This is a genomic window from Cylindrospermum sp. FACHB-282 (assembly GCF_014697195.1).
Classification (GTDB): domain Bacteria; phylum Cyanobacteriota; class Cyanobacteriia; order Cyanobacteriales; family Nostocaceae; genus Cylindrospermum.
Genome location: NZ_JACJRJ010000030.1, coordinates 1 through 57,671, shown reverse-complemented (window position 1 = coordinate 57,671; position 57,671 = coordinate 1). Strand labels below are relative to the sequence as shown.

The window sequence follows — 57,671 nt, the reverse complement described above, 5'->3', positions numbered from 1 at the left end:
AACTGACCTGGATTAGTGGTGTCATCCTCGCTGTGATCACCGTCTCCTTTGGCGTCACAGGCTATTCCCTACCTTGGGATCAAGTAGGCTACTGGGCTGTAAAAATCGTTAGCGGCGTTCCAGAAGCTATTCCTGTGGTCGGCGTTCTGATCTCAGACTTGCTACGGGGCGGTTCGAGTGTTGGTCAAGCAACCCTAACTCGCTACTATAGCGCTCACACCTTTGTCCTGCCTTGGTTGATTGCGGTCTTCATGCTGTTCCACTTCTTGATGATCCGCAAACAAGGCATTTCTGGTCCTTTGTAATCTAAAAGTTGTTAGCTTAAAGGCAACAGCATTCAGTTTCCAGATGGAGTTGTTTGTTTTAAACTTAGGAAACAGAAGAAATAATTAACACAATAAGTTGCAAACAAACACTCTTCTTCTGAAACTGTAAGCTGTAAAAGCCACGGATCAGTAGCTGCAACTCACGCTCATAGCGTAGCAGTGTTTCCCTCCAAGGGGCTTGCCTGACAGCTAATCGCTTTCACCAATGCTTTAACTCAACTTAAGCAGGAGAGCACATTTAAAAATGTCAACCCAGAAAAAACCCGATCTCAGTGATCCTAAGTTAAGAGCCAAACTCGCCCAAGGGATGGGTCACAACTACTATGGTGAACCCGCTTGGCCTAATGACTTGTTGTATGTATTTCCCATCGTGATTATGGGTTCCTTCGCCTGTATTGTGGCTCTAGCTGTGCTAGATCCGGCAATGACTGGTGAACCAGCAAATCCTTTTGCCACACCGTTGGAAATTCTGCCAGAGTGGTATTTGTATCCAGTCTTCCAGATTTTGCGATCGCTCCCCAACAAACTCTTAGGGGTGTTAGCAATGGCTTCCGTACCTCTGGGGCTGATCCTGATTCCCTTTATTGAGAACGTCAATAAGTTCCAAAACCCCTTCCGTCGTCCAGTGGCAACCACAGTGTTCCTTTTTGGCACTCTGGTTACTCTCTGGCTGGGTATTGGTGCTGCCATGCCATTGGATAAATCCTTGACTTTGGGACTGTTCTAAAATAGCTACCCAAAGCGCTTTGACGCCTGTGACTTTTCAGAGCAGATACCAAAGTGATCATGTCTGAGGATCAGCCGCCCTCCGGTCTGTCTATGTTGGCAGTTAACCCTCACTGATAGGAATGGCAAATCTGCTTTTGAGAAAACCAACAGGCGTCAATTTTAATTGTCTTGGTTGCATCTGGAATTTTAGGTTTCGTATGTCCAAACGATTCCAAACCACAAATACAAACATTTCTTAATTACTTTCACTTACATACATTCAAGTCAAGGTCAATGCTAAGCATAGTGCAGCAAGACCATCTGACGGTAAAGAGCGAACTTCAGCTCCTAAACCAGGTGCAACAATGGTTTGAGCAATTTGGTCTGCAACATTTAACTCAATTCGGCTGGTCAGAAAGCCAACTTTATCGCCTCAACTTAGCATTAGCAGAGGGCTTTACCAACGCAGTTCGTCACGCTCATCGTGCTTTACCACCGGAAACAACCATAGAGATTGGAGTTATTCTGTGGATTGATCGGCTGGAAATAAGAATTTGGGATCATGGAAAACCTTTTAATCCTGATGCGATCGCCGAGCCAGAACCAGGCACTCTGCAAGTAGGCGGCTATGGGTGGTTTCTACTGCGGCGCTTGGCTGACTATGTTGTCTATGAACGTAGTGCAGATAGCAGGAATTGTCTGCTAATTGTCAAATATTCTCTAGAAGCACAACATTAGTGCAATTCACCAGGAAGCAGGAGGGAGGAATGCAAGTTTTTATCAGATCCATCAATTTTTTTTAACTGGATAGTTATTTTCCTCATGGTGTCCTAGTACTGCCAAAGCAGAATTTTAAATATGCCTGCCCCACGCGCCGCTAAGAAAAAGCTAATCAAGTATGCTTGGCGTATATTTTGGATAAACTCTTGATGGACGTAAAACAATCTGTGGTGACAAGAACCCGTTGGAGGAATAATCTAGAAAAATAGAAAATCAAGATTTTTCTCCAAAAATTAGCACCCACGCAGTGAATGCCAACAAACCAAGATTTGAGTAAAGTGCCAGAAAACCTAAACTTAAGTCATGAATTGAACAAAAAAACCCACCATTTCTTCGTGTTTTTAGAAATATATGCACTTGAAGGTGGTATTCAATCCTATGTAAAAGACATTTTTCGCGGATATCAGGAATTTAAACACCGATTTAGGGCAGAAGTTCTATTGTTGCGAGATAGCCCCGATTGTTTAAATCCTTTTGAATCAGAAAATTTAAAATTTCACTACTTTAAAACCTTCTCGTCCCAGCTAGCAAGATTTAACTTGGCATTAGCTTTGCTCAAGTTGCTGTTGCAAAAACGCCCCCAACATGTTTTTTGTGGTCATATTAACCTGGCAGTAATGATTAAAACCTTCTGCCAGCCCTTGGGGATTCCCTACACTGTGCTGACTTATGGTAAGGAAGTCTGGAAACCGCTGACAATCAAAGAACGTCAGGCCCTAACATCAGCCGCCGAGATTTGGACAATTAGCCGCTACAGCCGCGATCGCCTTTGTGCTGCTAATAGTCTAGACCCAAACACCATCAAGATCCTTCCTTGTGCTATTGATGAGGATAAATTTACTCCTGGCCCCAAGCCGCCAGAATTAGTTGATAAGTACGGCTTAAATAATACTAAAGTCTTACTAACAGTGGCGCGGTTGTGGTCAGGAGATATTTACAAAGGTGTGGATGTCACAATTCGGGCGCTACCACAAATCACTCAGGTTTTCCCCGAAGTAAAATACTTGGTAATTGGTCGAGGCGATGACCAACCGCGATTAGCCCAGCTAGCCCAAGATTTAGGTGTGAGCGATCGCATAGTCTTTGCTGGATTTGTGCCCACAGAACAATTGATCGCCCACTACCGCCTGGCTGATGCCTACATTATGCCATCCCAAGAGGGCTTTGGCATAGTCTATCTAGAGGCAATGGCAAGTGGAGTACCAGTGTTATCTGGTGACGACGATGGCTCGGCTGACCCCTTGCTCGATGGTAAACTGGGATGGCGAGTACCACACCGAAATCCAGATGCTGTGGCAAAGGCTTGTATCGAAATTCTGCAAGGAAACGACCAGCGTTGTGATGGTGAATGGCTACGAAAACAGGCGATCGCTGTCTTCGGGATGAATGCCTTCCAAGAAAGGTTGCAGCAGTTGCTTCTTTCCTCTGACCAATGACTAAACTCGCTATCCTAGAGGAAGAACAGGACGACTTTTAAACAATGAGCCTTAAGAACTTTCCATTGAATCTTGATAATCTCCGCCCTTGGCTCACCCTGTTAGCAGTTTTTTGGTTGCTGGCATCATTGGGCTTAGGGTGGTTGGTGAATTCGTTGCTGATTATTGTGGGGTTGCTGTTTCTCGCACCAATTGTAGCTTTTTTCGGCTTTCGCTGGTGGCTACAACGCAATTTAGTTGTTGACAACTGTCCCGTTTGTGAATACGAATTTACAGGTTTAAATAACAGCAATTTGCAATGCCCCAACTGTGGGGAGCAATTGTCAGTCAAAAATAATCATTTTCAACGCTTCGCACCAGAAGGCACAATTGACGTTACAGCAATCGAAGTACCAGCCAAATCACTGGAAGATTAAACAGCTAGGATCATCTACTTTGAAATCATTCAAGTAGAATCAGCCGATTAGCCAGGAACAGGAATTTGGAACTTTAATTTATGCTTACCCAGTTACACGCCCAAAATTTCAAATCCTGGCAAGATACGGGAAATATGCGGATGGCATCATTAACAGGGTTGTTTGGTACTAACAGTTCTGGAAAAACAGCGATTATCCAGCTACTTTTGATGTTCAAACAGACTGTTGAATCTGCTGATCGCCAAAGAATCATACATACAGGCGATGAACTGACTTACATTGACCTTGGTACTCTTCATGATATTGTTCATCAACACAAATTGCCTAGCGAGATTGTATTTTCCTTAAATTGGAAGCTCTCTAAACCATTAAAGATTTCTGATCCTGAAGGCACACCAGATAAAATACTATTTTTGATTAATGCCCTATCGTTTAAAACAATAATTGAAGGGACAGCAGACAGTATTGCTGTGAAACAGTTCACCTATAGCTTCTCTGATGAAGACAAACAATACTTGTTTGGAATGCGACGTAAAGAAAAGAAATCTAATAAAGGCAAAGCTCAATATGAACTGATTGCAGAAGGTTACCATATAAAGCGTTCTCCTGGTCGTAAGTGGGATTTGCCACCTCCTGTAAAAACTTATGGCTTTCCAGATCAAGTCAACGCTTATTACCAAAATGCAGGTTTTTTATCCTTTTTTGTGTTGGCTTTTGAGGAACTATTTCAAAAAAATATTTATTACCTTGGCCCCTTGCGAGACTATCCACGTCGTAGCTATATATGGACTGGGGAAAAACCACAGGATGTCGGTAGAAGAGGAGAGTTAGCAATCCCCGCTTTGTTAGCATCACGTTCAGATAAAATCAGTAGAGGAAAAGGTCGCAAACGCATAACAATTGAAGAACGTGTGGCAGAATGGCTGCGTGAATTAGGACTAATTTATGATTTTCGGTTAACACCAATTGCTGAAAATCGTAAAGAATATGAAGTAAAAGTTCGTCGTTCTCCTAATGCTCCTGAAGTGCTGATTACTGATGTTGGTTTCGGTGTTTCCCAGATATTGCCAGTGCTAGTCCTTTGTTACTACGCTCCCCAAGGCTCAACAATTATTCTAGAACAGCCGGAAATTCATTTACATCCGTCAGTACAAGCTGGTTTGGCTGATGTCTTTATTGATGCTATTAAAACTCGAAATGTGCAGATAATTGTAGAAAGTCATAGTGAACATTTGCTTCGCAGGTTACAACGACGAATTGCTGAAGAAAAAGACGGTTTTTCTCATCAAGATGCTGCCCTTTACTTTTGTAATACTGATAATAGCGGAGCGTCTCATAAAACACCTCTTGAACTAGACACCTTTGGTAATATCAACAATTGGCCAGATGGATTTTTTGGAGATGAACTTGGGGAATTGGTAGCTATGACAGAAGCAGGAATAAAACGCCAACAAAATATTTAGAACTTGATGTACTTTATTGTAGATACCAATGTACCAATAGTTGCTAATAGAAAAACACCACAGGCATCACTTCAGTGTATTTTGGTATGTGTGAAAAAGCTACAAGAAATCATGACTCAACAGCAACACATCCTTGTGTTGGATAACAAGTGGCTTATAATTACAGAATATAAATATAAGTTGTCTCCTACAGGACAGCCTGGGGTAGGTGATGCTTTTTTAAAATGGGTGTTGACTAATCAAAATAACCTTAGTCGCTGTCAGTTAGTGGAAATTACGCCGACTGAGGAAAAAAACTTTAAAGAGTTTCCTGAAGATGAATCTTTATCAGGCTTTGATTTATCAGATCGCAAATTTGTGGCTGTTGCTTTAGTCCATCCTGAACACCCACCGATTTTAAATGCTTCAGATAGTGATTGGAGCCATTTTGAGGCAGCCTTAGCAGCTTATGGGGTTAGAGTAGAATTCATTTGTCCTGAGTTAATGCCTGCTAAAGTTGAACCGCCTAGGAACAAAAAGAATTAGTAGAAACTTCACTACTTTGTTGGCTGCTTTTGTTGTGAAATTGAGAGGGTATAGTTATACTGTCCCTTAGATGACTCGCCAATATACAGGGAGTATACCCCTGGTTGCCAATAACCAGAAAGTTCTGGCTTACCTCCAGAGTAACTATCTGCTAGTACACAGAAGCGCCCCCCAGGCCCATCAATCAACATGGTTGGCTTACCCTGGCTCTCAACTGTTAATCGCAAGTAAGGGAGTGACTCTGTAACCTGGATAACTTGACTGGGAGCAGCAGAAATATTGCCGCAGTTGCTGGGAACTGATCCACCAGACTTGCCATTTAAAATTAGTGGATCTGTCTGAGGATTACGATTAATTTGCATTACTTGTGTTTGGGCCCAATTCGCCTGGGTAATCAGCAAATTCATCGCCAAAGCTGCGGTAACAACTGTCAATAGCTTAAGCGTTTTCATAAGACATCGCGGTAAGTGGGAAACTCAGTGTCTTGAGACCTGAGAGGGAAACGACTCGTGCGGTTTTAACCGCCTTGAATATTTTTTCATTACCGCCTTGGAGTTGGGAAATTCGGGGTACTTTTGTGATGTACTTTCAACGGGACAATTACCGATTCAAATTTACCAACTCTGTACGCATAATGTTTTGCTCCAAAGAGCCTCCCATTTCTGGGGTAATGTTAGCTTTGACCAGTTATCAGAGCTTGTTAGGCTTGCAACACTGCCCCAGTGACCTTAGAACTGTTTAATTACAAGCGACAGAGCTCTTAACTAGCTACGCATTCCGGGGTGTCGTGACTCAAATAACGGCTACCCTTCTCTTCGAGACGCTGACGCGAACGACTACGCTCAGGGTGGTCTGGTCAATACGGCTTGCTTGATTACTCTTGCAAGCCCAGTCCCTTTAGGGCTGGGTTACTGACTTTATTTAATGCTCTGGGCTGTATTCTAGAGCAACATCGATATGTAGTCTGGATTTTAAGACGCAACCAACCCGTCTTTGTTCCAAATTTTACAATATAAATTTTTATTTCATAGTTAAATCGCTATATGGCTAAATATTAAAATATCCTGAGATAAATGGGGACTGGGTGAATAATCTTGGCAATGACCCAATTCTTAAACACCTTTAAGTTTAGGTGGAGAAGATGAGGCAGGCATAACTCCCCTATCTCCCACAAATTAGACTTGGTTGTTTTGTTGTTGAAGAAGTGTCTTAGCTGAGGTAGAAAAGATTGTTGACACTCTCCGACCGTCGAGGGCGTAAATTCTTAAAGAGTTGCAACTTTAAAGGCTAAGTAAAATTAGCCCTTAGACACTCAAACTAACTGCCTGATGACCCTGGAATAGTGGTTACTTTGGATTCTAGTTCTGACGCTTTCCGAGGCGATCAAAATTAGTGTTAAATTCTCCTTACCTTACCTTTGCTTGTTTATCAAGGCTGCGGTGATGGCGAGACGAGATAAATCAGGAGAAACTCCTGATTAAGATAGTTCTTCGCGAGGCGATGGTTATTTATACTCAGGTTTCCATATTATCAGAAAGAAACTTGTGAAAACAAGCCTTCGTTTTTCCTCCACTGTTAAGACAGCCAAGTAGTTTCTAACCGTTTCGGGTATTCCTAATGAATCCTCAAAGAGAAGAAGACTTGCAGCGTCGTCTCGAAAAACTAGAGGGCGAGATTAAGTCCTCATCCGTAAAGTTTACCGAACCAGAGGGGCAAACACAGACAACTCAGTCTGGTTTTGCCAAGTTGAACTGGCACCTAGAGCGATCGCGCCTCTGGTTCAATACTTTATCTGGGGTGAAAAAGCTAGCAGTTGGTGGTGTGGCGGTGCTATTGAGCATCGTGATGCTACAAACCGTATTCAAACTTGTTGCTTCGGTTATCAGTCTGGCACTATTGGCAGTGTTAGTGTATCTTGGATACAAATTTTTTGTGTCTAGTAGCTTTCAACGTAAGCAATAGTCTATTTTAACCACGCCTAAAAAAAAGTCAAAGGGAATTACGTAATGGCGACGCCAATTGTCAGGAGAAATACTAATCAATCTAACCGATCAAAAGAGCCGGAAACATCTAATTTACTGCCATTAGCAACTAGGCGGTTGGCTGCTTGGGCGGTGGAAATCACCCTAGTGGTTGCCAGTGGGTTGGTTCCCTTTGGCATGGGCGTGTATGCCAATTCCCGAAGTGATCTCAACCGCGTGCCACTTAACCCGGTGCTGGTAGTCACAGAAAGAGCGATCGCCCAACCTTTAGCTCTACCTGTAAGTTATGGCATCCGTAACGTGGCATCGCCGACTAATATTTTGTGGACAGTCGCCTTGTTAGCACCTCTGAGCCTCTCATGGTGGCAATTATATTTACTTGCTAAAACCGGTAGCACTGCTCCTAAGAGTTGGTTTGGCGTGCGGGTAGTTACGGAGGAAGGAAAAGCTCCTGGTTTAGGATCTGTTTTGGTGCGGGAAGGAATTGGTCGCGGGGCAATACCTCTTTCCGCTGCTTATTTGCTGTGGCGCTACAGCTTCGCTTTTCCTAATTTAGGTCTTTTCATATTTTTAACTGTTGTGATGGTGCTAGGAGAAGGGATGGGATGGCCCACCCAGCGGCGGCGTCGTGCCCTACACGACCTGTTGGCAGGAACTTACACCATAGATGCTACTCGCCCCTTTCCACCAACGCCCTCAGCTAATAATAAGCGCGGTAAGTCCACCCTGGGTAATGGAGACGATCAGTTACATGAGGGTAATGAGGAAGTGGGGCGGACTATGGGCACTCCAGCAGCAACCAAGACGCGGCCCAGTTTGACCTTAGTTGTGGTGGCGTTGGTGAGCATGACTGGGGTGTTATCAGCTTTAGTAGGCACTCAAATCTACATCCAAACCCAGGAACAAGCACGCAAATCCCAGGTAATCAACAGCCAGCAGTTTCTCACACTGATAAAATATTTTGCTCCCAACTCTGGTGCTACCAATGAGGAGCGCCAGAATGCAATTCTGGCTCTGGGTGGTCTTAATGACCCACAGGCAATCCAATTTCTGGTAGATTTACTGGGTAAGGAAACTGACCCGAACCTCCTGGTTAATATTCAACAAGCTTTGGCTAATGTCGGAACCAAAGCTATCCCGGTCTTAAAACGCCTGAATCAGTTTCTCGCTGGTGAACTGGTATCGGTAAGGGACGCCCAAGTACGGGAAATCCGCGAAAAGCGATTAAATATCAACCAACAGACAATCAATAAGATTCTCGCTGTCTACACGGGCAAAATCAAGGATGTTGATTTGGGCAATACCCAGCTTGGTAATAACGGTTCTGGGGAAACCACTTCCTTCAACTTGATATTAGACAAAGTTGATTTATCAGGAGTGGTGTTCAAGGGAGCAAATCTGAATCAAGCGAGTTTTCAGGGTAGTCGCTTCCGGGGAGTGGGTGAGGATGGACGCTGGGATACCTATGACGATGCGATCGCTAATTTGAGTCAAGCTCAGATGAGACAAGCTAATCTCACCGATGCCAACCTCAGTCGTGTTTTGATGACTGGTATCGATTTGAGCCGTGCCACTCTCAACAGAGCTAACTTATTTAATGCCCGTCTGTTTGACGCCAAACTCAACAGCACCCAGCTAGTAGGAACCGATTTGCGGGGTGCAGTCTTAGAAAACGCTAGTCTGACAGGGGCTGATATCAGTGATGCTAAATTAAATGAAGCTAATTTGTACGCCGCTCATCTAGGCCGCGTTACTGCCATAGCTACACATTTGTCAAATGCCAATTTAACTAAAACCGATTGGCAAGGGGCAGACTTATCTGAAGCATATTTAGATCATGCTAATCTCAGCGATGCTAATTTGAGTGCGGCTCGGCTCACTAGTGCCATTTTACGCTCTGCAAATCTGGAAAATGCCAATCTGCGAAATGCTGATTTGAGCCGCGCAGATTTACAGGGGGCTAATGTGGCAGGGGCAGATTTTCAAGGAACAATACTCTTCCCTCCCAAACAAGATCCAGCCGATCAATTTGTGCAAACGCCGGATCTCGGCTCGCAATCTGCTTTAATCCAAGGAGTTGATTTTTCTCAAGCCAAGCATTTAGATCCCAAGCAACTGGCTTTTATTTGTACTCAAGGCGGTATTCATCGCCGTTGTCCATAGTTTTAGATGGGGTGAGAGGCAGAAATTAATCAAACTTTATCTCTCCCCTACTATCAAATATAGACAGGACTTACGCAACTGGCACATTAGTAGGGTGCGTCAGATGTCAAAAATCTGTTTATTTGCCAGATATATCGAGTCTGACGCACCCTACAATAGATGTTTATTGTAATACGCAGCTTTAGTCCTAATAGAGACGTTATCTGCAATGTCTCTACATTCCGCCTTGATCTACATTAACGATGGAGTGCCCACGGGAGGCGATCGCCAATAGTGTATCTCAAGGAATCAGCGGCAAAAACTCTGGAATTGGGATAAAAAGGTGAAGATTTGGGCCTGCAACAGCGATAACATAAGTATTCAAACGCACCTTGAATATTTCAAAACAGAGATAAAATTTAGCCTTTGCAGGAATACCCCAAGCCATGCTGACTGAAATTCTGCCTTTCCGCTTTGAGTTAAACACAATCGCCATCGCTGGAGCAAGTTTGTGGTCTTTAGCGCTATATCTTGCTTTTGACTCAATTAGGGGATGGGTAATCGAGCAACTCAACCGCTGGTTTAACTTTGCCGAGCGATCGCTTTACACCAGCCAAACAGAATTTGAAAAGACACGCAAAGCCAGAGAATCCCAAAATGCTTTTTACGCTTCACTATTTAGCATTGTGCCGTTTTTGGTATTTGGTGCCTTATCTAACTGGGTTCTAGATATCAGTTTAGGTAATAGCTGGGGAATTAGCACCGGCATACTTGCCTGCATGGGTGCCGGCATTTATGAACTGGGTAGAAGAGACGGTGAATCTTCAGATTAAATTCATACACCTTCAACAATAGCTATTTCCTCATCAGTTAACTCATAGAGTTCATACACTAATTGATTAATTTGTCTATCCGTAGCTTTAATTTGTTGTTGAACTCTTTTTTTAGCTGGGGGTGTTTCTGCTTCATTTAGTTGCTGATGGAGGGAAAGCATTTGTTCAACAAGTTGAATCATTTGATTGTGAATCTTTTTTTCTTGAGGGTTAGAAAAATTAATCAATCGAATTGGTAATTGTTCAACAAACTGAGTAAAGTAACGAAAAAAACCTCCTCGCATTGTGGTGCTAATATTCTTGAGATAAAAATCTAAAATTTTACTGTTGAGTAATCCTAAAATGTATTTAATTGATTCTTGAACATTCTTCTTAAGGAGAATCGCATAACCACTAGTAAAAGCGTAATCTCCTTTTTCATCCCAAGCAAAAGAAGCTCGATTTGCAATATCAGGGACTAATATTTTTGATTTTCTCATCAATTCTATGTTTTTAGGATAAATATAAGCATACCAATCTGAACCAAGCATTTTTCCTTTTTCTCTATTTTCTAAAAATTGTTTATTTTGCATTAAATAATCAAAAGTTAGGGGATAGTTATTCTGCAATTTATCTTCGTTAATCAGACTAACATTTCCGTTCGTGAGTTCATAAGGAATAATTAATAACTTACTAGAATATAAAAGTTGATATGGCTTGATTTCTTTACCCTGTAAAAAGAGAGAAGTTAAATTAGATTCAATCGTAACTATTTTAGTTAAAGCTTTAGAATATACCTGTAGTAAATTATCTTCTTGAGAAATCCAATCTACAACATATATTTCATTAGCACTTGTTCTAATACCTTGAGAAATATTAGTTTTTAACTGACTTAAACCGATAAATTTATCGTTCTTGAATTTATCAAATAAAATAGAATTTTTACTTTTACCAAAATCCCAACTTTGACTTGTGATAGATTTATCAACTACCAGCGCTTCTTCTGCATTATCATCAATAGTCCATTCTGATAAATTCGTAACTTGAATAAAACTTACTTCTGATTTTTTTGTTTTAGATAAAAACAACAAACAGGTGTAAGTTGAAACCTTGGGAAAAACTTGTTGATCTCCAAAATGAACAATCTTTTCAAGATATTTACCTTCAGAAATTAACCTTCTTAAAGATTCTCCATATTGAGCATTAAAGAACTTATGGGGTAAGATAAAACCTAAACGACCATCTTTTTTTAATAAATTCAATCCCTTTTCCACAAAAACAACATAAATATCATAATTTCCCTTGCTAGCAGAAGCATATTGATTTTTATAAAATTCAACTTCCAGAGAAGCCCATTCTTTTAAAGCTTGAATTCTAATATAGGGAGGATTACCAATAACTACATCAAATCCCCCTCGTTTCATAATTGCAGAAAAAGCTGATTTCCAGTCAAATATATTAACTCGATAAGCTGTCTCCTCATCTAGCAAACTAAGCTGATTGTTTTGGTAAAATTCTCCATCTATCAAAGAATTACCACACTGAATATTATTATCTAAATCTGGTAAAGCCCTTTCCTTAAATAAGGTTAACTGTTTTGTGATTGTTTCCCCTGACTCACCCTCTAAAACCTTTAATAACAAAGATAACTTTGTTGTTTCTACGGCTTGCTGATCAATATCCACCCCATAGATATGAGTTAATAAAATGCGTTTTCTTTCAGTTGAAGTTAAAAGCCAATTACTACCTGTGATTTGATATATTTTACTTTTATATTTCTTGAAATTTTGAAGATACTGCTGTAAATACCAATCTAATAGAAATTGATAAGCTACAATTAAAAAAGAACCTGAACCACAAGCAGGATCAAGAATTGTGATTTCTTGGATATTTTCTGGTTTTTTACCCTCTAAAGCTTTACCAATAGTTTGTTTAATAATATAGTCAACTATATAACTAGGAGTGTAATAAACACCTCCTGCTTTTCTCACTTCTGGTTTATCTTCAACAACTGCTTGACGACTTGGTGATAAAGTAATTACCTTACCCAAAAACTGCTCATAAACCTGTCCCAAAATTTCCACAGGAATAACTGAAAACTCATAAGGACTTTCAGGAGGATAGAGTTTTCTGATAATTGGTTTTAAAGTGGTATCCTCAATTTTGAGGTTGAGACTAAAATCATCTGGATTATCCCGTCCTTGCTCATTTTTAAAATGAAATAATCCAGAGTTATAACGATAATCTGCATTAATAAATAAACGCCCTAATTCTTGATAAATATTTTCTAATCTTAATAAACTAAATAACTGTTCATAAATTTCAATTCCTCTATCTTCGCAAATGCGTAAAAAGACGATTCTGTTAATTGTCATTTGCACTGCAAAATTTAACTCCCGTTGTTGAATTTGCAGATTTCGCCAAGCAATATTAGCTGATAAATTTTCTCGCCAAATTTCAATTTCTTGTAAAAACGCTTTATCAACTGTAATACCTGCTTTAACTTTAGTCTCAGCAAATTTTTCTAAGGAACCATTTAATACTGCTTCTTTAGAAAAAAGATTATAAATTTCTTTCCAGTTTTCAACATATTCTGTGTATTTAAAATGTTTAATTCTAGCTGTAGATGCCGAATCATTTTTATTTGGCATGATTCGACAATCATAAACCGCAAATTCTTCAAAATCGGTTAAAATGCTCAGGGGTAATTTTGCTGACCATCCATAACGTCTGACTTGAAAAGCAGCGCTAATATTATTACCAACATTCACAGCAGGTTTTTTAGCTTCGACAAAAAATTTTCTAACTCCACCAACACGAAAACTATAATCAGGGGCTTTCGCTTTTTTAGAATCACTAATTTTTAAACTATCTTCGTGAACAACATCTTTATAAATATCAGAAGCTTGTTTTTCATTACTAATATCCCATCCTAAAGCTGCAAAAAAGGGGTCAATAAATTCAATTCTAGTTTGTGTTTCATTTAAGCTACCAGTACGATATAAATCTATTGAAGAGTGAAAATGATCAATGAGTTGGATAATGCTAGGTGGTGGGGTCATAATTAGTTTTTTAAATGGTTGAATTGAGCGATAAATTGCTCACTACGAACGTAATTTATCAATTTCTTCCCTTACCAAAGTTGCTAATTTTTGCGCTGCACCGCTTTCGCCGCGAATATTGCGAAGTTTGGCGCGGATATCAGCCAATTTTTCGGGATTTTCTAAAAAGTCTAAAACCATTTCCCCAACTGCTGAAGGTTCGAGTTTACCCATAATTTCTGGCACTATCTCTTCTTGTGCCCAAATATTTGGCCATGCTAATAAACCTTTGTTTGTTACCAGTGTTAGGAATATCCAATTAATCACTTTAGCAAAGCTAGTACCTACCCCCGGTAAATTTGCTAATAACCCCGGTAAACCATCCCAAGAACGCATAGAATCCATTTGCTGAGTTGGGAGTAAAACAATCATTGGCACGCCTAAAGCACCAAGTTCAGCGGTGTTTGCTCCTACGGTAGTTAGACAGATGCAGCACTGGGATAATAAGTGATATGCAGGGTTTTCTTGCCATAGTTCCACGGTTAAACCTGTTGCTGTTTTCAGCAATGCCTTACCTCCACTTTCTTCTGGGGTAATTAAAGCAGCACCTTTGAAGCTAAAAGTTTGCACAAAAGGGTTATTTTGGGAATCGGCAAAACTAACTAAAGTTTCTAAATTCAAAGTTGGGGCGACGGGAATTACAAACTTAGTTTCGGGTCTTTTGGCGTGGATATGTTCAGCGATCGCTAAAGTTAACGGTACTCCTTGGGTTAATTTTGCCGCTTTGGAACCGGGTAAAATACCAATCATCTCAATTTTGGGTTGGAGGTGATTGTTTGCTTCCCCTGCTGCTTCTAACATCAAATCGCCGACAACGGTAAATTTGTGGGCATATTTTGGGGAGACTTTTTTAGCAGCTTGGGGTTTCATGATGGCAAAGCGGTCTATTAAATTATGCCAGCGGGCATCCCATTCAGCGTAAACCACTGTGCGATAGCCGAGTTTTTTGCCGATGACTACGGGGAAAATTTGATCACCGCCTAAGAAAACTACAACGCCGCGATCGCACCAGTCCCAATTTTCAGCAGTTTTCCCCCAGAGTAAAAATTGCCAAAAATGCTCTGCACTCTGCACTCTATCAACTTCTGGATAAGAAAGTGCGATCGCCGCTTCTTGTCCACTGGCATTTGTACAAGGGGATAAAACTACAGAAATCCGGACTTCAGCACGGTTATCATCAAGTTGTTGCCGTAATGCTTTCACTACAGGGCGTACCCAAGTTGTGACTTCACCAGGGCCATTTGAGAGAATGAGAATATCTACTTGAGTCATTTCTTTAACTAAATATTACCTAATTTATAAGTTATAAAAATCCAATTATTATGATATAATACTAGGCTATGTTTGATAATGTATGTAAATTTCTGGCTGAATCATTTTCTAAGGAACTGATTAGACAATTATTGCGGAGAGACTTTATGCGCGAGTCAGTCATTTATCAGGATATTTTACAAGAAGAAGCTTTTTCTTTAATTATGCGGCTTCTGCGTCGTCGAGTTGGGACGGTTGCACCAGCATTGCAATTACAAATTCAGGCTTTATCTTTAACTAAGTTGGAAGATTTGGGAGAGGCTTTACTTGACTTTTCGAGTTTAGCGGATTTAGAAGCTTGGTTAGCACAAAATCGGGGTGAATAGGTAAGGCTTAATGTTCTTAGCAGGGTTATTTAATCTTGAATTTCGCCAGCATCCCTGCTAATTTAAACATTATTTAAAATTGGCTTAAGTTATCTCGTAAAACTTTGCCTATATATTTTTATATATATTCTCGATAAAAGTTATATCACCATTTATGTTGAAAATTTATTATCACCTTCTGCGGTTAGTTATTTTCCCAGACAGAAGAGCATTTAGCAATTTTTGGAAAACCTAATTATCGTCTTTTACATAATTAGCTACTGACCGTAATTTTCTGAAGTGACTACATAAGCAGGCATTGGCTATAAAATATACTAAGCAAGCTCTTTAAATACGGGGTGAGGTTCCGACTGTATGGCAATGAAGAGAGAACCGCCCGCCATAGCGCTGAACTTGATAGTAACAGTTTCTATTTCTTGGCGGCAGTCTGACTTGTATTAAGTTTTCTTTACATTAAATTTGTGCATACTGCTGAAATTATCAAGATTTTTTAAGAAATATTGCTTTTTTTATATCGATTTGTGTCAGATAAGTGGCAAAATGCTCATAGAGTAAGCGTTTTCTGATAAAAAAAGTTCATATTGACAAATAAAAACGAAGTTAGAAGCGGCAACATCAGCCGTGATCGACTTCAAGTCCAGTAGAGAACGCGCATCACATCAAAGGAGCCAAGGAAGCATGTTCACCCACGTCAAGTCCACCATTCGACATATTGCGCCTGATAACTTACGCGGACGTAATTTAATCAAGGTGGTCTATGTCGTGCTTGAGTCCCAGTACCAGAGTGCATTGTCGCAAGCGGTTCGGGCGATTAACTCTAACCATCCAAATCTGGCGATTGAAATCAGCGGCTATTTGATTGAAGAACTCCGTGACCCAGAGAACTACCAAGAGTTCAAACGGGAGATGGAGACGGCGAATATCTTCATCGCTTCCCTGATTTTTATCGAAGACTTAGCACAGAAAGTAGTTGCAGCAGTAGAACCCCACCGCGATCACCTGGACGTTTCCGTTGTCTTTCCGTCTATGCCGGAAGTAATGCGCCTGAATAAGATGGGCAGCTTTTCTCTGGCACAATTGGGTCAGTCGAAAAGTGCGATCGCTCAATTCATGCGGAAACGCAAGGAGAAATCCGGCGCAGGATTCCAAGATGGGATGCTCAAGCTGCTGCGAACACTGCCACAAGTATTAAAATTCCTGCCCATGGAAAAGGCGCAGGATGCCCGCAATTTCATGCTCAGTTTTCAGTATTGGCTGGGTGGTTCTCCAGAAAACTTGGAAAACTTCCTGCTGATGCTAGCTGATAAATATGTAATCAAAGATAATGTGGCATCTCCTGCATATCAAGGGCCAGTTGTCTATCCCGATTTAGGGATTTGGCATCCTTTGGCACCAAATATGTTTGAGGATGTACGAGAGTACCTCAACTGGTATACAGCCCGCAAGGACATTTCCAGAGATTTAAAAGATCCCTTGGCCCCCTGCGTTGGCTTGGTATTGCAACGTACTCACCTAGTTACAGGTGATGACGCTCATTATGTGGCGATTGTCCAGGAATTGGAATCACTAGGTGCCAAAGTGCTGCCGGTGTTTGCTGGTGGTTTAGATTTCTCTAAACCTGTAGAAGCCTATTTCTATGAACCAACTACCAATACACCCTTAGTAGATGCAGTCATCTCCCTGACTGGTTTTGCCCTAGTGGGTGGCCCAGCTAGACAAGACCATCCTAAAGCCATTGAGGCCCTGAAGCGCTTAAATCGTCCTTACATGGTAGCGTTGCCCTTAGTTTTCCAAACCACCCAAGAGTGGATGGATAGCGATTTAGGGTTACACCCGATTCAAGTAGCTTTACAAATTGCCATTCCTGAATTGGATGGAGCCATTGAGCCGATTATATTATCAGGTAGAGATGGTGCCACCGGAAAAGCGATCGCCCTCCAAGATAGAGTAGAAGTAGTGGCGCAACGGGCGTTAAAATGGGCTAACCTCCGCCGCAAGCCCAAACTTCACAAGAAAGTGGCGATCACCGTTTTCAGCTTTCCACCAGATAAAGGTAATGTGGGTACTGCTGCTTACCTAGATGTATTCGGTTCCATCTTTGAGGTGTTGCAAGGACTCAGAAACAACGGCTACGACGTGCAAGACATTCCCGAAAACGCCAAAGAGTTGATGGAACAAGTCATCCACGACGCACAAGCACAGTACAATAGCCCTGAACTCAACATTGCTTACAAAATGTCTGTGCCAGAATATGAAGCACTGACACCTTATTCCCAACGTTTAGAAGAAAACTGGGGGCCACCTCCGGGAAATCTCAACAGCGATGGACAAAACCTGTTAATTTATGGTAAGCAATTTGGTAACGTCTTCATTGGTGTACAACCAACATTTGGTTATGAAGGCGATCCCATGCGGTTACTGTTCTCCCGTTCCGCTAGTCCTCACCACGGTTTTGCAGCTTATTACACCTACCTAGAGCGAGTTTGGGGCGCTGATGCAGTACTTCACTTTGGTACTCACGGTTCCTTGGAATTCATGCCAGGTAAGCAAATGGGAATGTCTGGTGATTGTTACCCAGATCAACTAATTGGCACTATTCCTAATCTGTATTACTACGCAGCAAATAACCCCAGTGAGGCAACAATTGCCAAACGTCGCAGTTACGCAGAAACAATTTCTTACCTAACACCTCCGGCAGAAAACGCAGGCTTGTACAAAGGTTTGAAGGAACTCAGCGAGTTAATTGCTTCTTACCAAACTTTGAAAGACAGTGGACGCGGTGTTCCCATTGTTAACTCCATCATGGATAAATGCCGCATTGTGAATCTGGATAAGGATATTAACTTACCAGAAACCGATGCTAAGGAGATGACGGCCGAAGAGCGGGATAATATTGTTGGTAACGTCTACCGCAAGTTGATGGAGATTGAATCCCGGTTGTTGCCTTGTGGATTGCACGTTATAGGTAAACCACCAACGGCTGAGGAAGCGATCGCCACTTTAGTCAACATTGCTAGTTTAGATCGTCAAGAAGAACAAATTCAAGGCTTACCCGGAATTATCGCTAATAGTCTGGGACGAAGCATTGACGATATTTACAAAAATAGCGACTTAGGCATTTTAGAAGATGTCCAACTATTACAAGACATCACCCTCGCAACCCGTGCAGCCGTTACCGCATTAGTAAAAGAACAAATCGACGCTGAAGGCCGTGTTTCTCTGGTTTCTAAGTTGAATTTCTTCAACATGGGTAAAAAAGAACCTTGGGTAGAATCATTGCATCAATCAGGTTATCCCAAAGTAGACACCACAGCCTTAAAACCGCTGTTTGAATATTTGGAATTCTGCTTAAAGCAAGTTTGTGCAGATAACGAACTGGGTGGACTACTCCAAGGTTTAGCCGGTGAATACATTCTCCCTGGCCCCGGTGGTGACCCCATCCGCAACCCGGATGTTTTACCCACAGGTAAGAATATACACGCCCTTGACCCCCAATCTATCCCCACAAGCGCCGCGGTACAATCAGCCAAAATCGTTGTAGATAGGCTGTTGGCACGTAACAAAGCAGAAAATGAGGGTAAGTGGCCAGAAACCATCGCCTGCGTCCTCTGGGGTACAGATAACATCAAAACCTACGGTGAATCCCTAGCGCAAATTATGTGGATGGTGGGTGTGCGTCCGGTTCCCGATGCTTTGGGACGGGTGAACAAATTAGAATTGATATCCTTAGAAGAGTTGGGACGCCCCAGAATTGATGTCGTAATCAACTGTTCAGGCGTTTTCCGTGACTTGTTCATCAACCAAATGAACCTGCTAGACCAAGGGGTGAAAATGGCAGCTGAAGCCGATGAACCCTTAGAAATGAACTTTGTCCGCAAACACGCTTTGAAACAAGCTGAGGACATGGGGATTAATTTGCGTCAAGCAGCAACTCGCGTTTTCTCCAATGCTTCTGGTTCTTACTCCTCCAATATTAACTTGGCGGTGGAAAACAGCACTTGGGACAGCGAAGCCGAGTTACAGGAAATGTACCTCAACCGCAAATCCTTTTCTTTCAATTCCGATAACCCCGGTGTAATGGATGAGTCCCGGCAGATTTTTGAAACCACTTTGAAAACTGCTGATGCGACGTTCCAAAATCTGGATTCTTCGGAAATTAGTTTGACGGATGTTTCCCACTATTTTGACTCAGATCCTACCAAGTTGGTGGCAAGTCTGCGTGCAGATGGCAAAAAACCAGCATCCTATATTGCAGACACCACCACAGCTAACGCCCAGGTAAGAAGTTTATCAGAAACCGTGCGTTTAGATGCCCGTACTAAGTTGTTAAATCCCAAATGGTACGAGGGGATGTTGTCTCACGGTTACGAAGGTGTGCGCGAACTCTCTAAGCGGTTGGTAAATACCACTGGTTGGAGTGCGACAGCCGGCGCTGTAGATAACTGGATTTATGAGGATACCAATGAAACCTTCATCAAAGATGAAGAAATGCAAAAACGGTTGATGAACCTCAACCCCCATTCTTTCCGCAAGATTGTATCAACTTTATTGGAAGTGAATGGACGCGGTTATTGGGAAACTAGCGAAGAAAATTTAGATCGTCTACGCGAGTTGTACCAAGAAGTTGAAGACCGGATTGAAGGAGTAGAATAATCTGTAGGGCAGGCATCTTGCCTGCCTTATTTTTTCAATCTGGAATATCAACATGAATGCTTTAACCGTTAACCTGAAACCAGCACTGGAACTGACAGATGAGCAATTTTTTCAGATATGTCAAGCAAACCGCGACTTGAAATTTGAACGCACTGCAAGCGGAGAATTAATAATTATGCCACCTACGGGGGGAGAAACGGGAAATCGTAATGGTAGACTAAATCAACAATTATTTAATTGGACTGATGCTGATGGTACTGGCATCGCTTTTGATTCTTCTACTTGTTTTAAATTACCTAACGGTGCAGATCGTTCCCCTGATGCTTCTTGGATAAAATTAGAAAGATGGAATGCTTTAACTGAGGAACAGAAAGAGAAGTTTCCCCCCATTTGTCCTGATTTTGTGATTGAGTTACTTTCCCCAAGTGATAGTTTGAAGGTTGCACAAGAAAAGATGAGGGAATATCAGGATAATGGTGTGCGTTTAGGTTTGTTAATTAATCGCAAATCTCGACAAGTGGAGATTTATAGACAACGACAAGAGGTTGAGGTTTTAGAATCTCCTGCTACGGTATCAGGGGAAGATGTTTTAAATAGTTTTGTGCTAAATTTGGCAACGATTTGGTGATATTATCTAGATAGTAAACATATCTTACTTAGATTGTCAGTTTCTGATATTAAACATTGGATAACTGATTATTTGTTGGGTTTTACTCGGTTCAAAAAAACCTACAAATAGAAACATAGAAACACAAATTTGCCGCTTATGACTCGATTCAGTAATTTTAAACAGGAATTATGAATAACCAAAAAAAGCGCAATTATGTTGATGAAATCTTAGCGAAAAAAGGTCGTTTGCCACCTGAAAGCAGACGATGGGAATTAGTTTCAGGAAGACTAAACGAAATAAGATCGATTCGTTATGTAGTAGATTTTCTAGAAGATGTGGATCGTTGGTCTTTGTCAGGATTAGAAGAATGCGAAGGCTACGATGAGTGGATCAAACAATCTTATGAAAAACTACAAAACTCACGAGGACTTAGGGAGGAACTATTGCGATATATCCCTATAGGTTTTGTAGCTTGTATAGAGGGATACTTCCGGCATATATATGCTAATCTAATTGATTATGGTTCTCCCTATAAAGAAAATGCCATAAACTTAAAAGACATTCAAATAAGTATTAAAGACGCAATAAATCTTGACATTAAATCAGTGTCAATTGGAGAATTCATAGCACATCTTTTACCAACCAAAAATCTAGAAACAATTCATGGAAATATTGAAATTTTAACAAAGCGTGACTTTCTAAGGGAATTAAAGTCTACAAGACAAAATTTAAAATCAACAAATATTATTCAATATGATGAAGAAAATCAAGCAAGGTTAGTTAATCTAGATAGATGAGGAACTTCATGGTTCAATGCTTAATAGCGTCAAAAAAATATTTGAGCTAAGGCATAATTTTTGCCATGAAATTGACCCAATATTCTCAAAAGATGAAGATTATATAGTAGTGTATTCAGCGGGAATTATAGACTTTTTATGGCTTTCAGAGAAGTTTTTTGAGCAATTGCTATCTTAATACAGTTCATTACCGAAGTCTGTCCAGTCCGTTGTATCTGATTCTGCAACAAATTGATCTGCTGTATTTGAATCTGGTGACAAAAGTGCTTCTAAATTAGCCATTTCGATTAATCTATTTTGCCTCATTTTTAATCTTCTTCGATTTCCTAAATCAGATGAAGTTACATTCTGCTGCCGAAATTCATACTCTTCATAAATATCAATCCATTCTTGGGGAAAAAGTAAAGTACGCCAGTTAACATTAGCAGATGTAGACAATCTTTTTCCTATATTTGCGATATCATAAGATTCCTCATCTTTCTGTGGTGTTATAATATATTTTCTCAAAACCTTTAACCTTTCATTGTGAGAATAATTAGAATAATGTTTCTGTATTTTAATTACTTGAGAAAAAGCAGATAAAAGAAGTTTTATATTGAATTTTCTTCCATTCCAGCCATGATCTAATAAATATAAATATATGTTAGGTATTTGATAATTTATATTTTCTAAAGCCTTTTGTGCTTCTTCCTTAGTTTCGTATGCTTCTAGATGCAAAATGGATATCTCAGATGTATTTATATTTTTATAATCTGCAATTATTAGAACTGTTGCAATAACCCCAGATATAACTTCTTGATTATTATCATTTAAGTAAGCATAATACTGAACTAAATACTGTATTTCATTTTTTATAATTTTCTTGATTTGGCTGGTATCAGATGTTAGTTCAGATTTTTGAGATTTTCTTTTACTTAAATAATTGTTGATATCCTGTTTTGTTTGCTCTGTATTATAAATTTCAGCTAACACATCTTGATTAAGTTTATTGCCCATATTATCCCATAATTGTAAATATTTAGATGTATGGCTTAAAAAATCTTTGAGTGTGATTTTTGTACCAAGCCAACCTAAATTGATGAGATGACGATAAGCAAAATCCATTCTTGCTACTGTTCCAGCATATTCGACTTCTAGATATGTCTGTCTACCACGTGAATAGTTATTATTTGTCAATAACCCTCCTCCTGATTTATTCCATGCTTGTTTTTCTGCTTTTTCAGCCTCTTCTCTAGTTCTTAAGGGTAAAGTATATAAAATCCACATCTTGCCTTCTACAGCTTCTTCACGGGTTGATCTTACTTCCCCTCGATAATGTTGTTGCATTCTTTGGGTTAAATTTGATGTCATTCCCCAATAAATTGCATCTAATTTCTCTAAATATAAACAGTATATAAAGTGAACCGTACTTACTCTCTTAATTAGTGGTAACTGCCTAAAATTCTCACTAGAATCAAAGGAATATGTAACTTTTGTATTTCTAGATAATGGATAATAAGCACCTAGTGAATTTAAGTCAATATCATCTATGCTATCTTCACTAATATTTATAGTAATATTAGCCCTCTGCTCAGGCTGAGAACTTTCTACTATGCTAGTTTGTTGATTTAATAAAATACGTAAACTCTTAGCTTCATTTTTACCCTTTTCTATATTGGTTACTACTTCAAAAGTAACGCGCAATGCTTCTGGTATAGAAACAGGGTAAAAATTATTTGTCTCGGATAAGTATTCCCACTCAATCGCTTTTGGATCTTTGCTGATGCTCCATTCAGACAGATTAGGTTTTAATTTCTCAGATTCAAGAATACTTTCTTCTACCCCTAATCTTTCAGCTAATTCAGCAGTAGTATAACAGGTTTGCTCTTTGTTGATGTAAATTTCATCTCCGCTAACACGAGAAATAAAACCAAAATTAATTCTCTGATTTTTTCTGTTTTTGCCAAAAAACTTGATTACGCCTGTTTCTCTCATAGAATATAATCTAAGAAATGCTCATCAAAACTATTATAATTTACACAATACATATTGTTATCCAGTATAATCACGGTTAAAGCTTCAAAAGTTCATTACTGAAACTGCACATCCCCGCACCCAACGAAAAGCTCTTTCCTGTGAATCCTCTTTTATTCACAGGAAAATACTCTCAATATCAGCAATAGCACTAGGTGAAATCTCAATCCGGTATGCCATATTTTTTCTTAAATTCTGCAAATGCTTGATTTAAGGGCATACCCTCACCTTGTTCAAACTCATTTATACTTTTACGTATCGTGGCAATAGATTCTAGTAATTCAAGTCTATCAATCAGTTTTTGATAACTTTCAGCATCCTGAACCACAGCAGCAGCTTTACCATTCACAGTCAGCACAATAGGAGCTTTAGTTTCTTTCAACTTATCAATAAACATCTTTGCTCCTCGCTGAAATTCTGATAAGGGGTGAATATTGCTCAGGTTAAACAGCATAATTTCAATAAATTATTTGATAATTTCATGTTAATTGTATGAAAATATTTGTCAAGGGAAGATATAGCTGTTTGGGAGGTGTGGGAATGCGATCGCTTCCAGCGGGCGCTCCGCGCCATCACCTACGGTGGGGCGTAGCCCATCGCGTAGCTTACCTTAGGTATCGGTGTTTTGGAGATGTAGAGGAAATGCGATAGCGCCAGCGCTGACTTGTCAGTTCGCTGCTTGAAAGTGTAGGAGAGGTGCGATCGCTACTTTGTTAAAAGTTATTTCCTTCAAGGCAAAATTTCAAAACAATCACAATAGTTAGGTCGAAATAATCTAAAATCTCGCTGATCTAAGGTCAATATTGTTTTAATAGCATAACGTTCAGCTATAGCCATAACACTTGCATCTACAAAATCAATCCGACTATCTGCATATTCATCCAAAATTTCTGCCACACGGATTACATCTTGATCTGTCAAATGTACTAAAATAAATCTACTTGCAGATAATCCTTTTAAGAAAGCTACTAATGTCGCTGAACCTGCATTACGCCCTACTAAATAAGCTACTTCTGCTAATACTGTTTGTGGCAATAAAATTTGTTTTTGTTGTGTATATACTGGTGTAACACTACTGTGCATTGTATCTAAACGATTTAACAATGCTACAACAAAGCCAGTATCAGCTACTGCTGAGGTTCTTTCCATGTCCAACCTGATTTCTCAGTCACTTCACTTTGGAGAATATCTTCTGAATTAATAGCTAAATCAGGTGTAGCTGCAAATAAGCCAATTAATGGATCAGATACAGCATCATTAACTGTTTCTCTCGATTGATTTTCCAGGTATAATCTAACAGCTTCACTAATGATTGATTCCGGTGATTGACCACGTTTACTAGCCAAATTTATCAGTTTTTCAACTAAAGTCTGTTCTGGATTCCAGTTAAATGTAGATTTCACAAGATAATTTCTCTCGTATTAACCACAAACACCATTATAACAAGCAAGTCCTATTTTCCTGATTAATCATTCGCGTAGCGTCTTATAAAGAAGCGGCTGTTTGGGAATGCGAGGGAGTGCGATAGCACAAGTGCTGACTTGTCAGTTCGCTCTTGGGAACGCTGCGGAGTATAATTTTGGTGGTGTGGGGGTGTGTGTGAATGCGATCGCCTACGGTGGGGCGTAGCCCATCGCGTAGCTTACCTTAGGTATCGGTGTTTTGGAGATGTAGAGGAAATGCGATCGCCTGGTCAATTAGTATAATGATATTAACTAGACTGAATACCTAGCCAATATTGCCAGGAACAAATGCCAGCAAAAGACATTTATCATGATGCTGTTAAGAATGCCTTAATTAAAGATGGTTGGACAATTATAGCTGACCCCTATTTTTTGCAGTATGAAGATGCAGAACTTTATGCTGATTTATTTGTAGAAAAAGCCTTATTAGTAGAACAACAAGGACGAAAAATAGTTGTTGAAATCAAGAGTTTTATCAGTCCTTCACCCATGAGAGATTTTGAGAACGCTTTGGGACAATATATTTTATACCGTGATATTTTACAATTATCTAATAAAAATTATGAAATTTATTTAGCAATTAGAGATACAATATTTGATACTTTCTTTCAAAGGAAATCTATTCAAGCAGTAGTTAAACTTCACAAAATAGAATTTATTATTTTTAACAATGAAAAGGAGGAAATTACTTTATGGATAAACTAACGAAATATCGGGAGTTAATTAAACAAGTGCTAACTGAATATGACAACTTATCTCGTCAATCACCAGATGAGCATTCAGAAACTTGTTTAGTATTTGATGAAACCCATGATCATTATCTCTGGTTGACCGTAGATTGGCAAGGTAGCAAAAGGCTTAAATATACTCATGTACATATTCGGATTAAAAATCAAAAAATCTACATAGAAGAAGACTGGACAGAAGAGGGAATAGCGACTGAATTAATCAGATTGGGTGTAACTACCAATGATATTGTCTTAGCTTTTCAGCCTCCAGATGTGAGAAAATTTACAGAATTTGCAATAGCCTAGTCAATTATCATTTTAGCAGTTTGAGGTTGTAGGGTAAGTAGCTAGGGATGTAGAGAATGCGTTAGCGTAGCTTACCGTAGATATCACACTTTGGAACGCTGCGGAGTATGATTTTGGGAGTGTGGGGGAGTGTGTAGAGTGCATTAGCGTCGCTTACCGCAGGTATCGCTGTTTCGGAGTGTGGGGATGAGATCATCGCATTACCAAAAAATACTCAACCTATCAGTTGATTCAAAGCCAACACCGTTAAACCTGGTAAAGATGGTAAACGTACATCATTTATTAAGAAAAACGAAGCACCTCCACGAATAGCGGTAGCCATCTGGATAGCATCAGGTGTTCTTAAATTGTAGTCCGCTCTTAATTTGGCAGCATTTTCGGCAATATTTGGAGAAACTTCGATACTTGTTAAACCTTGGCAATTGAAGAGAATATTACGATATTGTTGAGCTAATATTGTGTTTCCTTGCCATAAGGGATAGACTAATACTTCTGATACCATATCTGGATAAATTTAGGGTGTGTGATTTAAAGATAAAGCTGAATTTGTTTTGTAATCAGCTATCACTGGTGTAAAATGCTGGGGAGGTAAACATCAGCAGAAATTTTCAGCCAATTCTCAGCTTAAATTAATATAATTACTGGCAAGTACGGTTAAATTATTATTAGAGGAAATTTTGAGTAATTGAGAGGTGAACTCAAAAAAAATCGATACTTGACAGTAATCTTATATTTTTCAGTTAAATTATATTAATAATATCTTTTATAACACCCAAGCCGCAACTAAAAAAGTGAAGCAGATCAGAAAAAATTGGCTGAAAATTGACCCATTTTCACTACGGCTACGCCTGACAATTGGTATTGCTGCTTTTTCAGCTTTGGTATTAGGTAGCCTGACTGTATGGACTAGTTGGAAAATGCAGCAAATATTGATTGATAGTCATAAGCATAACATAGAACAAATTGCTGAACGCTTACCGCGTGACGTGGAAGTTTATAGTGAAATGATGCGACCTGAAACTGGATTGCAAAAGGCTATTAATAACTTGGCAAATACCAGGACATTATTATGGCTAAAAAGTCCTGATCAGAAAATTTTGGTTAAATCTGCCACTTTAGATTTGTTATCTGATTCTACGGTGGCTAAGTTAATGTCTCTTACCAAGATGTCGATTAAACCCCAAGTTTACAAAGTTAATCAAAGCTACTTTATTTTGAGTGGTGGTTCTTTGCAAGTGCAGGGTAAGCTGCTAGGTAAGCTATTTGTAGTCCAGGATATTACCCGCGAACAAACGATGTTTGTAGCTATGGTGCGAAGTTTGAGTATTGCCAGTATTTCGGCAATTGCTGTGAGCATAGTTGCCAGCGCATTTTATATTCAGCGTTCTCTGCAACCTCTGCGCCAGCTAAGTCAAATGACTGCTGCCATTTCCGCAGAAGATTTAGGACAAGCACAGCTATATCTTGATAACGCACCCAGCGAAGTTAAAGAGTTAGCTCAAACCTTAAGTATGCTGTTATCTCGCCTCTCTGAATCTTGGGAGCAAGAGCGACAATTTGTGAGTAATGTTTCTCACGAATTACGCACACCTTTAACTATTGTACATGGTTATTTGCAAAGTGTTTTGCGAAGACAAAATAACTTAACAGAAATCCAACGGGAAGCTTTAGAAACTGCTGCATCGGAAGCCGAACATACAATCCGCCTGCTACAAGATTTACTTGACTTAGCACGGGCAGATAGTGGTTATTTACACTTGCAAATTAAATCTTATGTGCTGAATGAATTGGTTGAAGAAGTGGTTGTGATGGCAGAGACCTATAGCGATCGCCTAATTACAATTGAGTCAACAACTTACCCAATTGAGGTGAAAGCAGACTACAATCGCCTGAAACAAGTATTGCTGAATTTGATTGATAATGCTGTAAAGTATTCTGAAGCTGGTAGTCCCGTACTTTTAAAGTTACATCGGTTAGATGACAAAGCAGTTATTCAAGTTTGCGACAAGGGTTATGGCATTCCTTTACAACACCAAACACGTATTTTTGAGCGTTTTTACCGCGTAGATGAATCTCGCAGTCATGGGACTGGGGGTTGTGGTTTGGGTTTATCGATTGTCAAGACACTTGTAGAGGGTATGAGGGGTAGTGTGAGTGTGCAATCAAAGTTAGGGGAATGGACTGTATTTACAATCAATTTACCTGCATAGCTAGTCAATAGTTATACTCTAGCGATATTATTTAGTTTAATAGTAAAAAAAATGACAGCACACATCCTCTTAGTTGAAGATGAAGTTAAACTAGCTCGATTTGTCGAATTAGAATTGATTAGTGAAGGTTACAAGATAAGTGTGGCCCATGATGGGATGACTGGGTTGACGCTAGCGCGAGAGTCATCGCCAGATTTAGCCATTCTTGATTGGATGTTGCCAGGTTTATCAGGTGTAGAAATTTGTCGCCGTCTGCGGGCCACTGGCAACTCAGTACCAGTGATTTTATTGACTGCAAAAGACGAAGTTTGCGATCGCGTGGCAGGTTTGGATGCGGGAGCCGATGATTATGTAGTCAAACCATTTAGTATTGAGGAACTGTTAGCCAGAATTCGCGCTCATCTACGCCGCACCCAAGAACCAGATGAGGATGTTTTGCAGTTTGAAGACTTGAGTTTAAATCACCGTACTCGCCAAGTTTATCGGGGTAAGCGAGCAATTGAGTTAACGGCAAAAGAGTTTGATTTATTAGAGTATCTCCTCTCCCATCCCCGTCAGGTATTTACTAGAGATCAAATTCTAGAAAAAGTTTGGGGTTACGATTTCATGGGTGATTCCAATATCATCGAAGTCTACATCCGCTACTTGCGTCTGAAGCTGGAGGAAAATAACGAAAAAAGATTGATTCACACTGTGCGTAGTGTGGGGTATGCACTGCGAGAGTCTTAATTAGAACTAATCTGATTTGAAAATCGCTAATATTGCCTTAGAGTACTGTTACATAATTTGCAGATAGATTCATTGAGAATTTTGGAGTAGAGAAGGCGCTTGAATTGTGCAGGGTTTAGTGTCACACTTTAGCTTGTAAAGCATTTGGACATAGGGTTCTTGCCAAGTGAGGGGAACTTCCAACAATGCCTGTGTTCCCGTGATTCCTTGCCCGATAAATAGTAAGAGGGCGGTAGAATTGAGAATGATGTGAACCTGGCGCCAGCGATTGGTTTTATCTTTGTAGATTTCTGGTAAGATAGCTAGTGAAAAAATCATCAATAGAGCGGCAATTTGCCCGTAGTAGTAGTGGGAAACATACCACTGGTCAGTTTTGCGGTAGACACCATCTTGACAACCAAGCACTACTAAGCCCATGCCGCTCAGGGATGCAAATATACCACGCCAGTTCTGCTCTTTTGCCCGATAGAGTAAATACAGAGAAGCGATCGCCAAAGGAAACAATAGCCCGATAAAGATTACTTGGAATGGTGCTGTAATCCAAACTTTGTTATCTAAAATATTGGCTAAAATATCGTTAGCCAGCGCTATCAGCACAACGCCTACAACTGCTGCCGTTAGCCAGCGTCCTAACTGGACGTGTTCTTGTCCGACAACCGGGGGAATTTTGCTTTTTCCTATCTCTACGGTTTGCAATCGACGTTGACGGACTTGGAAAGCGCGGTTGATAACGATGCCAATTAGGGGAAAAACTACAACAATAGCGATCGCTGGATGCAACAACAAGATCACATCTCTAAATTCCATCTCGTACCTCTGGATGAATATTTTCTCAGAATTTAAGTAGGAACAGACTATAGCCCTGCAAACCACTCATAGCCCTGATCCTCCCAATAGCCTTGAGTCGGCAACAAGTTGCTAACCAGGGTAATCTGTGTCACCCACTTGCTTTGCTTGTAGCCCAGTTTAATTGGCGATGCTAGGCGCATTGGTGCTCCATTATCAGCTGATAATGGTTGCCCATTCTTTTGATAAGCCATGAGGGTTTGAGGATGCACAGCAGAGGCAATGTCCCAGCTTTCATAGTAGCCGTCGGCAGATTTGAAATAGACGTAACGCACACTTGACTTAGGCCGTACTAATGCCACTAAGTCTCGTAATCGGATGCCTCCCCATTGAACAATTGCTGCCCAACCCTCAACGCAGATATGACGAATCACCATTGAAGTCAAGGGAAGCTTTTGAATATCTGCCATGGTCAATTGTATAGGGTTACTAACCTCACCATCAATTATCAGGCGAAACTGTGCCGGATCAATTTGCGGGGTGAAGTCAAAGGTATTGACCAGCAATTTTTCTGGCTCAATCGCACTCACAGAAAATTCAGGCACAGGCTTGTGACTGAGCAAAAGTGCTTCAAAAGTTTGGTTGAGTGGCTCAAATATTTGCCCGACATTATTTGAAAACAAATTTGACCCACAGCCACCCAGAAGCAACCCTGCCCCCGAAAGTCCAGATAATTGCAGTAAACGGCGACGGGATAGGGTACGTTCGGGTAGAATCAGACTCATAAAACCTCTACAGGAACATAGACTTAATTAGACGAAGGCTTCCCACTTTGAGGGCGAGTAGAGAGTGAGCCACTGTAAACAGTATGACTGTAGGAACAGTAATAAAGTGAACGGTGCGGAGAGTTTGCCAGCTACCAAATAGTCCAGAAAGCCAATGTAGTTGGGCAGGTTTGTACATAGCAAGACCACTGAAGATTGCCAGTAGCAAAACTGGAATGATAGCTGTGTAAACTAGCCGATGCCAGGCGTAGTTTTTGCGCTTTAAGTTCTGACTGACTTGCAATGCTTTGAAGTCACCGCCATCAACAAACCGACGCTGCCAACGACGAGTGATTAAAATATAAAGTCCATACCAGAGTAAGTTTAGCGAGAAGAACCACATAGCCGCAAAATGCCAGTTTCTAGCACCTGCTAGCCACCCTCCCAGTAAGACAAAATCGGGAAAATGCCAACCCTCACGCCCACCAAACACCGGATTGGCATTATAGATTTGTAGCCCGCTAGTAATCATCAAGATTAGGCTGATGATATTAATCCAGTGAAAGGTTTTTGCTAGGAAAGTCTGACTTGGTTTCGAGAGTACTTTGCGTTTATAGGGACTAGATGAAGTCATACCAATTTTAGACTTTAGAAAGTGCTGGTTATAATGAAGTACACCAACAGATGATTCAAAAATTTCCTCAAAAAATAAATATGTAACTGCTGCGGACAACTCCTAACCCAAAGTAAAAAAGTAACTGACGCCGTCGGAGCAGGTTATGATTCATGAGAATTTATCCTGTTGAAATCAAAGCGCCAAAATAAAGGAACCGGGGATGTAGATTTTCTGAGTACCCAGTCCCTATTACCCAATACCAGAAAAGTGATGCCAATTCTGTATGAAGATGCGCCACACACACTATATTAGAACTTAAGTTCAAGCAAGATCAACAAACCGCAAAGGACGCAAAGGACACAAAGAAAGAAAAAACAAGAGAGCAAAAAATACAGCGCAGCCTCATAAAGAAATGGTGTGAGATGCCAAGCTGGAAAGTTGCGGTTAAGGCTTGCTAGGGGTAGGCGCTTGCTTCATGGCATCGCCAGCTTTGTCCTTGCTCATGGCATCGCCAGCTTTGTCCTTGCTCATGGCATCGCCAGCTTTGTCCTTGCTCATGGCATCGCCAGCTTTGTCCTTGCTCATGGCATCACCAGCTTTGTCCTTGCTCATGGCATCGCCAGCTTTGTCCTTGCTCATAGCATCGCCAGCTTTGTCCTTGCTCATGGCAGGAGAGGCATCAGGAATAATCTGATTGTTTGTTTCAGGAATGTTAGAGCAAGCAGTGAGACTAGTAGTTAAGCTCAGACCAGCAATTAAACAAAGTGTTTTCCAGCTCATAGTTTTCTTTCTTTCTTAATTTTGAATTTTGTATCCCTGACCGGAGCCGTAGGCTCTATGAGAGAATTTTCAATTGGTATAACTTCTGCCCATCAACCCGCAGAAAAATGATTAAACGTGAAGTTACTTCACTTCACTGGCTTCAAACTTAGCCACCTTGCCTTTCTTAACCGCAATTACCACATCGTAAGTAGAGCAGTAAGAAATTGTCACATTATTGGCTTTGTTATAAAGGTTAACTACCATACCTGCACCACCAGGTTGGATGGCGAGTGGCTCAAGGTCACCAAAAAAGAAACGACGTAGCTCATCACCACTGCCAAACTGACCTTTATGCTTGATCAGCAAATCAATTTTTTGTTGAGTCGTCAAACCTGTAGCATCTTTCATTTCTGCGGCTGATGCTTGACCCAGTAAAGGATTGACTGGTTTAAGTGGAACATCCCAAACAGCCAATATACCAGCTAAAGCAACGCTTGTGAGCAGAGAAGAAGCGATTTTCATTTGTTTTTCCTGATCTGTTGACTTTCTTGACTGTCCACAGCATCCCATCGGCTACTGAAGCTGATATGAAACCAAGTTATGAATTGTCTGAATTTATCCCTTCAGAAAATTTACCTGGGACTCAGCAGATTCTCAGGAGATTGTGATCTCGTCATCTCTCAGCCTGTCTTCAGTGTTTTCTCATATCCACCTCGCCCTAAATTAATCAGAGAAGCCGAGTATAGTTGATAGTGTTTTTTTCGTGGTGTTATTGTGACCAGACCGAAAAGATGGCATCGTCTTATCCACAAAATTCCAGGTCAAACCTATCTCTGGCTAGCAATCCTGATTTTTGGAGCCTCTAGTGCAGTTACCCGCAAGCTGACACAAATCGGTGCCCAACATTTCATAGATGGTCGAAATCCAATTTCTCTGTGTAATGTTTTATTTGTAGGGAACCTTTGTGCCTTGATAGTTATGTTTCTGATCTATGGGCGACAGTGGAATAAAGGGACTTTGACGCAACTGTCAAGGAAAGATTGGTTCATGCTAACAACGGTAGCTATCTTGTCGGGAGCACTTGTCCCTGGCTTGATTTTCCAGGCATTAGCACTAACAGGGGTCAACAATATAATCTTGGTTGGACGCTTGGAACCCCCTTTGACTATGGCTTTATCTGTCTGGTTACTGCGGGAAAGGGTGAATCGTTGGGAAGTTGTGGGAGCGGGAGCGGCCTTTGTCGGCGTTACCCTAGCTATTCTCCTTCAGCCTCCAGGGGCAGGGATGATCAACATGGGAAGTTTAAGAGTCGGCACTGGGGAAGCAATGGCTGCCATTGCCGCCGTGGCTTCAGTAGCTTCGACGATTATTGTCAAAGAATGGCTTCCCCTTATTCCCGTGGGAATCTTCAGTATTTTTCGTACTGCTCTAGGAACTGTAATCTTTTTTTTCATTGCTTTAGTTCTCTATGGCAGTGACCATTTTGTAGATGTATTCTCACCTTTTCTATGGCAGTGGATGCTTGTTTATGGTGCCGTGATTGTGGTGCTAGGTCAGTCATTTTGGCTTAAGGGTTTGAGAGCTTCTACAGTGTCAGCGGCTTCCTTAGCTGGCTCGTTTACCCCAATCGTGGGTATCCTGGCAGCTTATTTGGTACTGGGGGAAGCTCCTACCCTAGCTCAATATATCGGCGGTAGCTTGATTTTGGTTGGTATATTCCTGAGCCAGGTTGGTATTTGGCTTGAGACAAATCATAGAGTTGCCTCTGGCAAGGTGAGTTCTAGACAAGCAGAACAAGAGGTAGAATCTGGTATGGGATTTAAGGGCATTTAATCAAGAGATTCAGTAACTCGTAGCCCCATAATAATTAAGTCCCGTTCAACACCGTCCAACTCTGCAATGTTGGGCAAGTGTCCCCAAGTTTTAAAACCAAATGTTTCAAACAGTTTTAAACTAGGTTGATTGTGGGCAAATATGAAGCTTACCAAAGTCTTTAAACCTAAATGAGGGCTTTCGTGAACTGCTAGCCCTAAAAGTTGTCGTCCCAAACCACGCCGATGAAAATTAGGGGAAATGTAAATACTAATTTCCGCAGTTTTATGATATGCTGGTCGCCCATAAAAGGATTGGAAACTCAGCCACCCAGCAATTACCCCTTCTACTTCAATGATCCACAGTGGACGTTGTAAAGGCGATCGCCCTTTAAACCAAGCAAGGCGACTTTCTACAGAAACTGGCTCTAAATCAGCGGTGGCCATGCGGCTAGGGATTGCAGCATTATAAATTGCCACAATTGCAGGTAAGTCAGTTTCAGTTGCATGGCGGATAATCATTGCTGCTATCTGGGCAAAATTCTTGCGAAAATATTCAAAAATAATACAGCGTTAACGCCAGCAATTCTATGACTCCCACCAAAACTAGTGCAAGGGTTTTATTAAAGTTATCCTTTCATTGGCGGTTCCTGATCCAAAATCCAAAATCTAAAATTGGCGTAATTAGTTATTTTTGAATTTTCAATTGTTTAACATTCGTCATTGCGTGGGCGTTCGCAATGACAAGTAATCATCCAGACATGATATTACCAAAAAAGTCAGGACTCAGTTAAGCCCTGGCTAATAAAGGTGCAGCAGCTAGTAGAGTTTTGGTGTAGGGATGTTGGGGATTGGTAAAAATCTCCTTTGTCTGACCAAGTTCAACAATTTTTCCACCATTCATTACGGCTATGCGATCGCACAAAAACCGCGCTAACCACAAATCATGAGTGATAAACAAATAAGTTAACTCAAATTCTGCCTTTAATTCCAACATCAAATCCAGTACTTGAGTCTGCACACTGGCATCTAACATACTCACGGGTTCATCACAAATCAGTAGTTTGGGATGAGTAATCAAAGCACGGGCGATCGCAACTCGTTGTTGTTGTCCACCAGACAAATCAGAAGGATAGCGCTGATAATAATCCTCTGGTGGTGTTAATCCCACTTTTTCCAGCATCCACAAAACCTGTTCTTTGGCCTGGGTAGTATTGGCAAGATTGTGGATAAATAAAGGATCAGCTATACTCTGTCCCACGGTCATTGCTGGATTCAAACAAGCATGGGGATCTTGAAATACCATTTGGATTTGTCGCCGTGATGAGCGAATTTCTTGGGGCGACAAACTGGTTAAATCCTGTCCTAAAAATTCGACTTTGCCGGCGGTGGGACGAATTAGCTGCAAGATTGTCCGCGACAGAGTACTCTTCCCACAACCAGATTCCCCAACTAAGCCGAGTATTTCCCCTGGATATAATTCCAAGTTTATCCCATCTACTGCTTTAATTGTTTGCTCTTTGGCTTTAAACAGGCGTTCAATAAAGTTAGGTTCTATGGTGTAGTGTTGCTTGAGTTCTGTGATTCGCAAAATTGGGGGTTGAGAATTAGGAATTGGGGATTGCTTTTTTTCCCCATTAGCAATTACCAATTCCCCATTATCCTCTACCGATTGAATGTGCAAAGCTGCTTTTAGGAGCGATCGCGTATATTCGTGTTGAGGATGCCCAAATATCGATTTTGCTGTCCCATTTTCCACCATCTTGCCTTTATACATCACCCCAAGGCGATCGCAATATTCCGCCACCATTGCCAAATCGTGGGAAATCAGCAGCAGTCCCATATTTTCTTCAGCACACAGTCGCGTTAATTCTTGTAAAATTTGTGCAGAGACGGTGACATCTAAGCTGGTGGTAGGTTCATCAGCCACAATTAATTTCGGGTTGATTAGTAAAGCTAAAGCGATCGCTACCCGTTGACGCATCCCACCGCTAAACTCGTGGGGGTACTGATTCCAGCGAGTCTCAGGAATTTTTACCTTTGCCAAAGTGGCGATCGCTTTTGATTTCGCTTCCTGCTTTGATAATTCCGGTGAGTGCGCTTGTAGAGTTTCTATACAATGGTTGCCAATAGTCATCAACGGATTAAGGCGTGTCATCGGATCTTGAAAAATTAATGCGATCGCCTCCCCGCGAAATTTCCGCAGCTGCAAAGGCGTCAAATCAAGCACCGATTGCCCTTGAAAGTTCACCCCTCCCTCAATCCGACTATTCAACGGTAGCAAGCGCATTACAGCCCTTCCTATAGTTGATTTACCACAACCCGACTCTCCCACCAATCCCATTCTTTCACCGGGTTGCAGAGAGAAAGACACATCATCCACTGCCCATACTAATTCTTCCCCACTACGTTGGGGATAGGCAACTCGCAGATTTTCAATACTAAATAAAGCTTCGCTCATACCTTTAATTATCAGCCCGTGCGCTACCAGCTTATATATATTGCAAATTTCAGTTAGTGTATCAGATTAGCCGTCATTAACTGTTTTGTGGGTATCATCGGTAATACCTACTAGAATACGGCGGAAATAAAGCTACCATTCAAAATAGACGAAAAGCAAAGCTCATAAGCTCTTTTAATTTTTAATTTAGAATTTTTAATTCCGCAGAGCATTACTAGCTGTATTTAGACAGGTCGAAGCCTATTTACAAAACTCAACATATTTGCAAGTTAGAGATAAATTGAAAACATATTCCAAAAACATTTTTTGTGCCATAATTGACTCGCGTTTTTGTGATTAACTGGAAAATTTCAGGCAACAGCCTGGGAGGCAATATCAGCTTGATCACATAGGCGAACTATATATAAACTACGAACACTCAATTTTCAAAACCTCAGTCAACGGTTCTTTTCTCTGCAATAGCACGGAGAAAGGTAGCTTGGCTTTGGGCACAGTGCTACGAGTTTAAATCACACTTGGGCTACATCGTAAATCTACTCATTAAATTACACACAAAGGACAAATGACCCATTTAAAGAGCTTCCAAAAACTAACAGCAATTGCCAATGAACACGGAATTATTTGCCAGCCAGCACAAAACGAATGCTTAATTGCCACTCTACCTGGATACGATGATTTCATATTAGCTTTTACTTGGTCTGGCGCAATTGAGGGACAGTCATCAGAGCATGAATTAATTGCCATTAGCATCCAGGATATTGCTAAACAAGTTACCGTTGCCGCTTGGCAGATTCCTACTTATTTATTCAGCAGTGTACTTAGACAAGCCCAAATGCTGGTAAAAGCGCACTTAGAATTTATTTCTTAATATCTTCCCACCACTGTAATGTTATTCCGTACCCTGCCGAATCTTGCTACAGTGGGGGATATTAAACAGACTCACCACATTACAATACCATAGCCCTGTATTTCAAAGGCTATAGAATGTGTTTCTTGATAGTTAAGAAAGAGGGCGTCCAGTAATCGAACAGCCATCTCCAAACTTAACAATAGTAAAGTTATACAATTTTTGAATTTCACCATTTTTATAGTAAAACTTTTTCTCCATTGGTTTTCCTGTCTGAACTACACGTACTAATGTATCAAACAATTCTGGATTAAGCTGATTAACCAAGTTCTTCACCCCTGACATACCTGTAAGCGTTTCTCGTTTTTCTCCAAATAATTTAGCAAAAACGGGATTAACCACTAGATAGATAAAGTCATCAATTTCTCCATTAATTGTATTTCTCACCGCTTGTATAGCTGCAATGCCATCCACGGAGTTGTTCAACAAACTAGCCAATAAAGCACGAGATTGATAAAGAATTTCTGCGGTTTGCTGATGTTGCTCAATTGCCTGCCGCAGTTCAAGCTTTTGTTTTTGGATTGTTATTTGAGTTTGAATGCGAGCGATTACTTCTTCTGGATGAAAAGGTTTAGTGATGTAATCAACTCCCCCAACTTGGAAAGCTTTAATTTTATCAATAACTTCATCGAGTGCGCTGAGGAAAATTACAGGTATTTCTGAAACTAATTTATTATTTTTTATAGCTTTGCAGACTTCATAACCATCAATATCTGGCATTTTAATATCCAGTAAAATAACATCTGGCGGGTTATTAGTAGCTGTTCTTAATGCCATAGTGCCATTAGTGACACTGCGGACTTTGTATCCACGCTTAATCAAAATTTCCGTTAAAAACCGCAAATTTTCTACCAAATCGTCAACAATTAAAACATTAGCTTTATGAGTTTCAATTGGTTCAGAATCAATTTTTTCTATTTGATTAAGAGCATGATTATCTGTGGTAATTTGTTTCTCCAATAAATAGCGAAAATTACTTTTAGTAATTTTCATTTCCATTGCATTAGAAATGCGCTTCCATAGCAGAGAAGCTAAATCTTTAATATATCCTACGCTCAAGTACAAGCTGTCAGAAATATTATTATAAGGCTGGTTTTCCCAAGCAGCTTTTAAAATCTGTTTTTCTGGATCAGTTAATTCCTTTCCAGTCTTATCTTTAAGGATAGATTCTACCAATAATAATGCTTTTTCAAAGTTCATGGTAAACTGTACGAGGCTAAAAATTTTTAATCTTTATATTTTATGCCTCTTCAGTCCCTGTTATGCCAAACTATTAGTTAAACACCAAAATTGTGCTTTGAAATGCCGTTTAAAACCCTCAAAGCAACTAAAAACTGAAAAATGTTAGGAATAACGCCAATTACCCAGTATTGGCAGGGATTTTAAGATTTAGTTGTGCGATTTTAGATACTACGTACTGAAGAGCCTATTTAATACTTTGTTTGCGGTACCCACAGGTAATTTTAAAATTAATTATGTCCCTGAACAAGTAAAGAAAGGTTTGATTAATAAACAATCTTCATTAATTGCCAAAAAATTATTCTGTTAAATCAAGAATTTTTTCAAACTCAAACTTATTTACCCAACTTCTAAGTATCTGAATTGTTGATCCGTGAACTTCCGAAATATCATCAATCATTTGATTAACTAATTCTGAGTCAGCATCAAGAGCCGCTGTATGCAATTGTACGAGCCATTCTTTTGGCATAGTTGTCAGAAATTCGCTTAAATTAAACGGCTCTATAGGCAAATCAATAACTTGAATAAGTGAGTTTTCTTTTTCATAAATATAACTAACTTCTAAATATTTAGCGATCATTTCAAAAATAACTTTTTCTTGAAATGGCTTGCGAACAAAATTATCACAGCCAGATGACAAAACCACCACTTTCTGTTCTTCTAAAACACTGGCAGTAATAGCAATTATAGCTGTTGCTTGACCTTTAGTTGTGCTTTTAATGCGTTTAGTTGCTTCATAACCATCCATAACTGGCATTCGCATATCCATCCAGATAAGATGGGGTTCCCACGCTTCCCAAATTTCAATTGCTTCTTGACCATTAATTGCTTCTCGCAACTCAAAATCTAAGCGTCCGAGAATTTTAAGTAGCAATTGACGATTGTATTCATGATCGTCAACAACTAACATTCGATATTGCGGTTGATTGGGAGCTAAACCAATAACGCGAATAATTTGGGATTTATTCTCAACTTCATCGCTATCAATAACTTTGGGTATAATGTCAAATATAAATGTTGTGCTAGAGGTAGGTAGAGCAGTTATCTCGTCTTTCGGTTTATGTGCGATCGCTAATTTTTTATCTGGTGTAAAAGATTTGCCACCACTGATTACAGTTATTTCACCTCCCATTAAATTAATAAATTGTCGGCTGATAGTTAAACCCAATCCTGTTCCTTCTTGTACTTGTTGGCTTGAAGAGGTTTGTCCAAAGGGTTTGAATAATTTTTCTAGTTCGTTAGGAGCAATACCAAGACCTGTATCTGAAACTTCAAATATAATTTGACATTGGGAATCTAGAGACGTTTTAACTTTAACAGATACACTCCCTTCAAAAGTAAATTTAATGGCATTATTCAGCAAATTAATTAGCACTTGCCGCAGCTTAAGTTGATCTGTACAAATATATTGAGGAACATCTTCAGCGCGCTCAAATATTAACTGTAACCCTTGTTCTTTAGCTTTTAAAGAAAAGATATTTTCCACATCAGCTAGTAAGTAATAAAAGTCAAAATTACTTTCATTAAGAGTCATTCGTCCAGCTTCAATTTTGGAGAGATCAAGTACTTGGTTAATTAGATTTAACAGATGCTCTCCACTGCGATTAATAATACTAAGATTTTCTTTTTCTTCATAAGAAAGATTAGCATTACTCCTCATTAAGTTAGAAAATCCTAAGATTACATTCAGAGGCGTTCGCAATTCGTGGCTCATGTTAGCGAGAAACGAGCTTTTAGCATGGTTAGCTGCTTCAGATTCTTGTTTAGCTATTTCTAATTCAGCAGTACGTTCTTTAACTTTTTCTTCTAATTTATTGTAAATACGAGCATTTTCAATCGAAATAGCAGCCTGAGATGAGAGTAACTTTAATATTTCTACCCTGTCGGGAATAAAAGCTTTTACAGTCAGATTATTTTCTAGATAAAGTATGCTAATTAGTTTACCTTGATTAAGGATAGGAATACATAAAACTGATTTTAGTTGCCGTTGGATGATATAAGCATCATTAGCAAAATTTGTTTCAGTTCTAGCATCGTCAACTAACAGGATTTCTTGGGTGTGTGCTACATAGTTAATGATGCTGGCAGGTATTTCTTCTGAGGCTATGGCTACTGATGGCAGCAAATTTACTATCATTTGTTTTGTCTGCGTCCCTGTTTCTGACAGAGCATTGACGGGCGTAGCTATCGCCTCTAAAGTTAAATTACCCTCATCGTGCAAGATAAGTGCCCCTTTCGAGGCTCCGGCATTTTCAATAGCTACTTGCATTAAAGTAGAAAGCAAACTTTCTAAATTGATTTCTTTTGACATAGCTTGAGAAGCTGCAATCACCGTTGCTAAGTCTAAAGCTTCTGAACCTCTTGTTGAGTTAGAAATAGCATTACCCGTAGTGATTTTACTAACTTTACCCTTGGTATCAGAGTTAGTTTGTTCACTAGATTGAATATGAGCGAGTAAATGAGCATAGCGGTTTTCTAAATCTTTTACTTTCGCTAATGCACCCCAGCGAAAGTAGGCATAATAAGCCTCAGCAAGGTAGACTTTAGCAATTTTTTCTTTCCCCCATGCTAGATAAAATTTAGCCGCTAGTTCGTTAGCCAGAGCCTCTTCGTTTAGGTACTCATTTTCTTTAGCTTCGGCAATAGCTTTGTCATAATATTCCATTGCTTGAAGATTTTCACCAATAACTCGATGCTGCTCTGCCTTCACTAGATCAAATTTGTGCAAATAATTCATAGGAGCATGATGCGCCCACATCCCCATCTTTACTAAATTAGCTTCTACCTTTTCCAGAATATTTTTTTGTTCGTCTTCTGAACTATCAGAATATATCGCCAGCCTAGCTAGAGAATCGTAAAAATGAAAAATTGGAACAATTATTGTAGATGTGACACCACCTAAATATTTTTCCGCATTTTCCGCATTTTCAATTGCTCTAAAATAATTATTAAACAAATAATTTAACATCATCTGAGTAGAATATACTTGGCAAGATGCAGTTTTGTGATTAACTTCTATTTGGTGGTTATAAACGATCACTTTTGTATTGTCATCTGGTTCATTTAGCTCGGTTAATGTGATGACAGCGTACTCATATATTTGAAGCTTCTCTAAAGTGGCTTTTTGTTTCAGTTGAGTGAGAACTTCACCATAGTTAGCCATCTCTTGCCGAACTTGCGACAGTTCCTTACCAATAAAAAATAAAGTGTTGCAGTATAAGTAAGCAGACAGAGCAGCAAATTGTAAATCTCCAGTTTCTAAACCATTAGTGTAAGCATCCAAAAATAATTTTAACGTCTCTTTGAGATGCTCTTTCCAATGTTTTGTCCATACACAAACGTAAAAAATAGTTTTGGTTTTAATTTCTTGACTTTTTAACCTATCCAACAGATTTAAAGCTAGTTGACCAAACCGATAGCCAGCATCAATTTCTCCTAATCTGCCGCAGAGGATTAATCCATAATTGGTATAGGCGATCGCTGATTCTAAAGCATTCCCATATTGAGCAGTAGAAGCTAAAGCTTTACGTCCGGCAATTAAATTTAATTGAGCAATTTCATCTCGCTCAGTTTGGTTTTTTAGTAATTCCAGCCCATAATTTAATTGATTGACAATATCAAAAATTCTTTTTTCTCGTTTTTGTTCGGAAATATTAGTTAAAAGTAATTGCCCAATTCTTAAGTGTATAGACTGCTTTTGAGCTTCTGGAATCAAGAAATATGCAGCTTGCTGCACTCGATCATGTCCAAACTTGTAATGCATTTGTTGTAAGTTTTGACTCTTGAATTCTAATATTTCAGAATCTTTTAAAAAATCAGTTTTGCTTTGATTAACTACTAAGCTTTCTTGTAATGCACTCATCAACACAGCAGCTATTTCATCCCTTGATAGCTCATAGACAATTGCTAAAGTATTCAAATCAAAACAATTGCCAATGCAATCTGCTATTTTTAGAATTTCCTGGGTATTTACGGGCAGTTTTTGCAACTGAGTTGCCATAAACTCCACAACATTGTCACTGGTATAAAGGGCTTTAATTTCGGTAATATTGTATTGCCAGATTCCCTTATTTTTTTTGTATATAAAGTAAATCAAGGCTTGTTCATAAAGAGATTTAAGTAACTGAGTTGCAAAAAATGGATTACCTTTACTTTTATTAAATACAACTTCTGTTAAAGGCTGCACTGCTTTTTTTGAACAATTTAATGTATCAGCAATCAAGGAATTAAAAGCGGATTTCTTTAGAGGAATTAGAGTAATTTTGTCAACTAAAACATTATCTTTTTTAAGTTCATGCCATGTCAGCATTAAAGGATGGCTCGCAGAAACTTCGTTATCCCGATATGCAGCAATTAATAATAAATAACTTGGATCTTTTTCGCTCATTAACAGTTCCAGCAACTTCAGAGAAACTGTATCTGCCCACTGCAAGTCATCTAAAAAAATCACTAAAGGATGCTCTTTTGTAGCAAAGACCTGAAGAAGTTTTTTAAACAGCAGATATAAGCGATTTTGTCCAATATTACCTGCTAATTCTGGTACATCAGGTTGATTGCCAATCAAAAGTTCTAATTCAGGAATAAAATCAATAAGCACTTTAGCTTGTGTACCCAAAGCTGTTAATATTTTTATTCTCCATGTCTCGACTTGAATAGAGCTTTCACCAAATAGTTGTCGCATTAAATTCTGCAATGCTTGTACCCAAGCCAAAAAGGGAATATCCCGCTGAAATTGGTCAAATTTGCCTTTGACGAAGTAACCCCTTTGATGCACTATTGCCTTGTAGACTTCATTAACAACTGCTGTTTTACCAATGCCTGAAAATCCTGCTACCAAAATCAATTCGATTTGGGATTTGGGATTTTGAATAATGCTAAATGCCCCTAGGTTAGAGGATTGGTTAGTTGCTTCTACCTCCGCGCATCCTCTCCCTGATACTCGGTTAAATGCAGCTAACAGGGTAGCTACTTCGGTTTCTCTGCCGTAGAGTTTTTCTGGAATGACAAAGTGGAAGTCAATATCATTTTGAGCTAATTTGAAGTGAGTAATACTACCTTTTTCTAAAAGTTTTTCTCGACACTTCTCTAAGTCTATTCGTAGCCCAAAAGCTGTTTGATACCGTTGTTCAGGTGTTTTTGCCATCAGTTTCAGGACAATACCACTTAACACCTTTCCAATCCCTGGATTAATTACTATTGGGGAAATTGGCATCCTGGCAATGTGACAGTGAACTAATTCCATTGCCTCGTTACTTTGGAAGGGTAGTTGTCCGGTGAGTAATTCGTAAAAAGTTACACCTAGAGAATAAAAATCAGTACGATAGTCAATTCCCCGATTTATTCGTCCTGTTTGTTCTGGGGACATATAAGCAGTAGTCCCTTCAAACATATTGGAATTAATAATTTCTTGCTTCTCTCTGGGTAAAAGGGAGGAAATACAAAAATCAATAATTTTTATCTGTTTGGATTCTAGATTAATTAAAATATTCTGAGGCTTAATATCTTTATGAATAATGCAGTTTTGGTGTATGGCTTCTAGAGCCTGAACAATCTGAATGGCAATAGGTAAAAATTCATTTAAGTTTAAAGTATTGGGAAAAAAAGAGCTTTCAGTTTGATTGTTAGCAACCATATAATCTGATAGAGAAATGCCCCCAAAATCTTCTAAGACTAATAGATAACTATTGCGGTAGTTTTCTAAGCTTAGGTGTTTGACTATTCCTGGTAAATTGAGATTTTTAGCAATAGTGTACTGACGGCGAAATTGCATCAGTTGACTTAGGGTGGGATATTCTGTTTTGAGGAGTTTAAGAATTACACTTTGTTGGTTGGATGCAGATACGGCTCGATACACCTGGCTGCGGGAACCAGAGTAAAGCTGTTGAGTAATTCGATAATTGGGAATTGTGAGCATAATGGTAACTTTAGAAAAGTATTTTATAACGAACCGACTTTTCCGACTTCAACTTCCGACTTTTCTGACTTGATTTTATATTAACAAACAAGCTTTGATACTAGTGAAAGTTAATTATGCTACTTAATCATCTTGAAAGTGGTCTGTGTTAACTGAATTACAGAATAAGAAGTTGACACATTTATTTCATTAATTTGATCCTGTAAAATCTCAAGATATGGAAACGCCAAGAATTATTTTAAAGGAATTGCGACAAGTTTTTACCAAAATTGCCGGAGAAGACAAACAAATTGATCAGACAGAATTTAAAAAAGCTTTAGGGTTGAAAGACGAATATTTTGCCGACAGACTGTTTTCTATATTTGATGCCGATAGCACGGGCAAGATTGAAATAGAAGAATTTTTAACAACTGTAGAAAATCTGTTTTTTGCCACCACAGAACAAAAACTAAAATTTGCCTATCAATTGCATGATATCAACGGAGATGATTGCATTGACAAAGCAGAAATAGCTCATTTGATTACTGCCAGCCTCAATGAAAATAATCTCAGTTTCAAACCGGAACAAATTAACGATTTAGTCGATATATTGTTTCTAGAAGCTGACAGTGACAACAGCGGTGAAGTTTCTTTTGTAGAATTTAAAGGTCTAATAGGCAAATTTCCTGATTTAATTGAAGCGATGACAGTTAGTCCTGTTAGCTGGCTCAGACCTCACAAGCAAGACTCTCAAGGAGTCACTACTCCAGAAAAAAAACGTTCAAAAAAGGCTTACATCAAGCATTACATTCAAAATAATTGGGTCAAAATTGCTTTTTTATCCCTCTATATTGCTATCAATTTGTTTCTTTTCTTCGGGGCAGTTGAACGATATGCAAATTTAGGGGCAAATGTATATATTCAAATTGCCAGAGGTTGTGGTGCAACACTTAACTTCAATGGGGCGCTGATTCTCATCCCCATGCTACGGCATTTTATGACTTGGCTTCGCAAAAGTAGTCTTAACGACTATTTACCCATAGACGAAAGCATCGAGTTTCACAAGCTGGTAGGCCAAGTTATGTTTGCGTTGGCAGTTGTGCATACGCTGGCACATTTTCTTAATTACACCACCTTGCCTATTGCCTTCACTCAAAGTTTATTTGGGACAAAAGCTGGTTTATCGGGATTTTTATTACTGCTAGTTTTCACAATTATGTGGGTAACGGCGCAAGCACCTATACGACAAGGAGGGAAATTTGCGCTTTTTTATATAGCTCACATGGGGTACGGACTATGGTTTATTCTGGCGTTAATTCATGGGCCAGTTTTTTGGCAGTGGGTGTTATTGCCTGTGCTAGGATTTGTGATTGAATTAGTTATCCGTTGGCGGGCAACAAAACAAGCAACTTTTGTGGTTAATGCCTCTTTACTCCCCTCTAAAGTTTTAGGTTTACAAGTTCAACGTCCAGCATCTTTCAACTATCAACCAGGGGATTACTTATTTATTAAATGCCCCAGTATTTCCAAATTTGAATGGCATCCATTCACAATTAGCAGCGCCCCTGAAACACCAGATGTCTTATCTTTACATATACGCGCGGCAGGCAGTTGGACTGGAAAGTTATATCAACTTTTTCGAGAGCAGAGGGAAGAATGGATACGTTCAAGTAGTTCTCAACATGAGCAGGGAGTGCCAGTTTATCTAGATGGCCCCTATGGTACACCAAGTACACATATTTTTGAATCTAAATATGCTGTGCTAATCGGTGCTGGTATTGGTGTGACTCCCTTTGCTTCTATCTTGAAAAGTATTTTGTACCGTAATCAACATCATTCTTCTAACATAAATTTGAAGAAGGTACATTTTTACTGGTTAAATCGAGAACAAAACGCCTTTGAATGGTTTGTTGAACTGTTATCACAAATCGAAGTTGAAGACACTAACAACCTCTTTGATATAAACTTATATCTAACAGGCGCACAGCAAAAGTCAGATATGAAGTCTAGCACCCTCTTTGTGGCGATGGATTTGATGCATTCTAAGACACAGGTTGATTTAATCACAGGTTTAAAGAGTCGGACACAAACTGGCCGTCCAGACTGGGATAATATTTTCAGTGACTTAGCAAAACAACACGCACCCAATAAGGTTGATGTATTTTTCTGTGGGCCTCCTGGACTCTCAACACAGTTAAAGGGTCTCTGCACAAAATATGGATTTGGCTATAGAAAAGAAAACTTCTAGCCAAAATTATGGATATGACTCCATCTTCATAATGATGAAATACTTGTAAATTAGGAAAAAATGAAATTAGATAAGTTTGTTCTCGCAGAAAATATGGCTTTTCTGATATCTATTCCCCCGGAAAGCAATCTAGCTAAATTACTTGCTTTTTGCCTGACTACAAAGGCTAGGGGAAATACTACAGGAACAAAAATATTGGAGATGACTTATGAGTTAATGGAAAATCCATCTAAGTTGCCTTATTGGACTCAAGATATTATGGGACATGATTTAGATTACACTACTGAGGAGTGGAAAGCACTTGGAGAAATGGGAATTAAGGATGCTAATGAGTTTATGTCTATTCTCTGGCAGGAATTAGAAAGTTTGAGTTTGTAATTGTTTTTTTAAATTATATGACAGGGATTTGAATATTTCATAAATCTGTAAACAGTATTCATCATATTTAGAAATAATCAATATCCCTGTTTAAAAACCTCAACCATTTATTATTTAAATTCCAGAAAAATATGTCTTTAAATGTTGAAATTTTAGAGCAAAGTTTTGAAAAAGTTAAACCACGGGCTAATGAATTTGCAGCCAGCTTCTATGAGAATTTGTTTAAAGCTCACCCAGAGGTGAAACCGCTATTTACCAGTACTGATATGGTAAATCAACAGAAAAAGTTGTTAAATTCCCTGGTTTTGGTAGTAGAAAATCTCCACAACCCAGAAGCTTTAGTACCAGTTCTCAACGCTCTAGGAGCTAGACACGTCAGCTATGGAGCTATTCCCGAATATTATGGGCCAGTGGGGGAAGCTCTGCTGGTGACATTTGAGCAGTATCTGCAAGAAGATTGGACTCCTGAAGTTGAAAAAGCTTGGCTAGATGCTTTTACAGCTATTACCACTTTGATGTTAAAAGGTGCAGGTGTGGATAATGCACCAACAAAAGTTAAGGTAGAGATAGCAGAAAGTTCAGAACAACAAGCGGCTAAAAACCCAATTGAACAAAAATTAGAAGAAATTGAACAAGTAGAACCAGCCGAGCAAATATTAATAGAAATATTAGAAGAAGAATCTTCAGACTTACCTGTAGAGTTACTAGAAAGCAGTTTTGAAAAAGTTAAACCACGGGCTAATGAATTTGCAGCCAGCTTCTATGAGAATTTGTTTAAAGCTCACCCAGAGGTGAAACCGCTATTTACCAGTACTGATATGGTAAATCAACAGAAAAAGTTGTTAAATTCCCTGGTTTTGGTAGTAGAAAATCTCCGCAACCCAGAAGCTTTAGTACCAGTTCTCAACGCTCTAGGAGCTAGACACGTCGGCTATGGAGCTATTCCCAAATATTATGGACCAGTGGGGGAAGCTCTGCTGGTGACGTTTGAGCAGTATCTGCAAGAAGATTGGACTCCTGAAGTTGAAAAAGCTTGGCTAGATGCTTTTACAGCTATTACCACTTTGATGTTAAAAGGTGCGAAGAAAGAATCTTCACCTAAAGTTGTCAAAGCTGAGAAACCTAGTATTTTACCAAAACCTTTAACTTTAGCGAAACCTTCAAGATTAAAAGCCAAAAATAAAAAAAAATCTCAGCTATTTCAGCCTCCAGAAAACAAAAAGAAGAAAGCTTTTATATCGATTCAGTTAGGTAGTAGTTTTTTAAAAAAAGTTATCAATAATTTTACCGCTAATTATCAGCGATTTCAAACCAAAATATCAGAACAGCCATTAAGTGAAGTCCTCACACAAGTTCCTAAGAAACTTATTAACGCTTTCTGGATAGCACCAACATGGTTAGTCGCTATAGTTTCGGCTGTTATCTTTGCGGTAGTTCTTTTAAATGTCGATGAGAAATCTTTATTAGCAAAGACGTTGGGTGCTGCTGACAGTATCAGTCTGGTAGTTGGGCTAGTTCTATTCATTAAGGAAGCTCCAGATCGCAGAAAGCAATTTCATTATCAAGCCTGGAGTACGGTTGATACAGCGCACAATGTTAAAGTTAGTTATGCCAGAATTTTGGCCCTGCAAGATTTGAATGAAGATGGTGTTTCTCTGAGAGGTTTGGATGCTCCTGGTGCGGAGTTAGTAGATATTAAGCTCTCCCATGCCAATCTCAGTAAAGCTAATTTGACGGAATGCGATTTGAGTAATGCTAATTTGAGCTATGCCAATTTAGATAATGCTAATCTCAGCCAGGTTAAACTTAGTGGTGCAGATTTAAGTCATGCAAAACTGGGTTTTGCTCGCTTGAGTCAGGCTAATCTTAATAGTGCCAAGCTCAGAGGCGCTAATTTGATTTGTGCAGATTTGAGTCATGCCAACCTGAGTGGTGCAGATTTGAGAGATGCTATTTTGAGTGGTGCTAACCTGGGGGGAGCTTACCTAACTGGTGCTAATCTCAAAAACGCTAAAGTGAGCGATTATGAACTAAGTAGTGCTTTCTTGGAAGGTGCGATTATGCCTGATGGCTCACAATATAAATCATCAGCTAGCGATCGCTAAAGTTATGGATTGCCAAAAGCCGTGAACTAAAGTGCCGGCTGAAAGCAGAAACCAGTGAAAACTGGTTAAGACCTGAGCTTAGTTAGCTGTCTTCTAAGTTCAGTTTTCAGCTAGATTTTTATATAAATTTAACTAGATTTTTTGTTTTCCAATTTAGAGACTTACCTTGAAATATCTCTATTTAATCATGCTCAATAATTGGACAAATAGTCGGATTAGAATTCTCATATTTTATTTCCCAGCTTGACAGTAATCCCTGCAATTGTTGTCTTAAAATAAATAATTGCTGAATTTGCTCATCAATGGCTTTTACCTTATCTTCTAGCTTGGTTTTTATATGTTTACAAGGTAATTCACCTCTATCATGAACAGTTAAAAAATCCTTAATCTCGGACAAACTTAAGCCTAAGCTTTGAGCGCGTTTAATAAAGTGCAGTCGCTCCAGAACATCAGAGTTAAATAATCTAAATCCACCTTCAGTCCTTCCAGATGATTTGAGTAGACCAAGTTCTTCATAGTAACGAATAGTTTTAATCGGTACGCCGCTTTCTTTGGCAACTACACCAATCTGTTTTGATTGTTCTTGCGCTAACATTACTTAACTAACCCCCCAGGGAGATATAGCTGTTTATCTTATACTAAACTCTCCATATAACTGGAGAGTCAAGCATGGAAAGTATTATTGCTGTGAAGTTGACTTTACTACTAAGCATTCCCTAGGCGATCGCAACTTAGACCGCAGTGACCATTATGCTGTGATTCAGGTTCAAGATACGGGCATTGGGATTCCCCAGCAGGATCTGACTCGGATTTTGGATCGCTTCTATCGAGTGATATGTATAGCTTTGTCTAGAAAATTATCAGCTTAGGGCTAGCTCTTTACCCATTTAAAATGCTATATCGTCGCTCCCATCAATAACATTAAAATCGGAACCTACGCCAATACTCAAAAAAGCCAGAGATTCTTATCAGTATCAATAAGCAATGGCTCACCCTAACCTGTTTCCATATTCCTCCTGCCAGAGGATGGCAAGGATTGAAACTTGTTGTTAAAATTACTTTCCACCGTCGGCCACAAGTGGGATAATGGAAAAACCAGACAAAAAGGAGAGTGTCATTTTTCCCCGTTTTCTTCTTGTTGCAGGATAGCAGCACAGTATTGGATGAGAGTTGTCAGGCGTGAGCTAATTGTCTGAAGTCTTGCTTTTGCTGTCGATGCCTGTCGCGCCCCTTGGAGAAACATCACATCTACTTCCAACAGGCGCAGTTGCTTGCTAATCTCCGTCCGAAAAGACTGCACCCGCGAATCTGCATCAGTCAAAGACACAATTTCCTGCCTAAAAAATTCCTGCAATTCAGCTAGGCGTTGCCGTAGTTCGGGGGCATCTAATTGAGTTGTAGTGGCATCAGCCTGTAATTGTTCCAGCAAGGTTGCTAATACCTGATATTTATGACGATTTTGAGACATCCAGTCCTATTTGAGATAGTGTTAATCGCAAGAGAATCTTCTTTTAAAATAAACCTTCTTCACTTATAGATGAAAGCTATAAGCCTCAAGTCATAATTTGAGGCTAGATTTACTACTATATGGATTTTTTGCATTATGATCTTTGATACCCACGATGGATGATTACCATAGGCAATTAGGGAATCATCTACACACTGTTATTTCTACCAGGCTCTAGGCAACAGCATCTTCTTTTAGCGATGCTGTCAATTTCGTCTATCTCTCACCTACCCACAAGATTACTTGTTCCATCGTATGAGCAGCTTACTTATCAATTCCTCTGTTGATGTCTCCCTTCCGGCATGGCTAAAAAAATGTTTGAAGGAATCATCAACAAATAGCAGCGAAGTGGAAGAAGACCGAAGGCATAGCGATAGCGCTTTGATTTGTCGCGCGTTTCAATTTGCTTATCAACTGCATCAGGGTCAATACCGGAAATCGGGAGAACCATACATTGGTCATCCTGTAGCTGTAGCAGGCTTGCTGCGCGACTTGGGAGGTAGTCCTGCTATGATAGCAGCTGGGTTTCTCCATGATGTAGTAGAAGATACAGAAGTTACAATTGACCAAATAGAAGAACGCTTTGGCCCAGAAGTACGCCAATTGGTAGAAGGTGTCACCAAGCTTTCTAAAATCAATTTCAAAAGCAAAACCGAAAGCCAAGCAGAAAACTTCCGGCGGATGTTTTTGGCCATGGCCAAAGATATTCGGGTAATCGTGGTGAAGTTGGCAGATCGTTTGCATAATATGCGAACCTTACAATTCATGCCAGAGGAAAAGCGCCGCCCCATTGCTCAAGAAACGCGAGATATATTTGCTCCTTTAGCTAATCGTTTAGGAATTTGGCAGATTAAATGGGAATTGGAAGATTTAGCCTTTAAGTATTTGGAACCAGAAGCTTTCCGCGAAATTCAAACCCATGTTTCGGAAAAACGGGCGGCCAGGGAAGAGAAATTAGCTAAACTTACAGAAATTTTGCGGCAGCGATTGCAGCAAGCGGGAGTTCGCTGTCTGGAGATTAGTGGCCGTCCCAAACACCTTTATGGCATTTACCAAAAAATGCAACGGCAGCAAAAAGAATTTCACGAAATTTACGATTTGGCGGCGCTGCGAATTATTGTTCAGACTAATGAGGAATGTTATCGTGCTTTGGCCGTGGTTCACGATGCTTTTCGCCCGATTCCTGGCAGGTTTAAAGACTATATTGGACTGCCAAAACCTAACCGTTACCAATCGTTGCATACTGGGGTAATTGGACTGACTGGCCGACCTTTGGAGGTGCAAATTAGAACTCAGGAAATGCATCATGTTGCCGAGTATGGGATTGCTGCACATTGGAAATATAAAGAGTCAGGCAGTTCTAACAATAGCCAGTTGACGGGGTCAGAAGAGAAGTTTGCTTGGCTGCGGCAACTGCTGGAGTGGCAAAGTGATTTAAAAGATGCTCAGGAATACTTAGATAGCGTTAAAGACAATTTATTTGAAGATGATGTTTATGTCTTCACCCCTACGGGGGATGTTGTTCCTTTAAGCCCCGGTTCTACGACTATAGATTTTGCTTATCGCATTCATACTGAAGTCGGCAACCACTGTGCAGGGGCACGGGTGAATGAGCGGATGGTACCTTTGTCAACGCGGTTGCAAAATGGCGATAGTGTCGAGATTATTACCCTCAAGAACGGCCATCCTAGTTTGGATTGGTTGAACTTTGTGCGGACTTCAGCGGCAAAATATCGCATTAAACAATGGTACAAGCGATCGCGCCGGGAAGAAAATGTAGCCAGGGGGCGAGAATTATTAGAAAAAGAACTTGGTAAAACAGGTTTTGAGAGCCTGCTGAAGTCAGACGCGATGCACACTGTCGCTGAAAAGTGCAACTATCACAGTGTAGAAGACTTACTGGCGGGTTTAGGTTACGGAGAAATTACCCTCAACTTAGTCTTAAATCGTTGGCGCGAAGTAGTGAAGGGACAACAACCAGTTGCTGAGGTTCTCCAATTTCTTCCTAAAGAGTCAACCTCTACAAAAGCTTTACGGGATGCACCTAATACTACAACTCGTGCTAGTGATTCACCCATTATTGGCGTAGAGGGCTTGGTTTATCACATAGCTGGATGTTGTACCCCCATTCCTGGAGAACCGATTATTGGTGTAGTCACGCGGGGGCGGGGAATTTCCATCCACCGCCAAGGTTGTCAAAATGTGGAGAGTGTGGAATGTGAGCGCCTAGTACCAGTTAGATGGAACTCTGTCACCGAAAATAGCAGTCGTCCTCACACTTACCCGATAAATATTCAAATTGAAGCCCTTGACCGTGTGGGGGTTTTAAAAGATATATTATCGCGGTTGAGTGACCAAGGAATCAATGTGCGCCATGCTCAGGTAAAAACTGCTATTGGTCAACCAGCGTTAATGGACTTAGGAATTGATATTCGCGATCGCCCGCAATTAGAACAGGTGTTCACCCAAATCAAGAAAATGAGCGACATTCTAAATATCCGCCGCGTTGGTCAGCTTGAGGAGTAATTAGAGCAGTTTCCTATTTTTGTGGCTTTTGTGGCTGGGGTGCGTTAACTTGCTGTAGCGCACCAATGAATTATGGTGATTTTAATAAACCTGCGACAATGACATCATCTACTTTTCTAGACTTTGTCATTGCCTTCCATAAAGATACAACTCTGTTAAACCTGAATTCATCTGTCTAATGGTATATTTTCTTCCTGAGCAATAATCGCTAATCTGGATTATCTACCCGCTCGCAGTCAAATATACCTTTGATTTCTTGATTAAAGAATCTACCAATTGAATCTGCTGAATGCAAGTCTTCCCACGTTTGGGCATCTACTTCCGAATATTGATAGACTGCACCACTTTGAAACTCAACTTGCAAGATTTGTTCGTGGCTATTATAACCTACAGCAAAAGCCATTGATGAGCTAACTGGTAGCATGGCAATTGGTTCTTCTACAGCAGGAAGTGCAACAGATTCAGCAATCATCTCATTTAGATGTTCTAATCCTTCGTAAGCTTGCACTGGCGCGGGAATTTCCATCAGTTCCAATTCGTCGCCTCTGTCGAGCAATAACTGCAAATGTCCGTCAGAATGGGCAATCGCTAATAAACTGCTCAAGTCTACCTTAGATAGCTTCATCTCAAACCTCTCCAGTTATGGGATTAAATTTTGATGCCATTCCTTTTATAGTATAAATGTACTACAAAGGGAAGAATTTGTCAAGCTTTTTACTTAGGGCCAATTCTTAATTCATAGTTCTTTCTGGTGCCATTTTTCTGAGATTGCTTTGCCAGACTCCAGATACCAACAGCCAGAAGTCCTAATGCTAAAGATGGTTCATCAACTTGGCGAAATTGGATCGGAGTGCTTACCAGTAATCTACCTTGGGGACTGAAAATCTGGTCTAACGAGTCAATTTTCCCTTTTGAGATGGTTACTTGGGAAACTACCTTACCGCCCGTACTTGTTAAGCAGCCATTGGGAGCATTATTTCCAATATAGGCAGTTGGTTGCCAAATAAGTTCTAGGTTACAGCTTGTTACCGCCAGATTATTCAGGCTGATGATTCGTTCCAATTCAGGATGGTTGCAGAGTCCCCGGAAAACATCTGCGTTGAGAAAGTTATAAATGCTAAGTTTAACTACCGAATCACCTTTGCTGAATGAGTATAAACGCAAACGCTCAAAAGCGGTACTTTTTTGTTCTAGATAAACATTCTGTGTATCAACAGCAAAGTTGGTATTTTCCAATTGCACATTACAGTTAGACATTGTGATTAGTGGTACAGAAGAGTTACTAGCCACTTGCCCTTCATTGTCAAAGGAACCAGTAAACCACTGTGCTAGATCCTGTACCTGTGTCTCCAGTGAGGGCGCAACAGCAAGGTTTCTACTACCTTGGGCAAAGGTTAAGGTAGAGAGGATAATTGTTAGAATAGATATTCTTAGGTTATTCATTCTCAAGCTCATGAAAAAATAAAAACATGGGCTAATCTGAAGAAATCAGCCCATCGTCTTTATACTACTTAGTTACTTAATGCAAAATCAATCAGTTGGTTTGCAGGGTTTAGGTAGGCATCAGTACAAAGTCGTCTGGCGATGGGCTACACCCTGCGAGAAGCGATCGCTAGGTGCTAAGGTACATTTCGCCATGACCTTTGGTAGAACTTATCAAGGTGCTAAGTGAAAAACTATAAAATTTTCTCACTCAGCAAATACCAACCGCAAACAAGGACACTTTTGCAGAAACCCAGAAGCCTTTTTGTCAGCAGCTGGGTTATAAGTATGGGCTGGTGTAGGTCGAATCACACCACCAAACAAGTCATCTAACCCATAGGGAGCGAAAAATTCCCATTGACCTTGTGTATCCAGCCGCACACCTACAGCCGTAGCAGTGTGCAGCCAATCTTTAATCCCATCCTCTGTACTAGAATAGGTTCTGCGACCAGCACGCCAACGCGCAAAACTGGCTTGATTTTTCACATCAAACAGATAGTCAGGAAATTTGGCTGTGAGAGTTGCCTTTGCTGCTAGTTCCTGGGAACGATTCCCAGCATCATCAAAGAATGCAATATCCAAGTCGTTGATAAATAACCCACATTCCTGTCCAAACATGGAATGCCAAACTGTATTTCGCACCGCACCCCCAGCTAACCACCAGTTGGGTAAATTGAGTGGGGCAATTTCCGGTAATACAGTGCCAATAAGTGAATCAGCCAGAAGCATCTGTAAACGCGTGTTACTATTCATATTAAATACAAGTAATTTTCTACCACAAAATAAAAATATTACAACTCACCTTGCAACAAGTTGAATCAATCACCTCTGGCAACGGGCGGGTCTATATTTAATATGAAGCAGTTTTGAAGTCATAGTATAAATAGCATAGGGTTACACATAAGATAAAATTTTGAATTTTGAATTTTGAATTATGGAAGACTTATTTGCACGGTTAGAAAACATCCTCAAACCCGAACTACCAGCCCTTACAGAGTTACAACAACAACTGTTGCAAGAACTCAGCATCAATGAAAATCAACCCGGTACAATTCTGCAAGACTTTCAAACCCTGATAGATTTCTTGCAGCCAAAAGGGGTAGAAGTTAGTAGTGTCAATAACCTGCTGCCGATGAAAGTACTATCAGAACTCAATTCTCGATTGAGTCACCCCATTGAAATTCTACTCAAACGCCCCGTACAGAAATCATACCCCTACATTAACGGACTTTATCTCTTATTACGCAGTTCCGGCATAGCCCAAGTTAAACACCAAGGTAAGAAGCCAAGCCTAGTCTTAGATACAGATGTTTTGGCATCTTGGTCAAACCTCAACCCAACAGAACGATATTTCAACCTCTTAGAGGCCTGGTTAATTTGGGGAAATAACGAAATTTTGGGTGAACGCAGTGACTCCTTCGGCAATTTATTTAAGTGTATTCAGTGTTGGAAACGTATCCCAGATAAAGGTGCAAAATTTGCTAAATATGAAGATCAGCATGAGATTGGTTCTTTCTCTGGACTACATAACGTTGCTTTATTAGAATTATTTGGCTTCCTCTCTATTAAACAGGGAAAACCCCAAGCTGGTAAAGGATGGCGTATTACCAGTTTACAACGCTTACCCTTGGGCGATGCTATATTGCCATTAATATTACAGATAGCGCTCCAAGAAGGATTAGAAGATGATATAAATGTAATGTTTGGGCAATGGCAGTCACAATTCCAATTATTTTTTCCTGAATGGCAGCATAATTTAATTATTCCCCGTCAAGAGTTTATCGATGGGATTTATATTTTTAAAGTATCTATAGCTAAAGCTTGGCGGCGTATTTCCATACCAGCCAAAAAGCCATTAAGCTGGTTAGCTGAAATGATTCTTGATGCTTTTGACTTTGACTATGATCACCTTTATCAGTTTAGTTGTAAAGACTATTTTGGTCGCACCATTACAATTGGTCATCCCTATATGGAAGATCCCCCATTTGCGGATCAAGTCAAGATTGGTGATTTGCCTCTAGAACCAGGTGGAATAATGACTTATCTTTATGATTTTGGTGACAACTGGCGATTTGATGTGCAATTAGAAGCAATTAATTCACCTGATAGCAAAAACAAAAAAGCCAAGATTTTAGAAATTCATGGAGAAGCACCCCAGCAGTATGGGAGTGAAGATGATGAATGGGAAGACGATGAGGAGTAATTAAAATTCCCCGAACTTTAAATTAGAGCAATGATGATAAAAAAAGTATTATTTTAATCATTGATTTACTCTATAGCAATCTTATTTAATTTGTGTATCTCTTACGGAAGCCGTAAGCATAACGGAAATTTTTTAACAACCCGCTCCAGAGGCAGACAAAAAAGAGATGTGATGCCTACAGCACGCTGGGTAAACACATCTTATTTAGGATTAGTTTTGCTGGAAGCGAACATCTTTAAAATTCCCCTTTTGTAGTAAATTCAATGTTGGCGATTCCCTGAAATTAAAACTCTTGTTCTCAATCAAGATAATGGGCCAGAGAATCATTCTCGACGCACCCAGTTCATGAAACGTATAGTCGAATTTGCTCATGAATACCAACTAAATATACGTTTAGCTTACTATCCACCATATCACAGTAAATATAATCCAATAGAAAGAACTTGGGCCGTATTAGAAAACTATTGGAATGGTAGTATTTTAGATGAACTTGAAACAGCTTTAAGTTTTGCTAAAAATATGACATGGAATGGTAAAAATCCAGTTGTTAAGTTAGTTACTCAAACTTACTGTACAGGAGTAAAACTGACAAAAAAAGCCATGTCTGAAATTGAGAAACAAAACGAAGTGTCCCCAGTTCGTCGGCGCTACACGAGTTAATGGGGTAAGATATGGTCTGCTAAATCCCAATTTTTAGGTTAAAGTCAATTTTTTTCGTAAACATAGTCTGAGCAATATTTACAGACGAAGCGTGGCGGTAAAATGCGATTTGGCTACTTTTACAAGAAACAGACGGAAGTTTGAAAGCCCCGGAGGAACAGGCGCACAGCGCCATACTCCGTACTTCAGACCGGGGATGAAAAACGACTCGGTAGGCTTTAGCCTACCTGTAATATATCTGCAATTTCAGGTAGAGTATCAAGCAATTCCTCTACAACTTGGGTAATAGTTTTATCTTTTTTTGCAGCATACAACCGCAGTTTATTCATTCTGCGTTCGGTAATTCTAATGTGTAATTCTTTTTTTGTCATATATGACACAATGACGACACACTTATGTTAGCATACAGGTAAGGAGGCAAAACAAATGTATGGATGCCAGCAAAATTTAATTAATCCAAATGAAGAGTTAAAAGCAGTACTTGAG

At 39.8% G+C, this 57,671-nt stretch carries 49 protein-coding genes and 2 pseudogenes (1 of these 51 running past the window's edge); 28 read left to right on the top strand and 23 right to left on the bottom strand.

The genetic code is table 11. The features are described 5' to 3' along the window. The 7 genes from petB to H6G32_RS16350 all read left to right on the top strand — a co-directional run. Nucleotides 1-305, top strand: partial view of a cytochrome b6 gene (petB, locus tag H6G32_RS16380; protein WP_190460141.1) — the end only. Its footprint begins 343 nt before the window's first position; the window shows 305 of its 648 coding nt (coding positions 344-648); the start codon falls outside the window, past its left edge; its stop codon occupies nucleotides 303-305. Nucleotides 306-570: 265 nt separating this feature from the next. Next, nucleotides 571-1,053 carry a cytochrome b6-f complex subunit IV gene (gene petD / locus H6G32_RS16375; RefSeq protein WP_190460140.1) on the top strand — a complete coding sequence of 161 codons (483 nt, stop codon included), beginning with the start codon at nucleotides 571-573 and terminating at the stop codon, nucleotides 1,051-1,053. 275 nt (nucleotides 1,054-1,328) lie between these two features. Then, a complete protein-coding gene (locus tag H6G32_RS16370) occupies nucleotides 1,329-1,772 on the top strand; it encodes an ATP-binding protein (RefSeq protein WP_190460139.1) in 444 nt (147 codons plus the stop codon). Between the two features lie 293 nt (nucleotides 1,773-2,065). Further along, the gene (locus H6G32_RS16365) at nucleotides 2,066-3,250 is read left to right on the top strand and encodes a glycosyltransferase (protein ID WP_190460138.1); all 1,185 of its coding nucleotides are present in this window, start codon (nucleotides 2,066-2,068) and stop codon (nucleotides 3,248-3,250) included. A 44-nt stretch (nucleotides 3,251-3,294) separates the two neighbouring features. Continuing rightward, the gene (locus H6G32_RS16360) at nucleotides 3,295-3,666 is read left to right on the top strand and encodes a hypothetical protein (RefSeq protein WP_190460137.1); all 372 of its coding nucleotides are present in this window, start codon (nucleotides 3,295-3,297) and stop codon (nucleotides 3,664-3,666) included. Between the two features lie 80 nt (nucleotides 3,667-3,746). Next, nucleotides 3,747-5,129 (top strand): AAA family ATPase, encoded by a 1,383-nt coding sequence (locus H6G32_RS16355; protein WP_190460136.1) that lies wholly within the window; start codon nucleotides 3,747-3,749, stop codon nucleotides 5,127-5,129. Between the two features lie 6 nt (nucleotides 5,130-5,135). Continuing rightward, nucleotides 5,136-5,654 carry a hypothetical protein gene (locus tag H6G32_RS16350; RefSeq protein WP_190460135.1) on the top strand — a complete coding sequence of 173 codons (519 nt, stop codon included), beginning with the start codon at nucleotides 5,136-5,138 and terminating at the stop codon, nucleotides 5,652-5,654. Between the two features lie 11 nt (nucleotides 5,655-5,665). Here H6G32_RS16350 and H6G32_RS16345 read toward each other — a convergent pair whose 3' ends face one another. Next, nucleotides 5,666-6,106, bottom strand: coding sequence for a hypothetical protein (locus tag H6G32_RS16345; protein ID WP_190460133.1), 441 nt, complete (start codon nucleotides 6,104-6,106; stop codon nucleotides 5,666-5,668). A gap of 1,165 nt (nucleotides 6,107-7,271) precedes the next feature. Between H6G32_RS16345 and H6G32_RS16340 the strand changes: the two genes are divergently transcribed. The 3 genes from H6G32_RS16340 (at nucleotide 7,272) to H6G32_RS16330 (ending at nucleotide 10,611) form a co-directional block, all read left to right on the top strand. Continuing rightward, complete coding sequence (locus H6G32_RS16340) at nucleotides 7,272-7,616, top strand: hypothetical protein (RefSeq protein WP_190460131.1); 345 nt, start codon at nucleotides 7,272-7,274, stop codon at nucleotides 7,614-7,616. A gap of 44 nt (nucleotides 7,617-7,660) precedes the next feature. After that, nucleotides 7,661-9,799: a pentapeptide repeat-containing protein gene (locus tag H6G32_RS16335; protein ID WP_190460129.1), complete on the top strand. Its 2,139-nt coding sequence runs from the start codon at nucleotides 7,661-7,663 to the stop codon at nucleotides 9,797-9,799. Nucleotides 9,800-10,224: 425 nt separating this feature from the next. Continuing rightward, a complete protein-coding gene (locus tag H6G32_RS16330; protein ID WP_190460127.1) occupies nucleotides 10,225-10,611 on the top strand; it encodes a hypothetical protein in 387 nt (128 codons plus the stop codon). A 2-nt stretch (nucleotides 10,612-10,613) separates the two neighbouring features. Here the strand turns inward: H6G32_RS16330 and H6G32_RS16325 are convergent, their stop codons facing one another. Continuing rightward, nucleotides 10,614-13,652, bottom strand: a complete 3,039-nt coding sequence (locus tag H6G32_RS16325; RefSeq protein ID WP_190460126.1) for an Eco57I restriction-modification methylase domain-containing protein — start codon at nucleotides 13,650-13,652, stop codon at nucleotides 10,614-10,616. Between the two features lie 42 nt (nucleotides 13,653-13,694). Further along, the gene (locus H6G32_RS16320) at nucleotides 13,695-14,963 is read right to left on the bottom strand and encodes a lipid-A-disaccharide synthase (RefSeq protein ID WP_190460125.1); all 1,269 of its coding nucleotides are present in this window, start codon (nucleotides 14,961-14,963) and stop codon (nucleotides 13,695-13,697) included. A 146-nt stretch (nucleotides 14,964-15,109) separates the two neighbouring features. Here H6G32_RS16320 and H6G32_RS16315 point away from each other — a divergent pair, with 146 nt between their 5' ends. The 4 genes from H6G32_RS16315 to H6G32_RS16300 all read left to right on the top strand — a co-directional run bounded on the left by H6G32_RS16315 (nucleotide 15,110) and on the right by H6G32_RS16300 (nucleotide 21,388). Further along, nucleotides 15,110-15,328 carry a DUF4351 domain-containing protein gene (locus tag H6G32_RS16315; protein WP_242046615.1) on the top strand — a complete coding sequence of 73 codons (219 nt, stop codon included), beginning with the start codon at nucleotides 15,110-15,112 and terminating at the stop codon, nucleotides 15,326-15,328. Between the two features lie 678 nt (nucleotides 15,329-16,006). Next, complete coding sequence (locus H6G32_RS16310; RefSeq protein WP_190460123.1) at nucleotides 16,007-19,981, top strand: magnesium chelatase subunit H; 3,975 nt, start codon at nucleotides 16,007-16,009, stop codon at nucleotides 19,979-19,981. Nucleotides 19,982-20,033: 52 nt separating this feature from the next. Then, complete coding sequence (locus H6G32_RS16305) at nucleotides 20,034-20,609, top strand: Uma2 family endonuclease (RefSeq protein WP_190460122.1); 576 nt, start codon at nucleotides 20,034-20,036, stop codon at nucleotides 20,607-20,609. Between the two features lie 170 nt (nucleotides 20,610-20,779). Next, complete coding sequence (locus tag H6G32_RS16300; protein WP_190460121.1) at nucleotides 20,780-21,388, top strand: hypothetical protein; 609 nt, start codon at nucleotides 20,780-20,782, stop codon at nucleotides 21,386-21,388. Between the two features lie 174 nt (nucleotides 21,389-21,562). Here the strand turns inward: H6G32_RS16300 and H6G32_RS16295 are convergent, their stop codons facing one another. From H6G32_RS16295 to H6G32_RS16280, 4 genes are all read right to left on the bottom strand, one after another. Continuing rightward, nucleotides 21,563-23,362: a GIY-YIG nuclease family protein gene (locus H6G32_RS16295; protein WP_190460120.1), complete on the bottom strand. Its 1,800-nt coding sequence runs from the start codon at nucleotides 23,360-23,362 to the stop codon at nucleotides 21,563-21,565. Between the two features lie 202 nt (nucleotides 23,363-23,564). Continuing rightward, a complete protein-coding gene (locus H6G32_RS16290) occupies nucleotides 23,565-23,855 on the bottom strand; it encodes a type II toxin-antitoxin system Phd/YefM family antitoxin (protein ID WP_199328130.1) in 291 nt (96 codons plus the stop codon). 275 nt (nucleotides 23,856-24,130) lie between these two features. Next, on the bottom strand, nucleotides 24,131-24,550 hold the full coding sequence (locus tag H6G32_RS16285) for a type II toxin-antitoxin system VapC family toxin (protein WP_190460119.1): 420 nt from the start codon (nucleotides 24,548-24,550) through the stop codon (nucleotides 24,131-24,133). Beyond that, nucleotides 24,529-24,804 carry a hypothetical protein gene (locus H6G32_RS16280; RefSeq protein WP_190460117.1) on the bottom strand — a complete coding sequence of 92 codons (276 nt, stop codon included), beginning with the start codon at nucleotides 24,802-24,804 and terminating at the stop codon, nucleotides 24,529-24,531. Before H6G32_RS16280 ends, H6G32_RS16285 begins: the two co-directional genes overlap by 22 nt. A gap of 348 nt (nucleotides 24,805-25,152) precedes the next feature. Here H6G32_RS16280 and H6G32_RS16275 point away from each other — a divergent pair, with 348 nt between their 5' ends. Beyond that, nucleotides 25,153-25,569, top strand: a complete 417-nt coding sequence (locus H6G32_RS16275) for a XisH family protein (protein WP_190460115.1) — start codon at nucleotides 25,153-25,155, stop codon at nucleotides 25,567-25,569. Then, nucleotides 25,557-25,898 (top strand): XisI protein, encoded by a 342-nt coding sequence (locus tag H6G32_RS16270; protein ID WP_190460112.1) that lies wholly within the window; start codon nucleotides 25,557-25,559, stop codon nucleotides 25,896-25,898. The genes H6G32_RS16275 and H6G32_RS16270 overlap by 13 nt, the downstream gene beginning before the upstream one ends. Nucleotides 25,899-26,112: 214 nt before the next feature. Here H6G32_RS16270 and H6G32_RS16265 read toward each other — a convergent pair whose 3' ends face one another. Beyond that, nucleotides 26,113-26,400, bottom strand: a complete 288-nt coding sequence (locus H6G32_RS16265) for a type II toxin-antitoxin system VapC family toxin (protein ID WP_190460110.1) — start codon at nucleotides 26,398-26,400, stop codon at nucleotides 26,113-26,115. A gap of 289 nt (nucleotides 26,401-26,689) precedes the next feature. Here H6G32_RS16265 and H6G32_RS16260 point away from each other — a divergent pair, with 289 nt between their 5' ends. Further along, complete coding sequence (locus tag H6G32_RS16260; RefSeq protein ID WP_190460108.1) at nucleotides 26,690-28,108, top strand: sensor histidine kinase; 1,419 nt, start codon at nucleotides 26,690-26,692, stop codon at nucleotides 28,106-28,108. Between the two features lie 51 nt (nucleotides 28,109-28,159). Then, nucleotides 28,160-28,837, top strand: coding sequence for a response regulator transcription factor (locus H6G32_RS16255; RefSeq protein ID WP_190460106.1), 678 nt, complete (start codon nucleotides 28,160-28,162; stop codon nucleotides 28,835-28,837). 69 nt (nucleotides 28,838-28,906) lie between these two features. On the opposite strand, the gene H6G32_RS16250 is transcribed toward H6G32_RS16255, so the two are convergent. The 5 genes from H6G32_RS16250 to H6G32_RS16230 form a co-directional block, all read right to left on the bottom strand. After that, a complete protein-coding gene (locus H6G32_RS16250; protein ID WP_190460104.1) occupies nucleotides 28,907-29,644 on the bottom strand; it encodes a DUF4079 domain-containing protein in 738 nt (245 codons plus the stop codon). 47 nt (nucleotides 29,645-29,691) lie between these two features. After that, entirely contained in the window at nucleotides 29,692-30,408 is a 717-nt protein-coding gene (locus tag H6G32_RS16245) for a molybdopterin-dependent oxidoreductase (protein ID WP_190460103.1), read from the bottom strand. Nucleotides 30,409-30,415: 7 nt separating this feature from the next. Continuing rightward, a complete protein-coding gene (locus H6G32_RS16240; protein ID WP_190460101.1) occupies nucleotides 30,416-31,021 on the bottom strand; it encodes a cytochrome b/b6 domain-containing protein in 606 nt (201 codons plus the stop codon). Nucleotides 31,022-31,447: 426 nt separating this feature from the next. Next, nucleotides 31,448-31,783 (bottom strand): hypothetical protein, encoded by a 336-nt coding sequence (locus H6G32_RS16235; RefSeq protein ID WP_190460099.1) that lies wholly within the window; start codon nucleotides 31,781-31,783, stop codon nucleotides 31,448-31,450. A 123-nt stretch (nucleotides 31,784-31,906) separates the two neighbouring features. Continuing rightward, entirely contained in the window at nucleotides 31,907-32,287 is a 381-nt protein-coding gene (locus H6G32_RS16230; RefSeq protein WP_190460097.1) for a hypothetical protein, read from the bottom strand. Between the two features lie 252 nt (nucleotides 32,288-32,539). On the opposite strand from H6G32_RS16230, the gene H6G32_RS16225 reads away from it, so the two are divergent. Further along, the gene (locus H6G32_RS16225; protein ID WP_190460095.1) at nucleotides 32,540-33,598 is read left to right on the top strand and encodes a DMT family transporter; all 1,059 of its coding nucleotides are present in this window, start codon (nucleotides 32,540-32,542) and stop codon (nucleotides 33,596-33,598) included. On the opposite strand, the gene H6G32_RS16220 is transcribed toward H6G32_RS16225, so the two are convergent. Then, nucleotides 33,595-34,098, bottom strand: coding sequence for a GNAT family N-acetyltransferase (locus tag H6G32_RS16220; RefSeq protein ID WP_190460093.1), 504 nt, complete (start codon nucleotides 34,096-34,098; stop codon nucleotides 33,595-33,597). The genes H6G32_RS16225 and H6G32_RS16220 overlap by 4 nt on opposite strands. A 268-nt stretch (nucleotides 34,099-34,366) precedes the next feature. Then, nucleotides 34,367-36,037, bottom strand: coding sequence for a dipeptide ABC transporter ATP-binding protein (locus H6G32_RS16215; protein WP_190460091.1), 1,671 nt, complete (start codon nucleotides 36,035-36,037; stop codon nucleotides 34,367-34,369). A gap of 562 nt (nucleotides 36,038-36,599) precedes the next feature. Between H6G32_RS16215 and H6G32_RS16210 the strand changes: the two genes are divergently transcribed. Then, nucleotides 36,600-36,905, top strand: coding sequence for a hypothetical protein (locus tag H6G32_RS16210; protein WP_190460089.1), 306 nt, complete (start codon nucleotides 36,600-36,602; stop codon nucleotides 36,903-36,905). Nucleotides 36,906-37,037: 132 nt separating this feature from the next. Here the strand turns inward: H6G32_RS16210 and H6G32_RS16205 are convergent, their stop codons facing one another. Together H6G32_RS16205 and H6G32_RS16200 are read right to left on the bottom strand one after the other, a co-directional pair. After that, nucleotides 37,038-38,144: a response regulator gene (locus H6G32_RS16205; RefSeq protein WP_190460087.1), complete on the bottom strand. Its 1,107-nt coding sequence runs from the start codon at nucleotides 38,142-38,144 to the stop codon at nucleotides 37,038-37,040. Between the two features lie 337 nt (nucleotides 38,145-38,481). Further along, nucleotides 38,482-44,097 carry a hybrid sensor histidine kinase/response regulator gene (locus H6G32_RS16200; RefSeq protein WP_190460085.1) on the bottom strand — a complete coding sequence of 1,872 codons (5,616 nt, stop codon included), beginning with the start codon at nucleotides 44,095-44,097 and terminating at the stop codon, nucleotides 38,482-38,484. A 217-nt stretch (nucleotides 44,098-44,314) separates the two neighbouring features. Between H6G32_RS16200 and H6G32_RS16195 the strand changes: the two genes are divergently transcribed. From H6G32_RS16195 to H6G32_RS16185, 3 genes are all read left to right on the top strand, one after another. After that, entirely contained in the window at nucleotides 44,315-46,324 is a 2,010-nt protein-coding gene (locus tag H6G32_RS16195; RefSeq protein WP_190460083.1) for an EF-hand domain-containing protein, read from the top strand. Nucleotides 46,325-46,384: 60 nt separating this feature from the next. Continuing rightward, a complete protein-coding gene (locus H6G32_RS16190) occupies nucleotides 46,385-46,702 on the top strand; it encodes a hypothetical protein (protein WP_190460081.1) in 318 nt (105 codons plus the stop codon). A 131-nt stretch (nucleotides 46,703-46,833) separates the two neighbouring features. Next, the gene (locus H6G32_RS16185; protein WP_190460078.1) at nucleotides 46,834-48,807 is read left to right on the top strand and encodes a pentapeptide repeat-containing protein; all 1,974 of its coding nucleotides are present in this window, start codon (nucleotides 46,834-46,836) and stop codon (nucleotides 48,805-48,807) included. Nucleotides 48,808-48,988: 181 nt separating this feature from the next. Here the strand turns inward: H6G32_RS16185 and H6G32_RS16180 are convergent, their stop codons facing one another. Beyond that, complete coding sequence (locus tag H6G32_RS16180) at nucleotides 48,989-49,402, bottom strand: heavy metal-responsive transcriptional regulator (RefSeq protein ID WP_190460076.1); 414 nt, start codon at nucleotides 49,400-49,402, stop codon at nucleotides 48,989-48,991. 136 nt (nucleotides 49,403-49,538) lie between these two features. On the opposite strand from H6G32_RS16180, the pseudogene H6G32_RS27430 reads away from it, so the two are divergent. Further along, nucleotides 49,539-49,640 (top strand): annotated as a pseudogene (locus tag H6G32_RS27430) (ATP-binding protein); the annotation flags it as partial. Nucleotides 49,641-49,921: 281 nt separating this feature from the next. Here the strand turns inward: H6G32_RS27430 and patD are convergent. Then, nucleotides 49,922-50,275, bottom strand: coding sequence for a heterocyst frequency control protein PatD (gene patD / locus H6G32_RS16175; protein ID WP_190460074.1), 354 nt, complete (start codon nucleotides 50,273-50,275; stop codon nucleotides 49,922-49,924). A 294-nt stretch (nucleotides 50,276-50,569) separates the two neighbouring features. Here patD and H6G32_RS16170 point away from each other — a divergent pair, with 294 nt between their 5' ends. After that, nucleotides 50,570-52,840 carry a RelA/SpoT family protein gene (locus H6G32_RS16170; protein ID WP_190460072.1) on the top strand — a complete coding sequence of 757 codons (2,271 nt, stop codon included), beginning with the start codon at nucleotides 50,570-50,572 and terminating at the stop codon, nucleotides 52,838-52,840. Between the two features lie 208 nt (nucleotides 52,841-53,048). Here H6G32_RS16170 and H6G32_RS16165 read toward each other — a convergent pair whose 3' ends face one another. Further along, nucleotides 53,049-53,465 carry a KTSC domain-containing protein gene (locus H6G32_RS16165; RefSeq protein WP_190460070.1) on the bottom strand — a complete coding sequence of 139 codons (417 nt, stop codon included), beginning with the start codon at nucleotides 53,463-53,465 and terminating at the stop codon, nucleotides 53,049-53,051. Nucleotides 53,466-53,554: 89 nt separating this feature from the next. Further along, nucleotides 53,555-54,283 carry a chromophore lyase CpcT/CpeT gene (locus tag H6G32_RS16160; protein ID WP_242046613.1) on the bottom strand — a complete coding sequence of 243 codons (729 nt, stop codon included), beginning with the start codon at nucleotides 54,281-54,283 and terminating at the stop codon, nucleotides 53,555-53,557. A 79-nt stretch (nucleotides 54,284-54,362) separates the two neighbouring features. Between H6G32_RS16160 and H6G32_RS16155 the strand changes: the two genes are divergently transcribed. Continuing rightward, nucleotides 54,363-54,512 carry a hypothetical protein gene (locus H6G32_RS16155; protein WP_190460066.1) on the top strand — a complete coding sequence of 50 codons (150 nt, stop codon included), beginning with the start codon at nucleotides 54,363-54,365 and terminating at the stop codon, nucleotides 54,510-54,512. A gap of 17 nt (nucleotides 54,513-54,529) precedes the next feature. Here H6G32_RS16155 and H6G32_RS16150 read toward each other — a convergent pair whose 3' ends face one another. After that, entirely contained in the window at nucleotides 54,530-55,075 is a 546-nt protein-coding gene (locus H6G32_RS16150; RefSeq protein WP_190460064.1) for a nucleotidyltransferase family protein, read from the bottom strand. Nucleotides 55,076-55,256: 181 nt separating this feature from the next. Between H6G32_RS16150 and H6G32_RS16145 the strand changes: the two genes are divergently transcribed. Further along, entirely contained in the window at nucleotides 55,257-56,525 is a 1,269-nt protein-coding gene (locus tag H6G32_RS16145) for an IS1096 element passenger TnpR family protein (RefSeq protein WP_190460062.1), read from the top strand. A 270-nt stretch (nucleotides 56,526-56,795) separates the two neighbouring features. Continuing rightward, a pseudogene (locus H6G32_RS16140) lies at nucleotides 56,796-57,185 on the top strand (ISAzo13-like element transposase-related protein); the annotation flags it as partial. 218 nt (nucleotides 57,186-57,403) lie between these two features. Here H6G32_RS16140 and H6G32_RS16135 read toward each other — a convergent pair. Further along, entirely contained in the window at nucleotides 57,404-57,556 is a 153-nt protein-coding gene (locus H6G32_RS16135; protein WP_190460060.1) for a hypothetical protein, read from the bottom strand. Between the last annotated feature and the right edge of the window lie 115 nt (nucleotides 57,557-57,671).

Excerpts from the sequence above, each read along its gene's own strand:
- H6G32_RS16235 (WP_190460099.1), bottom strand. The coding sequence starts at position 31,783 with ATGAGCTGGAAAACACTTTGTTTAATTGCTGGTCTGAGCTTAACTACT.
- H6G32_RS16200 (WP_190460085.1), bottom strand. The coding sequence starts at position 44,097 with ATGCTCACAATTCCCAATTATCGAATTACTCAACAGCTTTACTCTGGT.
- H6G32_RS16245 (WP_190460103.1), bottom strand. The coding sequence starts at position 30,408 with ATGAGTCTGATTCTACCCGAACGTACCCTATCCCGTCGCCGTTTACTG.
- H6G32_RS16230 (WP_190460097.1), bottom strand. The coding sequence starts at position 32,287 with ATGAAAATCGCTTCTTCTCTGCTCACAAGCGTTGCTTTAGCTGGTATA.
- H6G32_RS16345 (WP_190460133.1), bottom strand. The coding sequence starts at position 6,106 with ATGAAAACGCTTAAGCTATTGACAGTTGTTACCGCAGCTTTGGCGATG.
- H6G32_RS16240 (WP_190460101.1), bottom strand. The coding sequence starts at position 31,021 with ATGACTTCATCTAGTCCCTATAAACGCAAAGTACTCTCGAAACCAAGT.
- H6G32_RS16365 (WP_190460138.1), top strand. The coding sequence starts at position 2,066 with ATGCCAACAAACCAAGATTTGAGTAAAGTGCCAGAAAACCTAAACTTA.
- H6G32_RS16270 (WP_190460112.1), top strand. The coding sequence starts at position 25,557 with ATGGATAAACTAACGAAATATCGGGAGTTAATTAAACAAGTGCTAACT.
- H6G32_RS16155 (WP_190460066.1), top strand. The coding sequence starts at position 54,363 with ATGCAAAATCAATCAGTTGGTTTGCAGGGTTTAGGTAGGCATCAGTAC.
- H6G32_RS16335 (WP_190460129.1), top strand. The coding sequence starts at position 7,661 with ATGGCGACGCCAATTGTCAGGAGAAATACTAATCAATCTAACCGATCA.
- H6G32_RS16310 (WP_190460123.1), top strand. The coding sequence starts at position 16,007 with ATGTTCACCCACGTCAAGTCCACCATTCGACATATTGCGCCTGATAAC.
- H6G32_RS16300 (WP_190460121.1), top strand. The coding sequence starts at position 20,780 with ATGAATAACCAAAAAAAGCGCAATTATGTTGATGAAATCTTAGCGAAA.
- H6G32_RS16305 (WP_190460122.1), top strand. The coding sequence starts at position 20,034 with ATGAATGCTTTAACCGTTAACCTGAAACCAGCACTGGAACTGACAGAT.
- H6G32_RS16295 (WP_190460120.1), bottom strand. The coding sequence starts at position 23,362 with ATGAGAGAAACAGGCGTAATCAAGTTTTTTGGCAAAAACAGAAAAAAT.
- patD (WP_190460074.1), bottom strand. The coding sequence starts at position 50,275 with ATGTCTCAAAATCGTCATAAATATCAGGTATTAGCAACCTTGCTGGAA.
- H6G32_RS16220 (WP_190460093.1), bottom strand. The coding sequence starts at position 34,098 with ATGATTATCCGCCATGCAACTGAAACTGACTTACCTGCAATTGTGGCA.
- H6G32_RS16150 (WP_190460064.1), bottom strand. The coding sequence starts at position 55,075 with ATGAATAGTAACACGCGTTTACAGATGCTTCTGGCTGATTCACTTATT.
- H6G32_RS16315 (WP_242046615.1), top strand. The coding sequence starts at position 15,110 with ATGCGCGAGTCAGTCATTTATCAGGATATTTTACAAGAAGAAGCTTTT.
- H6G32_RS16195 (WP_190460083.1), top strand. The coding sequence starts at position 44,315 with ATGGAAACGCCAAGAATTATTTTAAAGGAATTGCGACAAGTTTTTACC.
- H6G32_RS16330 (WP_190460127.1), top strand. The coding sequence starts at position 10,225 with ATGCTGACTGAAATTCTGCCTTTCCGCTTTGAGTTAAACACAATCGCC.
- H6G32_RS16180 (WP_190460076.1), bottom strand. The coding sequence starts at position 49,402 with ATGTTAGCGCAAGAACAATCAAAACAGATTGGTGTAGTTGCCAAAGAA.
- H6G32_RS16160 (WP_242046613.1), bottom strand. The coding sequence starts at position 54,283 with ATGAATAACCTAAGAATATCTATTCTAACAATTATCCTCTCTACCTTA.
- H6G32_RS16210 (WP_190460089.1), top strand. The coding sequence starts at position 36,600 with ATGACCCATTTAAAGAGCTTCCAAAAACTAACAGCAATTGCCAATGAA.
- H6G32_RS16250 (WP_190460104.1), bottom strand. The coding sequence starts at position 29,644 with ATGGAATTTAGAGATGTGATCTTGTTGTTGCATCCAGCGATCGCTATT.
- H6G32_RS16350 (WP_190460135.1), top strand. The coding sequence starts at position 5,136 with ATGTACTTTATTGTAGATACCAATGTACCAATAGTTGCTAATAGAAAA.
- H6G32_RS16215 (WP_190460091.1), bottom strand. The coding sequence starts at position 36,037 with ATGAGCGAAGCTTTATTTAGTATTGAAAATCTGCGAGTTGCCTATCCC.
- H6G32_RS16325 (WP_190460126.1), bottom strand. The coding sequence starts at position 13,652 with ATGACCCCACCACCTAGCATTATCCAACTCATTGATCATTTTCACTCT.
- H6G32_RS16165 (WP_190460070.1), bottom strand. The coding sequence starts at position 53,465 with ATGAAGCTATCTAAGGTAGACTTGAGCAGTTTATTAGCGATTGCCCAT.
- H6G32_RS16135 (WP_190460060.1), bottom strand. The coding sequence starts at position 57,556 with ATGACAAAAAAAGAATTACACATTAGAATTACCGAACGCAGAATGAAT.
- H6G32_RS16265 (WP_190460110.1), bottom strand. The coding sequence starts at position 26,400 with ATGGTATCAGAAGTATTAGTCTATCCCTTATGGCAAGGAAACACAATA.
- H6G32_RS16255 (WP_190460106.1), top strand. The coding sequence starts at position 28,160 with ATGACAGCACACATCCTCTTAGTTGAAGATGAAGTTAAACTAGCTCGA.
- petD (WP_190460140.1), top strand. The coding sequence starts at position 571 with ATGTCAACCCAGAAAAAACCCGATCTCAGTGATCCTAAGTTAAGAGCC.
- H6G32_RS16190 (WP_190460081.1), top strand. The coding sequence starts at position 46,385 with ATGAAATTAGATAAGTTTGTTCTCGCAGAAAATATGGCTTTTCTGATA.
- H6G32_RS16205 (WP_190460087.1), bottom strand. The coding sequence starts at position 38,144 with ATGAACTTTGAAAAAGCATTATTATTGGTAGAATCTATCCTTAAAGAT.
- H6G32_RS16320 (WP_190460125.1), bottom strand. The coding sequence starts at position 14,963 with ATGACTCAAGTAGATATTCTCATTCTCTCAAATGGCCCTGGTGAAGTC.
- H6G32_RS16145 (WP_190460062.1), top strand. The coding sequence starts at position 55,257 with ATGGAAGACTTATTTGCACGGTTAGAAAACATCCTCAAACCCGAACTA.
- H6G32_RS16290 (WP_199328130.1), bottom strand. The coding sequence starts at position 23,855 with ATGCTGTTTAACCTGAGCAATATTCACCCCTTATCAGAATTTCAGCGA.
- H6G32_RS16185 (WP_190460078.1), top strand. The coding sequence starts at position 46,834 with ATGTCTTTAAATGTTGAAATTTTAGAGCAAAGTTTTGAAAAAGTTAAA.
- H6G32_RS16275 (WP_190460115.1), top strand. The coding sequence starts at position 25,153 with ATGCCAGCAAAAGACATTTATCATGATGCTGTTAAGAATGCCTTAATT.
- H6G32_RS16340 (WP_190460131.1), top strand. The coding sequence starts at position 7,272 with ATGAATCCTCAAAGAGAAGAAGACTTGCAGCGTCGTCTCGAAAAACTA.
- H6G32_RS16170 (WP_190460072.1), top strand. The coding sequence starts at position 50,570 with ATGAGCAGCTTACTTATCAATTCCTCTGTTGATGTCTCCCTTCCGGCA.
- H6G32_RS16360 (WP_190460137.1), top strand. The coding sequence starts at position 3,295 with ATGAGCCTTAAGAACTTTCCATTGAATCTTGATAATCTCCGCCCTTGG.
- H6G32_RS16355 (WP_190460136.1), top strand. The coding sequence starts at position 3,747 with ATGCTTACCCAGTTACACGCCCAAAATTTCAAATCCTGGCAAGATACG.
- H6G32_RS16285 (WP_190460119.1), bottom strand. The coding sequence starts at position 24,550 with ATGGAAAGAACCTCAGCAGTAGCTGATACTGGCTTTGTTGTAGCATTG.
- H6G32_RS16370 (WP_190460139.1), top strand. The coding sequence starts at position 1,329 with ATGCTAAGCATAGTGCAGCAAGACCATCTGACGGTAAAGAGCGAACTT.